Here is a 56409-nt window from a genome sequence, read left to right as displayed (position 1 = left end):
CGACCTGGTCGGCTTCGGCCGCCGCGACCTGCGCGAAAGCGCCGATACCCTGGTCCACGACATCGTCTACCAGCTGGGGGCGCTGCGCGAATTCGCCCGCCTGCATGGGCTGCGCCTGCAGCATGTGAAACCGCATGGCGCGCTGTACATGCTGGCCGCGCGCGACGAGGCGCTGTCGCGCCGGCTGGTCGAGACGCTGCGTGAACTGGAGCCGACGCTGGCCCTGTACTGCATGGAAAACTCGGTGACCTGCCGCATCGCGCGCGAACTGAACCAGCCCGTCGTGCGTGAGTTCTATGCCGACCGCGACTACGACGCCAGCGGCTCCATCGTCTTCACCCGCCGCCCGCAGCCGCTGGACCCGGACAAGGTCGCCGCCAAGGTGCTGCGCGCCTGCGTCGACGGCAAGGTCCGCACCGTTGACGGCCAGGACATTGCCATCGACTTCGATTCCGTGTGCATCCACAGCGACACGCCGGGCGCGCTGGCGCTGGTGCGCGCCACGCGGGCGGCGCTGGACGAGGCCGGCATCCATGTCGCGCCGCCCAGCGTCACCGGGCCTTGAACCCAGGCGTTCCCGTGCATTCACGCGCTGTCCGCGCGCTCGCAGCCCATACGAATATTCCAAGGAGAAAACCATGTCGTCACAGGAAATCCCCAGCCCCTTGCCCGGCACGTTCTATCGCCGGCCCAGCCCCGACGCGCCGCCTTTCGTCGAGCCCGGCGCGACGGTCGCGGCGGGCGATGTGATCGGCATCGTCGAGGTGATGAAGCAGTTCAACCAGGTGGAAACGCCGGTCGCCGGCGTGGTCGAGGCCTTCCTGGCTGAAGATGGCGACCCGGTGGATATCGGCCAGCCGCTGCTGCGCATCAAGGAGTAAGCGTTTCATGCCCGTGATCGACACTTCCTATCGCCCGCGCCGCATCCACAAGTTGCTGGTGGCCAACCGTGGCGAGATCGCCTTGCGCGTGATTCGCGCCGCCCGCGAACTCGGCATGCGCAGCGTGGCGGTCTACAGCGACGCCGACCGCGACGCGCTGGCCACGCGCATGGCGGACGAGGCCGTGCACATCGGCCCGGCCCATGCCACGCGCAGCTACCTGAACGTGGACGCCGTGTTGAAGGCCGCGCGCGAAACCGGCGCTCAGGCCGTGCATCCCGGCTACGGCTTCCTGTCCGAGAACGCCGCCTTCGCGCAGGCCGTCAGCGACGCGGGCCTGATCTTCGTCGGCCCGGATGCGGACACCATACGAAAAATGGGCGACAAGGCCGCCGCGCGCGCCTGCGCTCAAGCCGCAGGCGTGCCCACCGTGCCCGGCAGCGCGGGCGTGGTGTCCTCGCTCGATGAAGCGCTGACGCATGCCGCGGGCATGGGCTATCCGCTGATGATCAAGGCGGCGGCCGGCGGCGGCGGGCGCGGCATCCGCGTGGTGCAGGACGAGGCCGAACTGCGCGCGCAGATGCCGCAGGCCCAGGCCGAGGCGCAGGCGGCGTTCGGCTATGGCGGCGTCTACCTGGAACGCTACCTGCCGCGCGCGCGGCATATTGAAGTGCAGGTGCTGGGAGACGGCAAGAACGCCATCCATCTGTATGAACGCGAATGCTCGTTGCAGCGGCGTCGCCAGAAGGTGTTCGAGGAAGCGCCCTCGCCCGCGCTGGACGCCGCCACGCGCCAGCGCCTGTGCGAATCGGCCGCGCAGCTGGCGCGCTCGGTGGGCTATCGCGGCGCCGGCACGCTGGAATTCCTGTACGACGACAGCCGTGGCGCGCAGGATTTCTATTTCAGGCGGTTGCTTCGGCTGCATCTATTCGGTGCGCGGCGCCGGCGGCTATCAGATGTTCGGCGTGACGCCCGCGCCGATCTTCGAGCCCAGCCAGCGCCTGGCACACCTGCGCGATTCGATGGTGTTCTTCCGGCCCGGCGACATCGTCAAGTTCAAGCCCATCAACCGCGAGGAATACGACCGGGCCGAGGCCCAGGTCCAGGACGGCAGCTTCGCGCTGCGCATCCGTCCGGTGTCCTTCTCGCTCGCGGAATTCCTGCGGGCGCCGCAATCGTGCAACGCCCGCCTGCTGGAGACGCTACATGGCTGACGCTTCCCACATCGAAGTCCTCAAGCCCGGACTGGCCACCTCGGTGCAGGACAAGGGCCGCCAGGGCTACTACCACCTGGGCATTCCGCCGTCGGGCGCGCTGGACCAGTACGCGCTGGCGGCGGCCAACCTGCTGGTGGGTAATGCCGAGGACGCGGCGGTGCTGGAATGCACGCTGCTGGGTCCGGAACTGCTGTTCCACCGCGCCGCGCTGATCGCCGTGACCGGCGCCACCATGGCGCCGAAGATCGATGGCAAGCCCATGCCCTGCAACACGGCGCTGGCCGTGCCGGCTGGCAGCCGCCTGTCGTTCGAGTTCGTCTCGGCGGGCGCGCGCGCCTGCCTGGCCGTGGCCGGCGGTATCGACGTGCCGGTGGTGCTGGGCAGCCGCTCGACCTATACGCTGGGCGCCATCGGCGGGCATGAGGGCCGCCGGCTCAAGGCCGGCGACAAGCTGGCCGTTGGCCAACCCTCGCCGCGCGCGCGGGCCGGGCGCGAATTGCCCCTGGACCTGGCGGCGCACTGTCCCAAGACGCAGACGCTGCGCGTATTGCCTGGCCTGTACGACCATCGGCTGGAATCGGAATCGGCCGCCACGTTCTACCAGGACGCCTGGACCGTCACGTCCGAGGCCGACCGCATCGGCTATCGCTACAAGCAGGGCCGCGCGCTGCGCTTTCGCGAGCGCGAGCAGCCCTTCGGCGCGGGCGCGGATCCGTCCAACATCGTCGACGCCTGCTATCCCATCGGCTCGATCCAGGTGCCGGCCGGCGTGGAGCCCATCATCCTGCACCGCGACGCGGTGTCCGGCGGCGGCTACGCGATGATCGGCACGGTCATCAGCGCCGACATGGACAAGGTCGGACAGATGCAGCCCAACCAGAGCGCGCGCTTCGAAAAGGTGACGCTGGAGCAGGCGCTGGCCGCCAGGCGTGAGCACCACGCCCGCTACGACCGTTTGCGGCAGGCGCTCAGCGGTTAAGACGCCGGCATTCTCGACCGCGCCCTGAGTGGCGCATTCCCCAGCTTTTCTTCACGTTCCACGCCGCAGCCCGCAGCACGGGTTGCGCGCGTCGGCGCGTCCGTTGCAGTTGAACCGCAGCAAAGCTCGCAGCAAGGCACGCAGCATCCGTCGCTTCATTCATCGCAGCACTGTTTCCCGCCGGGAGATCGATCATGGCCAACCTGGTCCGCAACAAACCGTCCGACGAGACGGACAATTCCCTGCATGCCGTCGCCGATGCCGACCGCATGCCCCGCTACTCGCTCACGATGGCATGGTGGGCCGTGTGCAGCGCGATGTTCTATATCGTCGTGGGGGCGACGCTGGCGCTGAAGTACGGCGCGCGCAACGCCATCATCGGCATGGCGCTGTCGGTGGTCTGCTATGGCATCGTCAACGGCATCATCAGCCGCTACGCGATCCGCACCGGCCTGTCGGTGGCGCTGTTCTCGCGCAAGCTGTTCGGAACGTCCGGCGCGGCGCTGGCCACGCTGATCTTCTTCGCCACCGCCATCTACTACGCGGTGTTCGAAGGCGCGGTCATCGCCGTGGCGGCGCACCATCTCTATCCCGCCGTGCCGTACTGGCTGGTGGCGCTGGCGGTGGTGATCTACAGCGTGCTGCTGATCTTCGGCAGCGTGCAGCGCTGGCTCGACAAGTTCAACGGCGTGCTGCTGCCCTTCTATCTGCTGGGTCTGCTGCTGGCCGTGGCGATGGCCACGCGCGAATACGGCTACAGCGACGCCTGGCTGTCCTTCGGTCCCGCGAGCGGCCCCGTGGCTGGCGGCTGGTGGGACGCGTTCGTGTACTACATGGGCGTTTGGATCCTGATGATGTTCACCTTCGACTACGCGCGTTTCGGCAAGCGCGAGGATCAGGCGTATCACAGCCGCTTCAACTTCGGCATGCCGTTCTACCTGGTGACCTTCCTGCTCAACGGCGTGGCCGGCATCTATCTGGTCAGCACGATTCCCAGCGACGCGGCGCTGTCGGAAGTGTCGGTGGTGCTGGCGCTGCTCAAGCTCATGGGACTGGGCGGCCTGCTGTTCGTCTGGATCACGCAGACCCGCATCAATACCGCCAACTACTACCTGGCCACCATCAACATGCAGGCCTTCTTCGCGCGCTTTTCCGGCATGCGCTGGCCCAAGGCCGCCTGGGCCGTGGCGGTGGGCGCGGTGACCTACGCGCTGATGCTGCTGGACGTGTTCTCGTACCTGCTGCAGGCGCTGGCCTACCAGGGCATCTTCGTCGTGTCCTGGGTCGCGGTGGCGCTGGTGCACATCCTGTCGGGCGATGACGGGACCGTGTCGTCCGGCGGCGCGGCGTTCAATCGGGCGGGCCTGACGGGCTGGTTCGCCGGCGCGATCTGCGGACTGGCCCTGATGCACACGGCCGGTTTCGCGGCCACGCTGGCGGCGCCGGCGAGCTTCGTGGTGTCGGCGCTGGTGTATCGGCTGTGCGCTGGGGCGGCGGGCCGGGTGGCGGCGGCCGGCTAGATCACGGAGACGGTGCGTGGCCGGCATGGCCGGCCGCGCATCGCGTCAGTCCGGGCGGCGCCGGGCCTGCCCCGGCGTGCGCCCATAGCGGCGCTTGAACAGCCGCGAGAAATGCGACTGGTCGGCAAAGCCCCATTGATGCGCGACGCTGGCCACCGATATGGAGGCGCCGCGCAGCGCCTGCTCGGCGCGGTCCAGGCGCTGCTCGTGCAGCCACTGGACGAAGGTCTGGCCCGCGTCGCGGTACAGCGCGTGCAGGTAGCGCGTGGAAATGCCGCAGGCCTGCGCGGTGCGTTCCGGCGTCAGGTCGCGATCGCCCAGGTGGCGGCGCGCGTAGTCCTCGATGCGGCACAGGTGCGCGGCGCGCACCGCCGAATCGCTGGAGGACAGCACGCGCGCATCGGCCTGCACCGAACAGACCAGCAGGTCCACCAGCTGCTGCGCGGCGAGCTCGCGCGCCGGGCCGTCGCCGCCATCCAGTTGCTGCCCGAGCTGCTGGCCGACCAGGTCCACATAGGACGCGAACAGCCAGCCCGCGCCGCTGCTGGCGTCGAACGACAGCGCGCAATAGCGGTCGGGCGTGCGCAGCCGGCCGCGCAGCAAGGCGCCGGGCACCTTCAGCACCCACAACGCGTTGTCCTGCGCATAAGAGAACTCGTAGGGGCTGTGGCCGTGTTCCAGCAGGAACGCGCCGGGCTGGCACAGCGTTTCGCGGCCGGCCTGGGCGAAGCGTATGCCGCTCTGGCGCGGCACCGTCACCAGATATTGCTCGTCGTTGCAGTCGCGCAGATGCGTCTTCAGCCGCCGATAGCACAGCGGCGACGAGGCCAGCCGCGACAACGACAGCGAGCCCAGCCTCCAGGAACGCAACGAGCCTTCGAAGCGCGCGGCGTCCTGGAATTGCAGTTGCAGGCTGAAGTAGGTGTTTCCGACCGCCGCCTCCCAGTGGCGGGAGCGGTCGGGAGCGGCCAGGCCGGCGGTGTCGTAGCGGGTGTCCACGGGGCAGCCCTCCGCGTGCATAACAAACGCCAATCTGGATCAGCCGGCCGCGCGGGTCAATAAGTACGTACCCGAGCCGTGCAGCAAGGCATGCCAGCCGGGCCGCACCACGATCGTGGTGGTGGGCTCCTCGATCACCGCGGGGCCGGCGATCGTGTCGCCGGCCAGCAGCTTGCCGCCGTCATACACCGGGGTGGCGGTCCAGGGGCCATCGCCCTCGAACAGCATGTCGCGCATGTCCGCCAGCGCCGCCGCCGGATCGCCGTCGCCGCTTGGCAGTGCGGGCAAGGCGGGCTTGTCCACCGCGCCGGCCGCCATCACTTCCAGGTTCACCAGTTCGACCACGTTGTGCGGTTCGGCATAGGTGTAGAGCTGTTCGTGGCGCGCATGGAACGCGCGCAGCAGCGCGCCCAGCGTGTCGGCGGTGACGGGGCCGGGCGGCACGTCCACCTGGCATTCGTGGATCTGGCCCTGATAGCGCATCTCGACCTTGCGGTCCAGGCTGATGCGTTCCGGCGCGAAACCGTCGGCCGCCAGCAGCTCGCGGCCGCGCGCTTCCATATCGCTGAAAAGCTGGCCCAGCCGCGCCAGGTCGGCGTGCTCGTCCAGGCGCATCACGGCGCTGGCCAGGAAGTGGTATTTGACGTCGGAGATCACCTGGCCGAAGGCGCACAGGCAGGACGCGATCTTGGGCACCAGCACGTTGCGGCTGCCGATTTCCTCGGCCAGCGCGGCGATGTGCATGCCCGCCGCGCCCCCGGCGCAGACCAGCGCGAAGTCGCGCGGATCGTAGCCGTTCTCGATGGAGATGCGACGGATGCCGTTGGCCATGTTCAGGTTCACCAGCGTGCCGATGCCGTGCGCCGCGCGTTCCAGGCTCAGGCCCAGCGGCTCGGCCACGCCGCGCCGGATGGCGGCCACGGCGCGCTCGCGGTCCAGGCGGATGGCGCCGCCCAGCACCGCGTCCGGGCGCAGGTAGCCCAGTGCCATGTTGGCGTCGGTGACGGTCGGTTCCTCGCCGCCCTGGCCGTAGCAGGCCGGCCCGGGCATGGCGCCGGCGCTGCGCGGTCCCACTTCCAGCATGCCGAAGGCGTTCAGGTGGGCGATCGAGCCGCCGCCCGCGCCCAGCGTCTCGACGTGGATCATCGGCACGCCGATGCGGTGGCGCAGGAAATCGATGTTGCGGTTCAGGTTGGTCTGGCCGCCGCGCGCCAGGGTGATGTCGAACGAGGTGCCGCCCATGTCGACGGTGATGATGTTGTCGATGCCGAAGGGCGCGGCCACGTACAGGCCCGCCTGCGGCGCCGAGGCCGGGCCGGAGTTGATGGCGTTGACCGCGCGGCGGCGCATGATCTCGCCCACCGCCAGACCGCCGTTGGACTGGAAGTAGCGCACCGCGCCGCGCGCGCCCAGGCCGCGGAAATAGTCGTCGATGCGCGCCACGTAGCGTGCCATCACCGGACTCAGGTAGGCGTTGACGATGGTGGTGGACGTGCGCGTGTATTCGCGCACCTGTGGATAAACCTCATGGCCGGCGCAGACGAACACATCGGGCATGGCCTCGGCCACCATCCGCAGCGCGCGCTGTTCATGCGCGGGATAGGCCGGCGCCCAGACGAAGGACACCGCCACCGCCTGCACGCCCTCGCGCTTGAAGACCTCGATGGCGGCGCGCACATCGTCCTCGTTCAGCGGCTGGCGCACCGAGCCGTCGGCCAGCACGCGCTCGCGCACCGGCAGGCGCAGCCGGCGCGGCACCAGTTGCGGCGCTGGCGGGTAATCGGCGTCGTAGCGGTAGCCCTCTTCCTTGTGGCCCAGGCGGATCTCGATGCTGTCCTCGTGGCCGGCGGTGCACAGCAGGCCGACCTTGACGCCCTTCAACTCGATCAGCGCGTTCAGCGCCACGGTGGTGCCATTGATGCACAGATCGCAGTCGCGCACGATGTCCTCGACCGGGCGGCCGAGTTCCTGGGCCATCTGCGCCAGGCCGGCGGCGATGGCGCGGGTGCCGTCCTGCGGCGTCGATGCGCTCTTGAACAGGCGGATCTTGCCGTCGCGGCCCGCCAGCACGAAATCGGTGAAGGTGCCGCCGGCGTCCACGCCGAGGCGAAATTGTCCTTGCATGGTGGGCTCCTTAACGGGGATCGCGGGTGCGCAGGGCATGGGTGGCGGTCAGGTCGGGCTGGCCGTCGGCGCCGATGGCGACGCCGTACTCGACCTGCGCGGCCTCGCGCGAGACCAGGCCGTTGCCGACGTCGCGCGCCACGTCCAGCGGCGCGCGGCTGTAGGGATCGCCGTAGCCGCCCCCGCCGGGATTGACGTTGCGCGCGCGTTCGCCCGGCGCCACCTTCAAGATGGTGTTCTTGCGATGCGTGGTGACCTGGCCGTCGGCGTGGCGGTGCTCCAGCCGGCCCAGCTTGCGCTCGGGCAGCGAGTTGTAGGCGCCGGCCGCGCCCCCGGTCGGAATCTGCCGGCCCTCGCCGAAGGCCACCACGGTCATCTCGTGGCCGATCGGCTCCACTTCCCACACGGTGCCGCTGCCGCCGCGATGCTGCCCGGCGCCGCCGCTGTCCTGCTGCAGGCCATAGCGGTGGATGATGATGGGATAGGCGTATTCCAGCAGCTCGATGTCGCCCGAGCTCAGGGCGCCGAAACAGCACAGCGGACCGCAGGCGTGCCAGCCGTCCATCTGGCGCGTGGCGCCCGCGCCAGAGATGATCGAGGCCAGCACCATGGTCACGTACTGCTCGCCGGTATTGGGATCGACGCCGGCGATATTGACGCCGCTGGCATGGCCCCAGGATGCCGTCACGCGCTCCGGCGCGGCGGCCTCGAAGGCCTGGCGCACCGCGTCGGTCAGCGTCTCCATCGGCGTGGTGGTGCAGTTCACGTGCGGCGCCGGCTCGCGCGCGTTGCACAGCGTGCCCGACTCGCCCAGGTCCACCGTCACGCAGCGGTACAGCCCGGCGTTGTACGGCGGCGGCACCTGGGCGAACATCATCAGCCCCAGGTAGATGCCCGACAGCGAATTGCCCGCGTAGGAATTGATGAAGTACGGCACCTGCGGCGGGCTGTCGATGCGGATGTGCACGCTGTCGCCCTTGACCGTCACCGCCGCCGAGATGGTCATGTCGCCATGGCCGTGGCCGGCGTCCTCCAGCCGCGCGCGGCCGTGGTAGGTGCCGTCCGGGATCGACGCGATCAGCGAGCGCATGTGCCGGTCGGCCATGTCCTTCAGCTCGGCGATGGCGGCCTGCACGGTGGTCAGCCCGTACTTGGCCAGCAGCGCCCGCAGGTGGCGCTCGCCGACGCGGCAGGCGCCGTACTGCGCGTTCAGGTCGCCTTCCTGGTCGCGCCGCGCCCGCATATTGCACAGCAGCAGGTTGATCACGTCGTCGCGCCGCACGCCGCGGTCCCAGAGCTTGACCGGCGGGATCCGCAGCCCCTCGGCGTACAGGTCGCGCGCATCCGGGTTGTACCCGGCCGGCACCGGGCCGCCGATATCGGTCAGGTGGCCCTTGCAGACCGCCCAGAACACCAGCTCGCCTTCGTGGAACACCGGCTTGTACATGCAGCAGTCCAGGATGTGGCTGCCCTGGTAGACCGGGTCGTTGTGATAAATGATGTCGCCTTCGTGCAGGTCGTCGCCAAAGAAATCGGCGACCGCCTTCATGGCAGGGATCAGCGAACCCAGGTGGATCGGGATGTCCTGGCCCTGCAGGATCATTTCCGGGTGATGGTCGAACAGCGCGTTGCTGTAATCGTGCGCCAGGTTGAAGACGCTGGAGCGGCCGGTCTTTTCCAGCGTCAGCGTCATTTCGCGTTGCGCCGTCTCCAGCGCGCCGCGCACCACGGCCAGCGTGATCGGGTCCACCGGCGCGCCGGCGGTTTGCTTGCTCATCATGTTCCCCTTGATCGAGCGCCGTCTTCGAGGACGGCCATGGGGCTACGTTAATGAGCGGGGGGCGGCGCTGGCTTGTACCGGAGCGCAGGAAAAATAGGCTGTGGAGGAACGGGGACGGATCCGTCCTGAAGCACGCCGCGCCAGGGAAATCGGGCCGAATGCCTGTGGATAAGCCTGTTGGCTAGTCTGTGATCAAGCTGTTGGCAGGCTGTGCGCAGTGTGTGGACAGGGTGTGGGCAAGTAGCCGTTTTTCCCTATGGGACACGACGGCAAACCTGCTTTTTCCACCATATCGGCAGACCCGTTCTGCGCGGAACGAGGCCCGGGGACGACGGATTGGCCGCCTCCCGGGAATTGTCATGCCCTACCCCCGTGCCACCGCCGGCGCGCCGGTCGGTCCCTGCCGCCTGCGCCAGAACACATACGCCAGCGACACCCCGATCAGCCATGGGATGCCGATGATCCACGAGATGTTCCAGAACTCGGTGTCCAGCCCCATCGTGACCAGGATCCCGACCAGCAGCGCGATGCCGGTGATCTGGGCGATGGGAAACAGCGGCATGCGCACCGGCAGCGCGGCGCCGCGCCAGGCGCGACGGAAGCGCAGGTGCGTGACCAGGATCATGATCCAGACGAAGATGCCGCCGAACAGCGCCACGCCGAACAGGTAGTTGTAGGCGTGCGGGCTGAAGAAGGACACGCTGGTGGTGGCCAGCACGCCCGCGCCGGAGATCAGCGTGGCGCGCAGCGGCGTGCCGTTGGCGGTGAGCTTGCCGACGAAGCCCGGCGCATAGCCACCGCGCGACAGCGAGAACAGCATGCGCGAGGACAGGTAGATGTTGGTGTTCATGCTGGACAGCGCGGCGGTGATCACCACGAAGTTCATGATGCCCGCCGCCTGCGCGATGCCGGCGTGCGCGAACAGCTTCACGAAGGGGCTTTGCTGCACCACCTTCGCGCCCGCCTCGGTCCAGGGCAGATAGGCCACCATGATGCCCAGCGCCAGCACATAGAACAGCGTCAGCCGCAGCACCATGGACTTGAGCGCGTGCGGGATGGCCTGCTTGGGGTTCTCCGCCTCGCCCGAGGTCACGGCCACGATCTCCACGCCGTAGAACGAGAAGATCGCCATCAGCACGCCCATCCATACGCCGCCCAAGCCGTGCGGCATGAAACCGCCCTCCAGTCCCGTCAGGTTGTGCATGCCGACCGGCGGACGGCCGGTGCCGATGCCGAACACGTGCGCCAGTCCGATGACGATGAAGGCCATGATGGCGGCGACCTTGATCAGCGCGAACCAGTATTCGAACGAGCCGAAGTTGGCCACCGATTTGCAGTTCACGTAGATCAGGATCAGCCCGAACGCCGCCGACCACATCCATACCGGCGTGCCGGGGAACCAGTAGGTCATGTACAGCCCCACCGCCACCGCCTCGCCGCCCACGGCCACGACCTGGATGATCCAGTAGGTATAGCGCACCACGAAGCCGGCCCAGCGGTTCAGGTACATCTCGGCGTAGGTGCCGAACGAGCCGGCCGACGGATGCGCCACCGCCATCTCGGCCAGGCTGAACACCATGATGACCGCGATCAGCGCGGCGATGGCGTAGCTGATCAATACCGCCGGCCCGGCGTAGCCGATGGCGATGCCGCTGCCCATGAAGAGCCCGGTGCCGATGGCGCCGCCGATGGCGATCATGGTGATCTGGCGCTTGGTCAGCGCCTTGTGCAGGCCGGCCTCGCGCGTGGTGATGTTGGATGATTCCATGCCGCGTTCCCCTAGTCTGTGTATGCGGTGTGCGATGGATGCGATGGGTGTTTTCAGGCCAGGGCGATCAGGCCGCGGGCAGCAGGCGTTCCAGTTCGTCGATCACGGCGGCCTGCGTCAGCACGCCCGGCGACAGGCGCAGCACCTGGCCGCGCGTGTCGGCCAGCACGCCCTCGGTTGCCAGGCGCGCCTCCAGCGCCTGCGCGTCGATATGCGCGGGCAGCTCGACCATGACGCTGCCGCCGCGTTCGCTGGCGTCGCGCGGCGAGCGCAGCCGGTAGCCCTTGGCGTCGGCCAGCGCGATCAGCTTGCGCGACAGCGCCTGGTTGTGCGCGCGCATGCCGTCCGCCGCTGGCGACAGCAGCCACGACAATCCCGGCGCCGAGGCCACATAGGGCAGGAAGGACGGCGTGCCGTTGTCGAAGCGGCGCGCCTGTGTGGCCAGCGCGTATTTGTCCAGGTCCCAGTTGAAGGGGTCGGGCTGGCTGAACCAGCCCTGCACCAGCGGCTGCAGGCGCTCGTCCAGCAGCGCCGGGTTGATGTAGGCTAGGCCCGCGCCGGGCGCGCCGCAGAGCCACTTGAGCGTGGTGGTGGCGGCGAAGTCGATGGCGGGGGCGCTGACGTCCACGTCGACGATGCCGGCGGCCTGGGTGATGTCCACCGCGATCAGGCTGCCCTGCGCGCGGCCATGGGTGGCCAGCCTTTGCAGGCCGGCGCGCTTGGACGCGGTCGAGGTGACCAGGGTGATGATGGCCAGCGCCACGTCGTCCTGCCAGCGCGCGATATAGCCGTCGTCGGTGACATAGCCGGCGGCCGCGTCCACCGGCACCGTGTCCAGCGTGTAGCCCAGCAGCGGCGCCAGGCCGGTCAGCATGTAGTGCAGGCTGGGGAAGCAGTCGGCGGCGATCAGCACGCGCTTGCCGGCCAGCCGGGTACGGCCCAGCGCGCCGACGAACTGCGCGAAGGCCTGGGTCACGTTCTCGGCCGCGTAGACCGCGTCGGCCGGCGCGCGCAGCAGGCTGGCATACAGGTCCAGCACCTGGCGGCGCGCCGCCAGGCCGTCGTCCCAGCGTTGCAGGCCGGGCCTGCACCAGCTGGTCGTGAAGCCTTCCAGCGCCGCGCGCATGGCGGCTTGCTGGCCGGGGAACATGCCGACCGAGTGGTACAGCAGCCAGCCGGCCTTGTCGGGTTCCTGGGGTGTCGTGCTCATGGGGATCCTTGGATGTCGCGGGCGTGGCCCGCCGTCAGAAGATGTGGCGCAGGCCGATGCCCAGGCCGGTCTGGTTGTTCTTGCCCGGCATCTCGGCGTTGGCGCCGCCGCTGGTCCGGTTGAAGTCCACCGTGCCGTACACCTGGGTGCGCTTGGACAGGCTGTATTCGGCCAGCAGCACGGCGGCGTGGCGCTTGCCCCGGTTGCCCTCGAAGCCGTTGATGTTCTTGGCGTCGCTGTAGTAGTAGGCGCCGGTCAACGCCAGGCGCGGCGTGGCCTGGTAGGTCAGGCCGGTGTACAGCGTCATGTCCTTGCGCGGGTTGGCGCTGGGCGAGCCCTGCGCGACGGTGCGCGTCGGCGCGTTCAGCAGGCTGTCGACGAAGCCGCTGGCGTCGCGTCCGCCCATGTAGCCGACGAAGAGCCTGGCGGCGTCCAGCGCGTAGCGCGCGCCCAGGCCCCACATGCGCTGGGCGCGGTCGTCGGGGTCGCGCATTTCCTGGTAGGTGCCGCCGAAGCTCAGCGGGCCGGCGTCGTAGGATGCGCGCGCGCCCCAGTAGCTGCCGCGCCGCATGCTGCCGAACTGGTTGCCGAAGCCGTAGGTCAGGCCCAGGTTCAGGCCGCCGAACTTGCCCGCGTAGGTCAGCAGGTTGTCCAGGCGTCCGACCGTGATCAGGAAGGGCCAGGAATTGCCCATGTAGTTGCCCACGGTCAGCGGGTCGAACTCGCCGAAGAAGTTGAAGGACTCGGCGCCCTGGCGGCCCGCCGTCAGCGTGCCCCAGCGGTCGTTGGACAGGCCCACGTAGGCATAGCGTCCGAACAGCCGGCCGTTCTGGTTGGCCATGCCGGTCTGCGGATCGAAGCCGTTCTCCAGGCGGAACACGGCGCGGCTGCCGTCGCCCAGGTCTTCCTCGCCCTTCAGGCCGAAGCGGCTGTTGGTGATGGCGCCGTTGGCGAGCTGCAGCTTGGAGCCGCCGCCGTCATCGACGTGATTGGTGTAGCGGATGCTCTGGTCGATGATCCCGTACAGCGTTACGTTGCTGGCGCCCTGGGCCTGCGCACAGGCGCACAAAGCCAAGCCCGCGGCCGTCGCGGCCGCGCGGAGATTGCGTTGCATGGTCTACCTTCCCCTGATTGTCGGTATGTGGAACAGCGAAGACGGCGCAATGCGCCGGCCGCGGCATGAGGCGGCCGGCCGGTCCGCGGCGGTTCAGCGCGCGCGGTGGATGAAAGCGGAGAGGCGGTCCATGGCCTCGGTGAGCTGGGCGTCGCTGCGCGCGTAGCACAGGCGGATCTGGCGCGCGGATGCCGCGCCGAAGGCGATGCCCGGCGCCAGGCCGACGCCGGCCTCGTGCACGGCGCGCTTGCAGAACGCCAGCGAGTCGTCGATGCCGTCCACGTCGAACATCACGTAGAAGGACGCCTTGTTGGGCACGATGCGCACGCGATCCAGCGCCCTCAGCCGGTCCAGCACGATGGCGCGGCCGCCGCGGCAGCGCTCGACGAACGAACGCACGAAGGCTTCGCCCTCGTTCAGCGCGACCACGCCGCCGGCCTGCAGGAAGGCCTGGCCGCCGCTGGTGTTGAACTGGATCAGTTTCTCGAAGGTGTCGATCATGCCGCTCGGATAGATCAGCCAGCCCATGCGCCAGCCCGTCATGGCCCAGGACTTGGAAAAGCTGTTGACCACGAAGACCGGGTCGTCCGGCGCGGCGATTTCCAGGATGGACGGCGCGTGGGGGCGGTCGTAGACGATGCGTTGATAGACCTCGTCGGCGATGATGGCGATGCCGCGCTCGCGCGCCCAGGCCAGCAGCTCGCGCTGCTGCGCGTCTTCGAGCATCCAGCCGGTGGGGTTGCCGGGCGAGGCGTAGTAGATGGCGCGGGTGCGGCCGTCGCAGGCGTCGAACAGGCGCTGCAGGTCCAGATGCCAGCCGCTGTCGTCATGGTCCAGCGCCACTTCGCGCGCCTCGCCGCCGGCGATGGTGATGGCGCGCAGGATATTGGGCCAGGACGGCGTGACGCAGACCACGTTGTCGCCCGGCTCGACGATGGCCTGCGCCACCAGCATCACGGCGTTCATGCCGGCGCAGGTGGCGGCGATGCGTTCGTCGTCGAGCCGCACGCCGCAGAGGCGTTCGTAGTAGCCGGCGATGGCCGCGCGCAGCGCGGGAATGCCGCGGTTCTGCGAGTAGAAGGTATGGCCCGCGGCCAGCGCCTGCGCCGCCGCGTCGCTATAGGCCTTGGGCGTGGGCAGGTCGCTCTCGCCGGCCCACAGGCCGATGACGTCGTCACGGCCCTGGCCCAGGCGCCAGACATCGATGATGGGCGAATCGGGCATCGTCAGGATCGATGCTCTGGTGGGGTTCATGGCCTTGTCTCCCATGATTATGAATTCTGGATTCAGTTTTTATTTTGTGCGTGAAGATTAGGTCTGGCCCGGGCAAAAGTCAAACCTTGCAAGCGTGTTTTCGGACGCGCGGGAGCTTGGGAAAAACCCGAACCGGCGCGCTATGCCTCGACCAGCGCCAGCACCCGGCACGGGCTGCCCGAACCGCGCCGGATCTTCAAGGGCGGCGTGATCAGGATCGCGCCCGTGGGCGGCAGCTGATCCAGGTTCACCAGGCTGGCAAGCCCGTAGCGGTTGTTGCCGTGCATCACCGAGTGGCAGGGAAAGGGCTGCGTGAAGGCATGGGCCTGGCCGGCATCGGTGCCCACGCCTTCGGTGCCCCAGCCCACCACGTCGCGCTCGCGCGCCAGGAAGGCCGGCAGATCGGGATGGCCGCCCGGCGTGTGCGCGCCGTCGTCGCGCAGGTTGAGAAAGGCGGCGGGATCTTCGCGCAGCGACCAGTCCGTGCGCATCAGCACCCAGCTGCCCGGCGCGATGCGGCCGTGCTCGGCTTCCCATTGCTCGACGCGCTCGATGGTGAGCAGGTAGTCCGGGTTGTCGCGCGCCTCGGCCGACACGTCGATGACGCAGGCCGGCGCCACCAGCTTCTGCACGTCTATCGTTTCGGTGGTGTTTTTCGGGTAGTCCTTGCCGGTGATCCAGTGGATCGGCGCGTCGAAGTGCGTGCCCGTGTGTTCGCCGCAGGAGATGTTGTTCCAGTACCAGGCCGGCCCGCGCTCGTCGAAGTTCGAGATCTCGTCCAGGCGAAACGGCGCGCTCTGCCCGTATTGCGGCGGCAGCGGGATGATGGGCGTGCGCGCGTGCAGCGTCTGGCTCAGGTCCACCACGCGCACGGAACCGCTTTGCAAGGCTTGTGCCAGGGTTTTCAGCATGTCGATGCTCCTTCTCTCGTGGAAAGGCGGGCCGCCGTGACGGCGGACTGGAATCCCTGCTTGAGCAGGTCGATGTCGCTGGCCGCCACCGCCATGCGGTAGCCCTGGCCATGGGCCTGGCGCGCCGCCTCGGCGCTGCCGGTATAGATGCCGCAGGGCAGCCCCTGCTCGCGGGCCGCCGCCAGCACGCGGGCGCAGTCGAGCGCGATCATGTCGGGGTCGGACGTGCCGCGCGACAGCGCCAGGTCGCCGGTGCCGATGAGCAGGTAGTCCAGGCCGGGCTGGGCCGCGATGGCCACCGCGTTCTCCACGCCGGTCACGGTCTCGATCATCAGGCCGACCGCGACCTGGGCGCCGGCGTCCAGCATGGCGGCTATGCCGCCCAGCAGCGGCCGCACGCCGCCGGCGGAGCGACTGCCATGGGGCGGGTAGCGGCTGGCGTCCAGCGCGCGCCGCGCGTCGTCCACGGTCTCGATCAGCGGGACCAGTACCGAGGCCGCGCCGGCATCCAGCGCCTGGGCGATGACGGCGGGCGTGTTGTCGGCGCAGCGGGCGATCACCGGCACATTGCCCGCCGAGGCGATGGCGGCCTCGACCGTGCCGCGTTCCCACAAGCCATGCTGCAGGTCCAGCACGATGGCGGCGGGCCGCGCATGCGCGGCGAACGCCACCATGGGCGCGCTGCCCAGCGACAGCCAGATCAGGTCGATGAAGCCGTCGCCGGCCAGCATCGGCTTGAGGGAGGGAAACAGCATGGATGGCGCTCCTGTGCCGCAGGCGGCGAGGACGCCGGTGCCGCAGATTTATCTATTCTGAATTCAGTATTCAGTACGTTTTTTCAGCATAGGAATGCCTTTGCGAAAAGTCAAACCTGTTTTGGCCGGCAAGCGTGAAATCGCGGGTAAACGAGCATCCGAACGTGAAGAGGAGGTTGAGCGCCTCAGGGATTCCGAGCATGGCGGCGGTCATTGCGCTGATCGACAATCCGCCATCGATTCTATAAATTGAATTCAGAATTCTTTTATTGTGCGATCATCATCCCGCACCTCGCGGCAAGTCGCCGCCTGCCCTTTCCGCTACGGAGCGTCCATGAGCCAGCACGCCAGCCAGATCCCCGATCCGATCGCCCGTCCGCATGCGAGCCCCGCCTTGCTGCCCAACCCCATGCGCGGTCCGAACCCATTCAAGCTGGGAGTGTTCTCGGCCAACGCCGACGGCGGCCTGAGCTTCACCACCGTGCCGGAACGCTGGGCCGCGCGCTGGGACGAGGTGCAGCAGGCCGCCGTCATCGCCGATCGCGGCGGCATGGACTTCTTCCTGCCCATCGCGCGCTGGAAGGGCTTTGGCGGCACGACACAGGCGCGCGAGTGGTCGTTCGAGACCTTCACCTTCGCCGCCGCGCTGGCCGCCGTCACGCAGCGCATCGCGCTGTTCATGACCGTGCACGTGCCGCTGGTGCATCCGCTGTATGCGGCCAAGGCGCTGGCCACGGTCGATCACATCAGCCACGGGCGCGCCGGCCTGAACATCGTCTGCGGCTGGAACCCCGACGAGTTCGCCATGTTCGGCCAGACGCTCACCGATACGCCGTATGTGCAGGCGGGCGAATGGGCGCAGATCCTGGAAAGCCTCTACAACGCGACTGGACCGCTGGACTTCGAAGGTCGCTACTACCAGCTCAAGCAAGCCGTTTCCAAGCCGGCCGCCTTGCAGTCGCCGCGCCCGGTGACCATGAACGCCGCTTTCGGCGGACCCGGCCGCGACTTCGCCGCGCAGTATTGCGACTACCTCTTCACCACCTTCACCGACATCGAAGGCGGCCGCCAGCACATCGCCGATGTGCGCGCCCGCGCGCTCAAGACCGGGCGCGACGTGGGCGTGTACACGGTCGCGCACGTGGTCTGCCGCGAGACCGAGCAGGAAGCGCGTGACTACTACGAGCATTACTCGCGCGTGCACGAGGACACGGCGGCGGTGGACTATCACATGAAGCAGAAGCAGGGCTTTTCCAACAGCCACGACGCGCGGGCTTACCAGCAGTACCGGCAGCGCTTCGCCGCCGGCACCGGCAGTTATCCGCTGGTCGGCACGCCCGAGCAGATCGCGGCCGAGCTGGCGCGCATGCACGAAGCGGGCTTCGGCGGCGCTGCGCTCACCTTCGTCAACTACGTGCAGGAGCTGCCCTACTTCTGCGAACGGGTACTGCCCCTGCTGCGCGACGCCGGCCTGCGCGTCGAGTGAGGTTCGTCATGAGCGCTCCCGCCCTGCCCCGCGCGCCGGCCGCCGGCATTTCCCCCGAGGCGTTCCGCGCCGGCATGCGCCACCTGGCCGGCGCCGTCACCGTGCTGGCCGCCAGCGGCGCCGATGGCGCGCCCATCGGGCTGGCGGCGACCGCCGTCTGCTCGCTCAGCGCCGAGCCGGCCGCGCTGCTGGCTTGCGTCAACCGCGACACCTCGCTGGGCCGCGTCATCGCGCCCGGCATGGCCTTTTCCGTCAATGTGCTGGGCGCCGCCCATGAGCGGCTGGCGCGCGCCTTCGGCGGCATGCTGGGCCTGGACCAGGAGGCGCGCTTCGCGCTGGGCGCATGGTCGCGGCCCGATGGCCAGGCGCCCGTGCTCGATGACGCGCTGGTCTCGTTCTCGTGTCGCGTGTTCCAGCTGATCGAACATGCCAGCCACCTGATCGTGATCGGCGCGGTCGAGCGCGTGACGCCCGCCGAAGGCGCGGCGCTGCAACCCAGCCTGGTCTATCACCATGGCAATTTCGGCAGCCTGCGCGCCACCGTATAATTCCCCGGCTCGTTTGAATTCTGAATTCATGTTCCACCGGGAGTTCACGATGGCCCAAGACAGTGCCAAGGTTGTCAAATTGCCTCGCCGCACCGCGCTCAAGCAGACCACGCTGAGCGAATCGGTGTACGCGGAAATCCGTTCGCGCCTGCAGCGCGGCGAGATCGGCCCGAACGACCGCGTGCTGGACTACGAAGTGGCCGAGGAATTCGACTGTACCCGCATGCCCGTGCGCCAGGCCCTGCTGCGGCTGGTGAGCGAGGGCTACCTGATCGGCACCACGCGCGGCTTCGTCACGCCCACGCTGACCAACGACGACATCCACGAGATCTTCGAAGTGCGCCGCCTGCTCGAGCCCAGCGCGGCCGCGGGCGCCGTCGCCATCCTGGACGACCGCCAGGACGCCGCGCTCAAGCGTGCCTTCCAGAAGGCCGGCAAGGCCCACGACAAGCGCGACGCGGCGCTGATGATCGAGGCCAACATGGAGTTCCGCGACGTCTGGCTGGGCGCCGTGCAGAACGCGCGCCTGCAGGACACCATCCGCCGCTTCACCGACCACGCGCAGCAGGTGCGGCTGGGCACGCTGAGCGACCCGGGCACGCAGAAGATCGTGGTCGACGGCATGCGCGTCCTGCTCGAGGGCTTCCTGGAACGCGATCCACGCAAGATCAAGACGGCCATGCTGGCGTTCATCGTCAACGCGGAGCAGCAGTATTTCGCGCTGCTGGGCGGACACGACTGAGCGGGTCCGCGCGCCGTCAGGTCGGCGCTTGAGGCTGACCATGAGGCCGCCGCGAGCCGGCGGGTGTTGAACGGATTGTGACGGTTGATCGTGCGCGTCGGCGGGACCTGTCCACGCGCTGCCGCGCCGATCAGCCCGTCCAGTGCCGCCGCGCCAGGTCCATGAAGATATCCACGGCCAGGATGCTGACGATCACCGTCACGCCCAGGTCCAGCGCCCGCCATGTCCAGGCCCGCTGGAACGCCCCGCCCAGCCGCGCGCTGGCCAGCGCCAGCACGACGAACCACGCCAGCGATGCCGCCATCGTGCCCAGCGCGAACCAGGGCTGGCCCGCGGGTGGCCGAGCCAACGCCAGCGGGCCGATCAGCACGACCGTGTCCAGCCAGGAATAGGGATTCAGGAAGCCGAGCCGCGCCACGCTGCGCAGCGCCTCGCCCTGGTCCGCCGCCACGTGCTGCGCGGCCTGCGCCGACAGCCCCAGCCAGGCCGCGCGCAGGCGGCTGCCGGCGAACCACAGCAGATACGCGCCGCCGGCCAGCAACAGCAACGACAGCGCCGCCGGATGGCGCGAGAACGCGGCCGCCAGCCCGGCCATGCCCAGCACGATCTGGATCGCGTCGGCGGCGACGCAGATGGCCACGGCGCGCCACAGCGGGCCGCCGGCCAGTCCCAGGCGCAGCACCAGCGTGTCCTTCGGACCCGGCGCGACGAACAGGCCCAGGCCGAGCAGCAGTCCGTCGGTGAAGTGAGCGGCAAGGGCCATGCGCAAGCTCCTGTGGATAAGCGACGCGCTGTGGATAAGCGTCATCTGTGGATAAGCCGTGGGTCGAGAAAATGCCCGCCGCGCGGCGGCGCCGCGCAAGGCTTGCCACTATCCCCGGCCGCCCGTCCACGGGGGAATACGGACTGTCTGCTTTGCTTTACGATCAATGCCGACGCGCTCGCCGCGCGGGCCACGCGCGCGTCGCGCGATGGAACAATCGCAACGATCGAATTCCCGGAATCCGCCGACCATGCCCGTCACGCAACAGGAAACCCTGCGCATGCTGCTCGCCCGGCGCGGCCGCGAGCTGGGCAAGTCCATGACCGCCATCGCCCGCGAGGCCAGCCTGTCGCGCGCGCACCTGTATGCCCTGGCCGAAGGCCGCGCCCAGGACCCGTCCGTGCGCACCCTGGCGCGCCTGTCGCGCGCGCTGGACGTGTCGCCGCTGCTGCTGTTCCGCTATTACGCGGACGTGTCGGGCGCGCCGCAAAGCGCGCCGACGCTGGCGCCCACCAACCGGGCCCGGGGACTGGACGACCCGCGCGACGTGGCCGTGTTCAACGCCGACGTGACCATGCCCGACCAGGGCATGGTGCTGCCGGGCGAAGTGTTCGAGAAGGTCTGGGAAATCCAGAACCTGGGCAGCCGTCCCTGGCGCGGCCGCAGGCTCGCGCGCGTGGACGGCGAATACGTGCTCGCGCGCCGCGACGCGGCGGGCCGCCTGCAGGGCGCCGTCATGGACGTGCACCTGGCCAGCCTGCAACGCGAGATCGCCGTGCCGGACACGCTGCCGGGGCAGCCCGTCAGGCTGAAGCTGTCGTTCGCCGCGCCCAGGGAAAGCTGCACGGTGGCGTCGATCTGGCGGCTGGAGCACGGCGACGGCCGGCCCTGCTATGGGCCGGAGTTCGTGCTGCATGTGGTGGTGACGGTGATGGCGAGGTAGGCGGCGGGTCTGCGGACCATCGCGCCCGGCGCTCGCTGCGCGCGGCCCGCCTCAGCCGCCGACGCTGGCGCGCATCAGGCGCTTGAACCCCGGAATCCGCACGCTCAGCCCGAACGCCAGATCGCGCCACCATGCCGGCAGGTCCGCCTGGAAACAGGGCGTGAGCGCGCGCGACAGCAACTGGAAGGCCTGCACCCGCCTGCGCCGTTCCCGCGCATAGGCCTGGAACCCCGCTTCGATGTCGCCCGTGCGGCGCAGCCCGCGCGCCAGGGCCAGCGCGTCGCCCATGGCCAAGGTCGATCCCAGGCCCAGCTGCGGGCTCATGGCGTGGGCGGCATCGCCCACCAGGCAGATGCGGCCCTGCGCCAGCCGCTTGGGCCAGGCGTGACGATAAGTGGCGAAGCTGAACTGCGAGTGATCGCGGATCTGGTCCACCACGGGGCGGCTTTGCGGCCAAAAGCGGACCAGCTCGGCCTTCCACGTTTCCAGGTCCGACGCCTGCCATTGCGCATGGCGGGCGACGGGCAGGCTCCAGAACATCGCGATGTCCAGTTGCGCGCCGGTGTAGCTGCACGGCATCAGGCCGAACAGCTTGCGCGGGCCGTGCATGCGCTGATGCAGGATGGTCGGCCATTGCCAGTCCGCCACGCTGATCATGCCGTTCAGGGCGCCCCAGGCATAAGGCGAGGTCGGCGCGGACAGGCCGCATTGCTGCGCCAGGTCGGACCCCGAGCCGCTGGCGATCACCGCGCCTTCATAGACCTGCTCATGTTCGCCCCTGCGCAGCAGCACGCGATCGCGGGAGGGCTCCAGCGCGGCGATCGGCGCGTCCAGATGCAGGCGCACGCCCAGTTCGCCCGCGCGCTGCTGCAACACCCGCGTCATCGCGGGCCGCGTGACGGCGCGCGCCGGCAGGTCTTGCGCATAGGGGATGTCGACCAGCAGCCAGGAACGATGGCTGCGGCCCTCCAGACGGTGGATGGGCACGCTGGCTTGGGCGAAGGCATCGAGGGCGCCCAGCTCGCGCAGGGCCAGCAATCCGCCCGGCTGGATCAGCATGCCGGCCCCCACGGGGGCCAGCGTGGGGTGGCGTTCGAAGACGTCGACCTCGGCGCCTTCGCGCGCCAGCGCGATGGCACAAGCCAGGCCGGCGGTGCCGGCGCCGATGATGGCGATGCGCGGGGGCATGCTAATCGTGGGCATTGACCCTAGGGTTGTTGCTTGTGCGTGGACTTGGAATACGTCGTCAGCTCATCCTGCTTGATAGCAGGCTCAGAATCGTCAGTTGCCGGTGTATTCATGACTTTGTCAAAGTCACTTTCGAACAGCTGGTCTTGTACGATTCTGTACTTTTCAAACTCGGTTTCCGCGTAGGTTTGAGCCTGCTTCGCAGGAATCTTGCCGCCATCTTGCAGGACCTCCCGTTCGTCGAATTCCAGGAACGCGTCAAGCCGGTTGGCCCAATCTTCCATGCTCATGGGAATCTTGCGGCGAGCACGGTCTTCTGCCAGCTCCAGGTATGAATTGACAATACGACCCAGTGAGTCCAGCTCATCCTTGGTCAGATAGTTCTTGGCCACGGATACGTCGTTCTTGAGGATCTTCCCTGCAGGCATGCCGGCCCAGGCAGTCAGTCCCATATTGGGTTTCTTGCTGTCGGCCCGATTGCGAATCAATTCGGCGGCGGTATGACCATGAATGGCGTAGTGCAGCTTGTTTTGCACCTTGGCGAAGAATGCCTTGGTCGTGGGGGCATGCGGGTTGTAATCCAAACTGGTCGCGTAGATATCGGTGATTTTTTGGTAGAAGCGGCGTTCACTCAGGCGAATCTCCCGGATCTCCGCGAGCAGTCGCTCAAAGTAGTCTTCGCCTATGAAGCTACCGTTTTCCATGCGTTGGCGATCCAGCACATAGCCTTTGATCGCGAACTCGCGCAACACGCTTGTTGCCCATTGTCGGAACTGGGTGGCACGTATCGAATTCACCCGGTAGCCTACGGAAATTATGGCGTCCAGATTATAGAAGTCCACTGCTCGCGATACCTCTCTCTTGCCTTCCTTCTGAACTATCCGGAATTTCCGGATAGTTGCTTCGGGCGTGAGCTCGTGGCTGGCATATACATTCTTTAGGTGTTCGCTGATTGTTCGTACATCCACGCCGAATAGTTCGGCCATCAGCTTCTGTGACAGCCAAACGGTTTCGTCGCCGTAGCGGGCTTCAATGCCTTGTTCTCCGGCCTGGTTCGTGAAGATCAGGAACTCGGCAGTGCTGTTTCGAATCAGTTTCTTGTCATTCATGCCAAATTTCCTGGGAGCTGGGACCCAGTTTCGCACGGTATGCCCGGTGAGCAGGCTTTCCAATCCGTATTGCTATCACAGGACAAATCTGGAAGGAGTCATGCCTCGCCGATCTGACTTTCAGATCCTGGGGTGATGCGTCCTTGCGCTACTTCCCAATACAAAAACTAGAAAAAATCTCCCCCAGCAAATCATCGCTGGTGAACTTCCCCGTGATCCCCGACAAGCTGTCATGCGCCAGCCGCAGTTCCTCGGCGAACAGATCCAGCACCCGATCATCCTGCTCCGCATGTTCGCCCGCCAGCGCCAGATGCTCCGCCGCCGCCTGCAACGCATGCAGATGCCGTTCACGCGCCAGCCACGGCGATTCAGCGCCCGGATTCCACCCCGCGATCTTCAGCAGTTCCGCGCGCAGCGCATCCAGCCCCAACCCGCGCTTGGCCGAGATGCCCAGTTCGCCCGGCCCGGCGGAAAAAGCTGTGGATAACAGATCCACCTTGTTGAACACCTTCAGCATCGGCGTGCGCGGCGGCAGGCGGGCGGTGATCTGGGCGTCGAGTTCGTCGCCCGGCTGGGTGGCGTCCTGCAGGTGCAGGATGAGGTCGGCGCGTTCGATTTCCTGCCAGCTGCGGGCGATGCCAATGCTTTCCACCGTGTCCTCGGTCTCGCGCAGGCCGGCGGTGTCGACGATGTGCAGCGGCACGCCGTCGATATGGATTTCCTGCACCACCTTGTCGCGCGTGGTGCCGGCGATGGGCGTGACGATGGCGATGTCGTCGCCGGCCAGCGCGTTGAGCAGGCTGGACTTGCCGACGTTGGGCTGGCCGGCCAGCACCACGTGCAGGCCTTCGCGCAGGATCACGCCCTGGCGGGCCTGGGCGATCAGGCGGCCGAGGTCGGCGGTCAGCGCGTCCAGCGTCGGGCGGGCCTGGTATTTTTCAAGGAAGTCGATTTCCTCTTCGGGGAAATCCAGCGTGGCCTCGACCAGCATGCGCAGGTGGATGATGCGGTCGGACAGGTCGTTGACGCGGGCCGAGAATTCGCCCGACAGCGAGGCCATGGCGCCGCGCGCGGCGGCCACCGAGGACGCGTCGATCAGGTCGGCCACGGCCTCGGCCTGGGCCAGGTCCATGCGGTCGTTGAGGAAGGCGCGGCGGGTGAACTCGCCGGGCTCGGCCAGGCGCAGGCCCTGGTCGCGGCCGGCGGCCAGGCAGCTGTCGAGCACGCGGCGCAGCACGGCGGGGCCGCCGTGGCCCTGCAGCTCCAGCACGTCCTCGCCGGTATAGGAATGCGGGGCGCGGAAGTACAGCGCGATGCCTTCGTCGAGCAGCTCGCCGTCCGTCGATTTGAACGGCAGGTAGTGCGCGTGGCGCGGCGTGAGGTCGCGCTGGAACAATGCGCGCACCAATCCGGACAGGTCCGCACCGGAAACGCGCACGACGCCGATGCCGCCCCTTCCTGGTGCGGTTGCGATGGCGGCGATGGGGGCGTGGACTGACATGGCTCAATCAATAGTGCGAGGCGATAACAATAAGGGAATATAACTGTTGCGCGAGCGCTTGGTTGCTGGTTAATGTGCCCGGCTAGAGGTTCAAAACCCGAAACAATCCTGGGAGATCACGATGGCATCTCGGTTTTCGCGTGTATTGGCCTGCGGCAGTGCCGCGGTGGTGTTGGCGTTCGGCGCCTGTAGCGCGGCCATGGCGCGCGATCTGGTGATCGCGCTCAAGACCGAGCCGTCTTCGATGGATCCGCAATACCACGCGCTGACGCCGAACACGCAGATCTCCCAGACCATCTTCGATACCCTGGTCGCCACCGACGCGCAGTTGAAGCCGGTGCCGGCGCTGGCCGAGTCCTGGACCGTGGACGGCAAGGTCTGGACCTTCAAGCTGCGCTCCGGCGTGAAGTTCTCGGACGGCACGCCCTTCACCGCCGAGGACGTGGTCTTCACCTATGACCGCGTGCCCAAGGTGCCGAACAGCCCCTCGCCCTTCACGCTGTACCTGGGCTCGGTCGCCAAGACCGAGGCCGTCGATCCGATGACGCTGCGCATCACCACCAAGGACGTGGCGCCGAACCTGCTGGTGAACCTGGCGCAGCTGCCCATCATGTCGAAGAAGGCCGCCTCCGGGCCGGCCGCCGAGGGCAAGACCACCACCGAGCTGAACAGCGGCGACGGCCTGGTGGGCACCGGCCCCTACAAGTTCGTGTCCTGGAAGCGCGGCGCCGAGTTCGTGCTGGCGCGCAATGACAGCTACTGGGGCAAGAAGCCCGAGTGGGACAAGGTGATCTACCGCCCGATCAGCAATCCCGCCGCGCGCGTGGCCGCGCTGCTGGCCGGCGACGTGGACATGATCGAGGATCCCCCCACCGACGACCTGCCCAAGCTCAAGGGCGACAAGAAGCTCTACGTCGAGGAAACCCCCTCGGTGCGCGTGGTGTACGTGGCGCTGGACCAGCATGCCGAGCCCTCGCCCGGCGTGCAGGGCACGGACAAGAACCCGATGAAGGACAAGCGCGTGCGCGAGGCGCTGTCGCTGGCGCTGAACCGCGATGCGCTGGTCGAGCGCGTGATGGGCGGCGTGGCGCTGCCCGCCGGCAACCTGCTGCCCTACCCCATGTTCGGTTCCAGCAAGGAGCATTCCAAGGCGCCCAAGGCCGATGTGGACAAGGCCAAGGCGCTGCTCAAGGAAGCCGGCTATCCCAACGGCTTCTCGATCACGCTGGGCTCGCCCTCGGGCCGCTACGTGAACGACTCCAAGGTGGCGCAAGCGATCGCGTCCATGTGGACGCGCATCGGCGTGAAGACCAGCGTGGATGCGATGGCGCCGCCGGTGTTCTTCAAGAACCGCGATTCCTATGCGTTCTCGGCCTATCTGGCGGGCTGGTCGGTGACCAGCGGCGAGATGTCCAACGCGCTGACCGCGCTGCTGGTGACGCGCAATCCGGAAGCGGGCCTGGGCACCACCAACCGCAGCCGCTACTCCAACCCCAAGATGGATGAGCTGGTGAAGGAAGCCTCGTCCACCATGGACGATGCCAAGCGCGCCGACCTGCTCGCGCGCGCCAGCAACATCGCCATGGACGACTACGCGATGCTGCCGGTGCACTTCGAGCTGTCGGTGTGGGCCATGAAGAGCGACATCCGCTACCAGGGCCGGCCCGACCAGGTCACCCTCGCGCAGTTCGCCACCCTGAAGAAGTAACGCGCATAGCGGGCGGTTTCACGTGCTGGCGACTATCGTAAGAAGGCTGTTGCAGACTGTCGTGGTCATGCTGGTGATGTCGGCGCTGGTGTTCGCCGGCATCTACATGGTGGGCGATCCGGTGTCGATGCTGGCCAGTCCGGAGGCCACCGAGGCCCAGCGCGCGGCGATCCGCGCGTCGCTGGGCCTGGACCTGCCATTGTGGCGGCAGTACCTGATCTTCATGGGCCAGGCGGTGCGCGGCGACTTCGGCAACAGCTTCCTGACCGGCGAGCCGGCCATGCGCCTGATCCTGGAGCGCATGCCGGCCACGGTGGAGCTGGCCTCGGTGGCCATGCTGCTGTCGGTGCTGATCGGCGTGCCGCTGGGCATCCTGGCGGGCCTGAAGCCGCGTTCGCCCGGCTCGCGCGCCATCATGACGGGCTCGGTGCTGGGCTTCTCGCTGCCGAACTTCTGGGTCGGGCTGATGCTCATCATGGTGTTCGCCGTGATGCTGGGCTGGGTGCCGGCCGGCGGACGCGGACAGACCGTCAGCATCGGCTCGCTGCAGCTCAGCGTGCTGACGCTGGACGGCTGGGCCAGCCTGGCGCTACCCGCGGCCACCATCGCCTTCGCCAAGTGCGCCATGATCATCCGCGTGACGCGCGCCGCCACGCGCGAGGCCCTGCCCATGGACTACATCAAGTTCGCGCGCGCCAAGGGCCTGTCCGAGCGCCGCGTGCTGGGCGTGCACCTGCTCAAGAACATCCTGATCCCCGTGGTGACGGTGGCCGGCCTGGAGTTCGGCCAGGTCATGGCCTTCGCGGTGGTCACCGAGACCGTGTTTTCCTGGCCGGGCATGGGCAAGCTGCTGATCGATTCCATCATCAACCTGGACCGTCCGGTGGTGGTGGCGTATCTGCTCCTGATCGTGTTCTTCCTGGTCATGCTCAACCTCGTGGTGGACATCATCTACACGGTGCTGGATCCCCGCGTCAGACTGGACGGCCGCCGATGACCACGCCCGCCATTGCCAGCGCGCCCGCCGCGCGCCCCGAACAGACGCCCTGGCGTCGCTTCGTGTCGGATTTCTGCGCCAGCAAGCTGGCCCTGCTGGGCCTGGTGATGCTGGTCGTGATCGTGGGCGCTGCGCTGCTGGCGCCCTGGATCGCGCCGCAGAATCCCTATGACCTGGCCGCGCTGGACATCATGGATTCCAAGCTCAGGCCCGGCAGCGCAAGCGGCGACGGCGCCATGCGCTACTGGCTGGGCACCGACGGGCTGGCGCGCGACCTCTTGTCGGCCATCCTGTACGGCATGCGCACCAGCCTGCTGGTGGCGGCCGTGTCGGTGCTGGCGGCCTTCGGCATCGGCGCGACCGTGGGGCTGATCGCGGCTTACTTCGGCGGCCGCATCGACGCGCTGCTGATGCGCATCGTCGACATCCAGCTGTCCTTCCCGGCCATCCTGGTGGCGCTGATGCTGCTGGCGATCCTGGGCAAGGGCGTGGACAAGGTGATCATCGCGCTCATCGTGGTGCAGTGGGCCTATTTCGCGCGGGCGGCGCGCGGCGCGGCGCTGGTCGAGCGCGGCAAGGAATACGTCGAGGCCGCGCGCTGCATGTCGCTGGGCTGGGGGCGCGTGCTGTTCCGCCATGTGCTGCCCAACTGCATGCCGCCCCTGATCGTCATCGCCACCATCGACCTGGCGCACGCCATCGCGCTGGAGGCCACGCTGTCCTTCCTGGGCGTGGGCGTGCCGGTGTCCGAGCCCTCGCTGGGCATGCTGATCTACAACGGCTTCGAGTATCTGCTGTCCGGGCAGTACTGGATTTCCTTCTTCCCCGGCATCGCGCTGGCGCTGGCCATCATCGCCATCAACCTGGTGGGCGACCACCTGCGCGATGTGCTCAACCCGCGCAACGCGGACTAGGGGACGGCGATGCAGGCGAACCTTGTGGACAAGTCCCCGGCGGCGTCCGGACCCGTGCTCGACGTGCGCGGCCTGAAGACGCATTTCTTCACGCGCAACGGCGTGGCCCGTGCCGTGGACGGCGTGGATCTGCATCTGGCGGCCGGCGAGATCCTGGGCCTGGTGGGCGAGTCCGGCTCGGGCAAGAGCATCACCGGTTTCTCGCTGATGGGCCTGCTGGACGAGCCGGGCCGCATCGTCGACGGCAGCATCCGCTTGAACGGCGAGGAGTTGCGCGGCGCGACGCCGGCCCGCTGGCGCCAGCTGCGCGGACGCGACATCGCGATGATCTTCCAGGATCCGATGATGACGCTGAACCCGGTGCTGCGCGTGGACACGCAGATGATCGAGGCGGTGCAGGCGCATGGCGGCGCATCGCGCGATCTGGCGCGCAAGCGCGCACTGGAAACGCTGGCCATGGTCGGCATACCCGCGCCCGAGGAACGGCTGCGCGCCTATCCGCACCAGCTGTCCGGCGGCATGCGCCAGCGCGTGGCCATCGCCATCGCGCTGCTGAATTCGCCGCGGCTCATCATCGCCGACGAACCCACCACGGCGCTGGACGTGACCATCCAGGGGCAGATCCTGTTCGAAGTGCAGAAGCTGTGCCAGGACACCGGCACGGCGCTGATCTGGATCACCCACGACCTGGCCGTGGTGGCCGGGCTGGCCGACCGCGTGGCCGTGATGTACGCGGGCCGCGTGGTGGAGACCGGCACGACCGAGGCCGTCATCAGCCATCCCATGCACCCTTACACGCACGGCCTGATCGCGTCGATTCCCACGCCGGAATCGCGCGGGCGGCCATTGGAACCGATACCGGGCATGACCCCTTCGCTGCTCAACCTGCCGCAAGGCTGCGCGTTCCGCGGCCGCTGCCCGCGCGCGAGCGACGCCTGTCTGGCCGAGCCCCAGCCGCAGGAAATCCGTCCCGGCCAATGGGTGCGCTGCTGGCACGCCGGAGCGCGCGATGACGCATGACGCCTCGACGCCCATCCTGTCGCTGCGCGGCGTCGAGCTGCGTTTCGTGCAGCCGGTGGACCTGGCCGGCCGCATCGCCAACCTGCTGGGCGCGGGCCTGAAGACGCAGGTCGTGCACGCGGTGGCCGGCGTGGACCTGGACGTGATGCCGGGCGAGGTCATCGGCATCGTGGGCGAGTCCGGCTGCGGCAAGTCCACGCTGGGCCGCATCGTCTCGGGCATCCTGCCGCCCAGCGCGGGCGAGCTGCGCTATCGCGGCAAGCCGGTGCAGAGTCTGCCGGGCCCGGAACGGCGCGCCTACGAGCTGGGCGTGCAGATGATCTTCCAGGATCCCTATGCCTCGTTGAACCCGCGCATGCGGGTGCGCGAGATCATCGGCGAGGCGCCGGTGGCGCACAAGCTGGTGGCCGCGCGCGACAAGGCCGATTACGTGGCCGGGCTGATGCGCCAGGTCGGGCTGGACCCAGGCTATGCGCAGCGTTATCCGCACCAGTTCTCGGGCGGCCAGCGCCAGCGCATCGGCATCGCGCGCGCGCTGGCGCTCAAGCCCTCCGTCATCGTCTGCGACGAGGCGGTGGCGGCGCTGGACGTGTCGATCCAGGCGCAGGTGCTGAACCTGTTCGAGCGGCTGCGCGGCGAGCTGGACCTGACGTACCTGTTCATCAGCCACAACCTCAGCGTGGTCAGCCACATCTCGGACCGCGTGGCCATCATGTACCTGGGCCGCGTGGTCGAGCTGGCGCCCACCGACGAGATCTTCCAGCGCGCCAATCATCCGTACACACAGGCGCTGCTGAAGGAGCTGCCGACGCTGACGCCGGGCCGGCGCGCGTACCGGCCGATCAAGGGCGAGCTGCCGTCGCCGCTGGATCCGCCGACCGGCTGCGCCTTCCACCCGCGCTGTCCGCAGGCCATGCAGCGCTGCAAGACCGAAAGGCCCTTGCTGCGCGCGATCGCGCCGGGGCATGTCAGCGCCTGTCACTTGAACGATGAGGGGGCCGCGCCGGCAAGCGCCAGCGGTTGATGCGTGGCGGCCGATGAGCGGCCGTCGCATGACGGCCATCGATCGGCGGAGGCAGATTTCAGCCGTGGATCGCGGCGGGGATCACGGGGTTTTCCCGGAAAAGCGCCCTCTCGCTCTTGCCCGCCGTGCTACACCTGAACAATCACCGCCATCGGCTTATCCACAGCCTTGTTCCCTTTTCCCCGCCTGAATCCGCTGGATCCCGCCATGAAGACCATCGCCGAAATCGAACGCGCGCATCCCGAACTCACCGCGCTGCGCCGCGACATCCACGCCCATCCCGAACTTGCCTTCCAGGAAACGCGCACGTCCACGCTGGTGGCCGAGAAGCTGCGCGGCTGGGGCCTGGAAGTCCACACGGGCCTGGGGAAAACCGGCGTGGTCGGCATTCTGCGCGCCGGCAGCGGCAAGAAGACGGTGGGCCTGCGCGCCGACATGGACGCGCTGCCCATGCCCGAGCACAACCGTTTCGCGCACCGCTCCACCATCAGCGGCCGCATGCACGGCTGCGGCCATGACGGGCACACCGCCATGCTGCTGGGCGCGGCGCAGTACCTGTCCACGCACCGCGACTTCGACGGCACCGTGGTGTTCATCTTCCAGCCCGCCGAGGAAGGCGGCAACGCCGGCGCGCGCGCCATGATGCAGGACGGCCTGTTCGACCGCTTTCCCTGTGACGCCGTGTTCGGCATCCACAACATGCCGGGCATGCCGGTGAACCAGTTCGGCTTTCGCGCCGGTCCGACGATGGCGTCGAGCAACCGCTGGGACATCGTGATCAAGGGCGTGGGCGGCCACGCCGCGCAGCCGCATGCCTCGGTGGATCCGATCATCGTCGCGGCCGACATGGTGCATGCCTTGCAGACCGTGATCTCGCGCAGCAAGAATCCGCTGGAACAGGCGGTGCTGTCGATCACGCAGATCCACGCCGGCGACGCCTACAACGTGATTCCGGGCGAGGCGGTGCTGCGCGGAACGGTGCGCACGTACTCGGTGGAAACGCTGGACAAGATCGAGGCCGACATGCGCCGCATCGCCACCACGCTGCCGCAGGTCTATGGCGGCACCGGCGAGCTGGATTTCGTGCGCGCCTATCCGCCGCTGGTGAACTGGGAACAGGAAACCGCCTTCGCCGCGCAGGTGGCCGAGAACGCGTTCGGCGCCGAGAACGTGCTGCGCGACATGCCGCCCTTCATGGGCGCCGAGGACTTCTCGTTCTTCCTGGAAAAAGTGCCGGGCGCCTATCTGTTCCTGGGCAATGGCGACGGCGACCATCGCATGGAAAGCTATCACGGCATGGGGCCGTGCCAGCTGCACAACCCGAACTACGACTTCAACGACGCGCTGCTGCCGGTGGGCGCCACGTACTGGGTCAAGCTGGCGCAGGCCTACCTGCCTGTGGAAAAGTAGCGGGCGGCTGCTTTCATGCCGATTTTTCACTAGCTTATGAGTTATCCACATGAAGGCGCGGCGTTCCCATAGCGGACGCCGCGCCTTATGACGCCAGGCTTTGTTCAAACGCCAATATCTTCGTTTGCGTTGCAAGGCCGGCTTTTCATAATCGATCGTTCCTGGTCCCGGCGCATCGCCGGGCCGCCCCAATCCGGTCCGGCAATGCGCCGGACGCCCAGGAGCGATCGATGCCCCAAAGCAATGCCCTGCTGCGCGATGTGGATGCGCACGCGGAACCGCAAGCCGCCCAGCCGCAAGCCTTCGAGCTGCGCCCGCTGCCGGGTCCGCTGGGCGCCGAGCTCATCGGCCTGGACCTGTCGCGCGAATTGACGCGCGAGGATTTCGCCCGCATCCATCAGGCGCATCTGGACCATCATCTGCTGGTGTTCCGCGACCAGCGCATCACGCCGCGCCAGCACATCGATTTCAGCCGCCGCTTCGGCCCGCTGATGATCCACGTGCTGCATCAGTTCCACCTGCCCGGCCATCCCGAGATCCTGACCGTTTCCAACATCGTCGAGAACGGCAAGCCGGTGGGTTTGGGTGACGCCGGGAAGTACTGGCATTCGGATATCTCGTACAAGGCGCTGCCCAGCCTGGGTTCGCTGCTGCACGCGCAGGAGCTGCCGTCCGAAGGCGGCGATACGCTGTTCGCCAACATGCACCTGGCCTACGACACGCTGCCCGAGGCGCTGCGCAACGCGGTCGAAGGCCGCCGCGCCGTGCACTCCTATCTGGCCAAGTACGGCCAGCTGCAAAAGGAAGGCAACTGGCGTCCGAACCTGAGCGCGCAACAGGTGGCGCAAGTGCAGGAAGTCTCGCATCCGGTGGTGCGCACGCATCCGGAGAACGGCCGCCGCGCGCTGTTCGTGAGCGAAGGCTTCACCACCCGCATCGAAGGCCTGCCGCAAGACGAAAGCGACGCCTTGCTGGCCGAGCTGTACGCGCACAGCGTGCGTCCCGAGCATGTCTATCGCCATCACTGGCGCGAGCATGACCTGGTGTTCTGGGACAACCGCTCGCTGATCCATCTGGCCGGCGGCACGCCCGACCATCTGCGTCGCAAGCTGTACCGCACCACCATCGAGGGCGACGCGCCGTTCTGAGCGCGCCCGCGCATCGCCAGATTCCACGCCCCGCACAGCACTACGACTTATCCACAAGGAACACCATGCGTTTGTCCGCCGCCGCAAAAGACCGATTCGCGCAAGTCCTCACCAGCGCCGGCCTGGCCCTGGTCCTCGCCGTGCTGGCGCTGGCTTCGCCTTCGCCGGCCCAGGCCGAGGGCCGCATCCGCCTCGCCGAGCAGTACGGCATCGTCTACCTGCTGCTGAACGTGGCGCGCGACCAGCAGCTGATCGAAAAGCATGGCAAGGCCGAGGGTGTGGATATCTCGGTGGAATGGGCCAAGCTGTCCGGCGGCTCGGCGGTGAACGACGCGCTGCTGTCCGGCGCGGTGGACATCGCCGGCGCGGGCGTGGGGCCGCTCCTGACCATCTGGGACCGCACGCGCGGCAAGCAGAACGTCAAGGGCGTGGCCTCGCTGGGCAATTTTCCCTATTACCTGGTGACCAACAATCCCAACGTGAAGAGCATCGCCGACTTCACCGAACGCGACCGCATCGCCCTGCCCGCCGTCGGCGTGTCGGTGCAGTCGCGCGTGCTGCAGCTGGCCTCGGCCAAGCTGTGGGGCGACGCGCACTACGACAAGCTGGACAAGATCTCGGTGGCGCTGCCGCATCCGGACGCCGCCGCCGCCATCATCGCCGGCGGCACCGAGATCACCGGCCACTTCGGCAATCCGCCGTTCCAGGAACAGGAGCTGGCCGAGAACCCCAAGGCGCGCATCGTGCTCAATTCGTATGACGTGCTGGGCGGCCCCAGCTCGTCCACCGTGCTCTTCGCCACCGAGAAATTCCGCAAGGACAATCCCAAGACCTACAAGGCCTTCCAGCTGGCGCTCCAGGAAGCCGCCGAGTTCGCCACCGCCAATCCGGAAAAGGCCGCCGATACGTACTTGCGCGTGACCGGCGCCAAGCTCGACCGCGACTTCCTCATCAAGATCATCAAGAACCCCGATGTGCAGTTCAAGCTGGCGCCGCAGAATACCTACACGCTGGCGCAGTTCATGCACAAGGTGGGCGCGATCAAGACGGCGCCGGCCAGCTGGCGCGAGTATTTCTTCGACGACGCCGTCACCGCCCAGGGCAGCTAAGGGCAAGGCCCCGCCCCGATGAGGTCTGGACGTGGGGGGCTTTAGAACCAAGGAGAACCGACATGTCCATCCATTCCGCCAGCCCTGTGGATAACGCTGAAAGCCGAGGTCCGCTGCTGCGTGTGGATAAGGTGTCGCTCGAATACAAGACGCCGGAACGGCGCGTGCGCGCCACGCATCAGGTCAGCTTCGATGTGCACGCGTCCGAGCGCTTCATCCTGCTGGGCCCGTCGGGCTGCGGCAAGTCCACGCTGCTCAAGGCCGTCGCCGGCTTCATCAAGCCGACCGAAGGCCGCATCGCGCTGGACGACCGGCCGGTGCAAGGCCCGGGCCCGGACCGCATCGTGGTGTTCCAGGAATTCGACCAGCTGCCGCCGTGGAAGACGCTGCGGCAGAACGTGGCGTTTCCGCTGATCGCCTCGCGCAAGCTGGGCCGGCGCGAGGCCGATGAGCGCGCCATGCATTACCTGGACAAGGTCGGACTGGCGGGCTTCGCCGACGCCTATCCCCACACCTTGTCCGGCGGCATGAAGCAGCGCGTGGCGATCGCGCGCGCGCTGGCCATGCAGCCGCGCGTGCTGCTGATGGACGAGCCCTTCGCCGCGCTGGACGCGCTGACGCGGCGGCGCATGCAGGAAGAGCTGATGGCCCTGTGGGAAGAGGTGCGCTTCACGCTGCTGTTCGTCACCCATTCCATCGAGGAGGCGCTGGTGCTGGGCAGCCGCGTGCTGCTGCTGTCGCCGCATCCGGGCCGCGTGCGCGCCGAGCTGAACGCGCAGGCGCACAGCCTGCACAGCCAGGGCTCGGCCGCTTTCCAGGCGGCCACGCGGCGCATTCACGACTTGCTGTTCGATCAGGCGTCCGCGCGGGCGGACGAGGCCGAGCGCCGCGCGGCGGCCTGAGGCTGCCGCCATTCATTCGCCGCGCGGTTGATTGCCGCGCCCGTTCAATACGCGGGCTTTGCCGCGCGCGATATCCACAGTTTGCGATCACCGAGACCCGCCATGTCCGTCATCACCTCCGTCCACGCCGATGCGCTGGCCGCGCGTCCCGATATCGAATACGCGCTGCCGCCGTTGCCCGCGCAGGCCGCCGAGGCACCGTTGTCCTGGCGCGAGCGCCTGTGGGCCCGCGCCGGCGTGCGCAAGCTGTTCATCCTGGCGCTGCTGGCCCTGCTGTGGGAGCTGGCCGCGCGGCTGACCGATAACGACCTGCTGTTGCCGGGCGCCTGGCAGACCGCGCAGGCCTTCGCCGCCGGCCTGGCCAGCGGCGAGCTGGCGGCGCGCGCCGGGCAGTCGCTGCGGGTGCTGGTGCAGGGTTATGTGGCGGGCGTGGCGCTGGCCTTCGCGCTGACCACGCTGGCCGTGTCCACGCGCCTGGGCCGCGACCTGCTGTCCACGCTGACCTCGATGTTCAACCCGCTGCCCGCCATCGCCCTGCTGCCGCTGGCGCTGCTGTGGTTCGGCCTGGGCGAAGGCAGCCTGGTGTTCGTGCTGATCCATTCCGTGCTGTGGGCGCTGGCGCTGAACACCTACGCGGGCTTCCTGGGCGTGTCCGAGACCCTGCGCATGGCGGGACGCAACTACGGGCTGACGGGGCTGCGCTACGTGCTGTGGATCCTGGTGCCGGCCGCGCTGCCCGCGATCCTGGCCGGCCTGAAGATCGGCTGGGCCTTCGCCTGGCGCACGCTGATCGCCGCCGAACTGGTGTTCGGCGCGTCCAGCGGCAAGGGCGGGCTGGGCTGGTACATCTTCCAGAACCGCAACGAGCTGTACACCGACAAGGTGTTCGCCGGGCTGGCGGCCGTGGTCATCATCGGCCTGCTGGTGGAAAGCCTGGGCTTCGACACGCTGGAGCGGTTGACGGTCAGGCGCTGGGGCATGCAGCGTTGAGCAGATGGGCGCTCGTGACGGGCGCCTTATCGCTTGCGGCTACGGTTGCCAGCCTTGTTTTCATTTGTACTCGTCGATGATTTGGGCAAGTGCTTGGCAGCGACCGATTTACCTACGAATTGGATGCCGTTTTGATCAAGCAGTCTTCGACTTTTTTCAGTGTCCGCAAAATGTACGTTGCCGGATGCTACCCAGAGCCATCGGTCGACCCGGGTGCCATCGCGTAGATGGTCTTTCAATTGCACTAGTGCCGCGGAGCGCTTTTTGATGACCGTCTGGATTTGATCCTGTTTAGCGGAGTGAGGTTCGACGCCGACGACTTTTCCACTTGAATGGTGGCCTAGCAGGTAATCCCAGCGGTTTTCTTGTTCGCGACCCGCTTTCATTGCCTTGTCCAAATCCAGGCTGTCGGAGAAGTCCGGGCGGACATCAGCCGCGAAGTACTTGTGGTGGGAGGCTTCCACTGCGTCTAGTCCATCGACGATTTTGGGCTGCAGTGTTGATTTGTCTTGTAGTGCTGTCCTGACGGGAGTTTTTTTGGCCATCACTCGGCCTCATTGACTGCTTCGCGCACTGCATCGCCAAAGCGTGATGAGAACTTGGTCAATCCTCCCCAGCCTGCTATACGTTCATCTTCCGAACCGGGGTCCAGGGAAGTAATGTCCATGGAGCCTACCTTTCCAGAATCATCAAATTCGAGCAGGTGCGCACGATAGTCTTTTTCGAGAGCAGCTTTTGCCACAAGCCGCATGGTCTGGGAATGGGGTACGTCGAAAGCTTCGCAGACAAGCTGCGAGCGGGCTCGATGGACTTTCAGTTGGCGCATCATCCACAGCATGGTCAAGACGTGTGGCGAGTGCGTTGATAGTACGACTCGATAGCCGCGCCACAGTAGATCAAGCACTAACAGCATCGTGGCAGTGACAGCTTGGGGATGCAAACCCATTTCGGGTTCTTCGATGATGACCCAATCCGTTTCTATGCGCTTTCGCTGTTGGGTCGAGGGCAGCAGGTGATAGAGGCCGAGCAAGAGCGGTGTGAATTCGCGTTGACCTGCAGTCCATGTCATGAACGGCAGGTGCATATCCCCGTGCGTCAGACGTAGGCGTTGTGCGTGTTGATGATCTTCTTCAATACCAATCCGGCCAGCGTGAAAGACGGCATCGTCGATTTTCTTGCGGATTTCCTGCTTCAGTCGTCTTTCAACTGGAAACAACGTTCCCGCATCTTTGCCGTTGAACCGGTCAAAGAGATTCTGGCTGAATAGTCGAGCGACAGCCGGCGTATCCGATGAGAGTTTTTGAAATGGCGAAGCCCAGCCATCGCTCAACAGCATTGAACGGTGCGCCGGAACGAAGAAAAGTCTTTCGCTGCCGTCGCCGATTCGACTGATATTTTGCGGCGTGATGCTCTTGCGATTCAGCAGAATTTCGGTCGCGCCCGTCTTCCAGGCAGGGGCCATGCCATTGCCAAAGATCAAATCTATGAGGACTTCGGAACGGTCGACCGAATAGCCCGAGTTTTTCAAGCTTTCCACGAGTTGCTTGCCATCCATAGCCACTTTCAGCCATTGCAGGGCCAAGCTTTTTCCTGCGCCTTGCGGGCCGACCAGCACGGTCAGGTCTCCGAAGCTGAGATCTACGTTCTTCAGATGGGCAAAGTTCCGGATGGCCAGTTTCAATGCCGGGGTCGACCTGGTTGCCATGATGTATGGAAGCGATGAATTGAAGGGGACGGTAGTGGGTTTATATCAGGTTTGTCGGCGCGAATCTAAGATGCCTGGATGGCTCGTCTCGATGTGCCTGTCTGTGATCAAGCAGAATGCACGTGTAAGGTGTCGTTGATCGTTTGGAGCTACCTTTCTTGTGACGCGGCGTTGTAAGTGGTGACCACTACTCGCAGCACGCCCAGCAGATATACATGGTTGATGAAAGTGATCAAAGCATAGTGATGAGCTATTGATCGTATTGCAGCAATCAAATATTTCTGCACGGTGCTCTCGCGTATAGTCGTTTGGACCGGCCCGCCCGGCCGTCCATCACTGAAGGAGAGCGCCCATGTCGAGCGAAGCGAAATGCCCTTTCAACCATGCTGCCGGCGGCGGTACGACGAATCGTGACTGGTGGCCCAACCAGCTGCGGCTGGATCTGCTGAGCCAGCATTCCAGCAAGTCCGATCCGATGGACAAGGACTTCAACTACGCGCAAGCCTTCAAGAGCCTGGACCTGGCTGCGGTGAAGAAGGACCTGGCCAAGCTGATGACCGATTCTCAGGACTGGTGGCCCGCCGACTTCGGCCACTACGGTCCGCTCTTCATCCGCATGGCCTGGCACAGCGCCGGCACCTACCGCATCGGCGACGGTCGCGGCGGCGCGGGACGCGGCCAGCAGCGCTTCGCGCCGCTCAACAGCTGGCCCGACAACGTCAGCCTGGACAAGGCCCGCCGCCTGCTGTGGCCCATCAAGCAGAAGTACGGTCGCAAGATCTCCTGGGCCGACCTGCTCATCCTGACCGGCAACGTCGCGCTGGAGACCATGGGTTTCAAGACCTTCGGTTTCGCGGGCGGCCGGGAAGACAGCTGGGAACCCGACCAGGACGTCTACTGGGGCAATGAGAAAACCTGGCTGGGCGGCGACGTGCGCTACGGCAAGGGCGAAGGCAAGAACCCGTCGGGCCGCAACCTGGAAAACCCGCTGGGCGCGGTGCAGATGGGCCTGATCTACGTGAACCCGGAAGGCCCGGACGGCAATCCGGATCCGGTCGCGGCCGCGCATGACATCCGCGAGACCTTCGCGCGCATGGCCATGAACGACGAGGAAACCGTGGCGCTGATCGCCGGCGGCCACACCTTCGGCAAGACGCACGGCGCCGGCCCGGCGTCCAATGTGGGCGCCGATCCCGAGGACGCGGGACTGGAGCTGCAGGGCCTGGGCTGGCAGAGCAGCCATGGCACCGGCAAGGGCGCGGACGCTATCACCAGCGGCCTGGAAGTCACCTGGACCACCACGCCGACGAAATGGGGCAACGGCTTTTTCCAGAACCTGTTCGGCTATGAATGGGAATTGAGCAAGAGCCCGGCCGGCGCGCACCAATGGGTCGCCAAGAACGCCCAGGCAACGATTCCGCACGCCTTCGACGCGTCGAAGAAGCTGCTGCCGACCATGCTGACCACGGACCTGTCGCTGCGCTTCGACCCGGCCTACGAGAAGATCTCGCGCCGCTTCATGGACCATCCCGAGGAACTGGCCGAGGCCTTCGCCCGCGCCTGGTTCAAGCTGACCCACCGCGACATGGGGCCGCGCGCCCGCTATCTGGGCCCGGAAGTGCCGGCCGAGGAACTGATCTGGCAGGATCCCATCCCCAAGGTCAACCACCCGCTGGTCGACGACCAGGACGTGGCGGCGCTCAAGCAGAAGGTGCAGGCCAGCGGCCTGTCGGTGTCCGAGCTGGTGTCCACCGCCTGGGCGTCGGCGTCCACCTTCCGCGGCTCCGACAAGCGCGGCGGCGCCAATGGCGCGCGCATCCGCCTGGCGCCGCAGAAGGACTGGGCGGTCAACCAGCCGGCGCAGCTGGCCAAGGTGCTGAAGGCGCTGGAAGGCATACAGGCCGACTTCAACCGCGCGCAGTCCGGCGGCAAGAAGATCTCGCTGGCCGACCTGATCGTGCTGGCGGGCTGTGCGGGCGTGGAGCAGGCGGCCAAGAAGGCCGGCGTCGACGTTACCGTGCCCTTCGCGCCGGGCCGCATGGATGCTTCCCAGGAACAGACCGACGTGGATTCCTTCACGCCGCTGGAGCCGGTGGCCGACGGTTTCCGCAACTACCTGAAGACGCGCTTCGCGGTGCCGGCAGAGGCGTTGTTGATCGACCGCGCGCAGTTGCTGACCCTGACCGCGCCCGAGATGACCGTGCTGGTCGGCGGGCTGCGCGTGCTGGAGGTGCAGACGGGCCAGGACCGCCGCGGCGTCTTCACCGACCGGCCGGGCGCGCTGAGCAATGACTTCTTCCGCAACCTGCTCGACATGGGCACGGAGTGGAAGCCGCTGTCGCCCGAGCGCGAGGCCTTCGAGGGACGTGACCGCAAGACCGGTCAGCCCAAGTGGACGGGCAGCCGTATCGACCTGCTGTTCGGCTCGCATTCGCAGCTGCGCGCGCTGGCCGAGGTCTATGCCAGCGAGGACGCGCAGCAGAAGTTCGTGCGCGACTTCGTCGCCGCCTGGGTCAAGGTGATGAACCTGGACCGCTACGACCTGGCCTGAGGCCTGGCGCGGAACCTGGTCCGGGCGGCGGCCGGATCCCGAGGCTGACGTCCGGGATCCGGCGCTTCAGGCCAGCAGGCGCGCGATGGTGCTGCGCAGCCGGTCCGGATCGACCGGCTTGTTCTGCATGGGCCAGCCATGTTCGGCCACTTCGGCCAGGCGCTGCGGGTCGGTGTCGCCGCTGACCAGCAGCGCTGGAATGGCCTCGTCGTTGTATTCCTCGTGCAGGCGCTTGATGGCGTCGATGCCCGTCTGGTGTTCGCGCAGGCGGTAGTCGCTGATGATCAGCGAGACGCGGTCCATGTCCTGCGCGGTCTGCAGCAGCAGCTCGTCGACGCTGCCGGCCGCCAGCACGCGGTAGCCCCACCCTTCCAGCAGCAATTGCAGGCCGAGACGGCTTTGGACGTCGTCTTCGATGACCAGCACCAGTGGCTCGCCGGCGTGCGTCGGCAAGGCGGCGGGCTGCGGTTCGTCCGCCAGGGCCGGGGCCTGCGCCTGGGGATCGGCCAGCGGCAGCGTCAGGCTGAACATGGTGCCGCGACCGGGCCAGGAGCGCAGGCCGAGCGCATGGCCGAGCAGCCGGGCCGTGCGTTGCACGATGGCCAGTCCCAGCCCCAGGCCCTTGCTGCGGTCGCGTTCGGGGTTGCCCAACTGATGGAATTCCCAGAAGACGCGTTCCTGCTCGTGCAGGGGAATGCCCGGGCCGCTGTCCCAGACCTCCACGCGCAGCGCGTCGCCGTCGCGGCGGCAGCCGACCAGCACGCCGCCGCGCTCGGTGTGATGGACGGCGTTGTGGATCAGGTTGCGCAGGATGCGCTCCAGCAGCGCCGGGTCGGACAAGACCGTGGCCGCGAGCGGCCGCACGCGCAGGCGCAGCGACTTTGCCAGCGCCTGCGGCGCGAACTCGTGATGCAGGCGATCGAGCACGTCGGCGATCGCCACCGGCTGCACCTGCGGACGCACCACGCCCGCGTCCAGCCGCGAGAGGTTGAGCAGGCCATCGAACAGGCCGCCCAGCGCCTGCACCGCGCGCGAGATGCTGTCCACCAGCTGGCGGCTCTGCGCGGGCAGCGCATGGTCCTTCAGCACGCCGACGAACAGGCTCAGCGCATGCACGGGCTGGCGCAGGTCGTGGCTGGCGGCCGCCAGGAAGCGCGACTTGGCCAGGTCGCTGCGTTCGGCCGCCATCTTCTCGTTCTGCAGCCGCTGCAGCAGGTCCAGGTTCTCGAAGCGCAGGCTCAGCGAGTCCAGCTGCGTGCGATGCATGCGATGGGCGAAGGTCAGCGACACGGCCAGGTACAGCAGGCCCGCGACGCCCATCACCGTGAGCAGGGTCTGGTCCAGCATGGTCAGCATCAGCAGCATGGGCAGGAAGTACGGCAGCAGGAAGCTGTAGAGGACCGGCAGATCGATGCAGTACGCATAGATGGCGCCGGTGCCCATGGTCAGCAGCGCGATGATCAGGAACATCTGGTGCGGCAGGGGCACGTGCTGCAGCCAGTACGCCGTCGGCAGGCCCCAGGCCAGGCCGCTGGCCAGCACGCCGGCCAGCGTGATGCGGCGCCAGCGCCGCACCCGGGGATTGTCGTTGATGCCGGGCTCGCCCTCGGCCGGCCGGAAGCGGCGCATGGCATGCCAGCGCAGCGCCGACAGCGCCAGGTTGCCAATCGCCCACCAGGCCAGCTGTACATGCGGCACCACGTCCTGCAATGCCGCGATCATCAGGGCCATGGTCAGCAGCATGCCCACCAGGGTGAACGGCAGGTTGCGGCGCAGGACCACTACGCAGGCGGCGAAGACGGGGTCGCGGACGGGGGCGGGTTCGGGGCGGGCGGCGGGCATCGCGTTCGAGGCGGATGGGGAACGCGGACATTGTCGTCTGGTTCGCCGCGCCCGGCCAGGGGCGTTGTTCAGCCCCGCGCGTCCTCGCTCGCGCGGTCGCGGTACACGCGGTCGATCAGGCCCCACTCGATGGCTTCGTCGGCGGTCAGGTAGCGGTCGCGGTCCAGGCTGCGCTCGACGTCCTCATAGCTGCGGCCGCAATGCTCGGCGTACAGCCGGATGACGCGGTCCTTGGTGCGCTGCATTTCCTCGGCGTGGATCATGATGTCCGAGGCCTGGCCCTGGAAGCCGCCCAGCGGCTGGTGCACGTGCATGCTGGCGTTGGGCAGCGCGGCCCGTTCGCCCGGCTCGCCGGCCATCAGCAGCAGCGAGCCCATGGAGCGCGCCGTGCCCATGCACAGCGTGTGCACGGGCGACTTGATGAACTGCATGGTGTCGTACATGGCCAGGCCGCTGGTGATCACGCCGCCGGGAGAATTGATGTACAGGTGGATGGGCTTGCCGGGATTCTCGGCCTCCAGGAACAACAGCTGCGCGCACACCAGCGCCGAGACCGTGTCGTTGACCTCGCCGTTCAGGAACACGATGCGTTCGCGCAGCAGGCGCGAATAGATGTCGAACGACCGTTCTCCGCGGCCGGACTGTTCCACCACCATAGGGACGAGCTGCATCGCTCCGCTCATGAGCGAACTCCTTGTGTTGCTTGGGAAAGGGAGGCCGGGCGAGGCCCGGCGGCCGGCTTGGCGACCGTTCGGGCGGCCGCTAGGCGGCCAGCATCAGCCAGGGGCCGCCATCGTTGGCGGCCGGCCGCAGGCGGCGCTCCAGGCGCGCGTCAGCCAGCTCGTGGATGATCCTGAGCAGCGTGCCGCCCTCGCCGTCCGGCTCGATCTGGAAGGTGACCAGGCTTTCCAGGAACGGCGGCGCGTCGTCACGCATGCGGTAGCGGATTTCTTCCTCGTGGGTGACCGAGACGGGTTCGGGGTCGGACATCGCCACGTCGGGCAGCCACTGCTCGCGCAGCGCGGGGATGCTGACGGCGCGCCAGACCTGCGACGGGGGCGCGTCCAGCGCGTATTCGAGCACCAGCGCATCGGCCTGCTCGTCCTGCGTGTCCTGGGCGGGAGTGTCGTTCATTGGTCCATGTCCTTGAGCAAGGCCTTCAGGGCGTCCACGCGCGCCGGCCAGTAGGCGCGGTACTTCGACAGCCAGCCGGCGATCAGCGCCAGGCCGTCGGGATCGACTTCGTAGTTCACGAAACGGCCTTGCCGTTCTTCGCGCACCAGGCCGGCCTTGCGCAACACCGCCAGGTGCTGGGACATGGCGGACTGGCTGATGTCCATGCCCACCCGCAGGGCGCTGGCGTTCATGCCGCCGGGCGCCAGCTTCTCGAAGATGGCGCGGCGGGTTGGATCGGCCAGGGCCTTGAAGATGTCGTTCTCGATCATGACAACACATTAGCATTGACTAATGTGATTGGCAAGCGGGCTATCATGCCCAGCCTTACTTCTCCCCCTTTCGCGCATGTATCCGTACCTCTCCAAGTACGAATGGCTGGCCATGGCCGATGAGCTGTTGCGGCATCAGGCGCCCGACGTGGTGGACCTGTGCGTGCGCTTTTTCCTGGCCGAGTCGCGCGGTGTGTCCGACGGCCGGATCCGGGCGCTGCTGGCGCGTCGCTTCAAGCACTGCCAGCTGGGACGCACCCATCGCGATCAGCTGGTGGCCTGCATCGCCCGGCGCCTGACCGAGGGCGATTTCTCGGAGCAGTTCAAGGACCAGCTGCGCCTGGCCCTGCACCTGGACCGCCAGGCCATCCTGGCCGCCGCCGCCGGCTGCGCGCATCGGCGCTCGTATGTCCGGCAGTACGCGCTGTGGGTGCTGGCGCACGCGCCGTAGACAGCTGACGGTATTGCCCGCGGCATCATCCATGGTCCGTCGCGCGTCGAGGCGGCAGCGGTGGTTCCGGGGTGATGCAGCCATAAAAAAAACCGGCCCCTGGGGGCCGGTTCTTCATTGCCGTGGTCCGCGATCAGCGGCTTGCGGCGGCTTCGCTCTTGCGCTGGATGGCCCGGGTGATGGACCACTGCTGCAGGATCGACAGCGTGTTGTTCACGCACCAGTACAGCACCAGGCCGGCCGGGAAGAAGAACATCATCCCGCCGAACACCAGCGGCATGATCATCATGACCTTGGCCTGGACGGGGTCCGGGGGCGTGGGGTTCAGCTTGATCTGCAGGAACATGGTGGCCATCATGATGGCGGGCAGAATGAAGAACGGGTCGCGGATCGACAGGTCGTGGACCCACAGGATCCACGGCGCGCCGCGCATTTCCACGCTGGCCAGCAGCACCCAGTACAGCGAGATGAACACCGGGATCTGCACCACCATCGGCAGGCAGCCGCCCAGCGGGTTGATCTTCTCGGTGCGGTACATCTCCATCATGGCGGCGTTGAGCTTCTGCTTGTCGTCGCCGTACTTTTCCTTCAGCGCCTGCAGGCGCGGAGCGACCTGCTTCATGCGGGCCATCGAGCGGTAGCTCGCCGAGGCCAGCGGGTAGAACAGCGCCTTGATCAGCACGGTCAGCGCGACGATGGTCCAGCCCCAGTTGCCCAGCAGCGAGTGCAGCCAGGTCATCAGCGTGAACAGCGGCTTGGCGATGATGGTCAGCCAGCCGTAGTCGACCACCAGCTCCAGGCCGGGGGCCAGCGCGGCCATGGCCTTCTGGTCCTGCGGGCCGACCCACAGGTGCGAGTCGACGCGCGACGCGGCGCCCGGGGCGATCTCGCCCACGGCCTCGATGCTGCGGGCCGCGTACAGGTTCTTCTGCACCTCGACCACTTCGTTGTTGCGCTGCTTGCCTTGCGGCGGCACCCAGGCGGTGGCGAAGTAGTGCTGGACGATGGCGATCCAGCCGTTGTCGGCCTGCTTGACGTAGCTGGCCTTCTTCTTTTCGATGTCGGCGAAAGTGACCTTCTGGAACTTGTCCTGTTCCGAGTAGACCGCGATGCCGGTGAACGTGTGATAGAAGCTGGACGTGTCGGCCGGATCGTTGCCGTCGCGCTCGAGCTGCAGGTACAGCGCGGGCTTCACGGCGGCGGCGCCGACGTTGGCCAGGTCGTGGCGCACGTCGATGTCGTAGCGGCCACGGTGCAGCGTGTAGGTCTTGGTGACCTTCAGGCCGCCGGACTCGCCTTCGAAGGCGACGACCAGGCTGTCGCCGCTGAGCTGGCGCTCGGTCGAGACCACGCGGAACGGCGTCTGGTGCGTGGGGAAGCTCTGGCCGTCGGGCGCGCCGACCACGCCGGTCTGCGCCACGTAGTTCAGGCCGGCGCTGCGGTCCAGCAGCACCGTCGGCTTGTCGGCCTGGCCGGTCGCCGGGTACTTCAGCAGCTCGGCGCGCACCAGCTGGGCGCCCATCGTGTCGAAGGTCAGGCGCAGCACGTCGGTGGTGACCACGACTTCCTCGGAACGGGCCGGGGCGGTAGCGGCCGAACCGGGCACCGCCGAGGTCGGGGCGGACGGCGTGGCATTGGCGGGCGCGTTCGGCACCGAGGGGGTGGCGTTGTTGCCGGCGGCGGCCTGTTGCTGGCCGTCGGCGGTGGCAGCCGCGGGCGCGGGCCCGCCGAACAGCGACGGCTTGCCGTTATGGATCTGCCAGTTGTTCCAAAGAAGCAACAGCGAGAAGGAAAAAATCATCCAGAGGACGGTTCGTCGGATATCCATTGGTGCCTACTGAAGTGAATACGGGCCAGCAAAGCCCGCCAGTTTAGCGTCAATCATGCCTGCTGCGGTGGCTGTGGGAGCAGCCCTCGCCGCACTTGGTTCCCTCGCCCGGCGCTTGTCGGGAGGGGGGAACCGGGTCCAGACCGCCCGGCGACCACGGATGGCAGCGCCCGATGCGCCGGGCCGCCAGCCAGAAGCCGCGCCAAGCGCCATGGCGTTCGATCGCTTCGATCGCGTACGCCGAGCAGGTGGGGGTGAAACGGCATTGCCGGCCGATCCAGGGACTCAAGAAAAAACGATAGAACCGGATCGGGGCGATGAGCAGCGTCGCCGCCAGGCCACGGCCGCCCCGGGGGCGGGCCGCCGGACATGGCGACGGGTCGGATTCTGGGGTGTCCGGCCCTGCCCCGCTCATCGCGCGATCCGCTCAAAGTGAGCGTCTACTTCGGCGCGAACCGTCTGTTTGAGCACGGTGAGCGTGGCGGGAGGCATCTTGCATTGCAGGCGCACGACGTAGTCTTTGGCCGGCAGCGCCAGGCGCCGATGGCGAAACGCTTCGCGGATGACCCGCTTGATGGCGTTGCGCGTGGAGGCGCGGGCGGCGAACCGCTTGGCGATGATCAGGCCCAGGCGGGCGCAGGCCTCCTGGCCGGGGGGGAGATCGTTGGGAGCGGCGCTCACAACGAAGAACGCCCCTCGGGCCAGACGCCGGCCTTTCAGCGCGGCGGCGAACTCGGAGGGGCGATGCAGCCGCGCCTCCGGGGGAAGCGTGGCGCGCGGCATGGACTGCAGGTCGGACGCTTGCGTCGGACCAGGCTGGGATTGCGAGTATTCCTGCAATGTGGCCGGTCCGGGCAAGAAGCCGGGGTTTCCGGAAAACCGGAACCCGGACTTAGACGGCCAGGCGCTTGCGGCCCTTGGCGCGGCGGGCGCTCAGGATGGCGCGGCCGGCGCGGGTCTTCATGCGCACGCGGAAACCATGGGTGCGCTTGCGACGGGTGACGGAAGGTTGGTAGGTGCGTTTCATGGACGATCCACAAAAAGAACAAAAGTCAGAAGGGACCTGCCCGGAGGGTTCCTGATCGCTGATCCACAAAGCGGGTATCTGCAAGAAGCGCGGCCGGCGGGCCGATAAGCATGCCGGCGGGGGCGCGATCTTGAGACGGGGCTTCGGGCCGGGATTTCCCCCGGGCGATATTCAGCAAGGCTCGTGTTCGAGGCCTTCTGCGAAACCTTCTGACAGACAGAATTCGGAAAAGCCCACCATTTCAGCAAGTTTTCCCTGTCTTGTCAAACAGTTAAGCGCCCGGTCAAGTGTCAGTCCCGTCCCGCCCTGTGGATAACCCGTGCCCAGGCAAGGTAGAATCGAGGTTTGAATAAGAGCGACATGAAAGAATTCTGGCAGACCTGCGTCAGTCGTCTTGAGCAGGAACTCCCCCCCCAACAAATCAGCGCGTGGATACGACCGCTGGTCCCGCTTGCGTACGACGAAACGCAGGCGGTGCTGCGCGTTGCCGCGCCCAACCGCTTCAAGCTGGATTGGGTGCGGAAGAATTTCTCCCACCAGATCGAAGCGTTGGCCGCGGAGTGGTTCGAGCGGCCGGTGCAGGTGCAGTTCGAGCTGCCCAGCCATGGCGCCACGCCCCGCATGCCGGTGGCTCCGCTGCGCCCTGCCGCGACGCAGGGCGCTGCGCCCACGGGGGGCGCGCCGCCGCCCGCTGCGGCGCCGCCGCCTGCGATGGTTGCGCAGACCGTCGCCGCTTCCAACGCGGCCGCCGCTGTCAACGCCGACGCCGCCAACATCGTGTACGAGCGCTCGCGCCTGAACACCGATCTGACCTTCGAAAACTTCGTGACCGGCAAGGCCAACCAGCTGGCCCGCGCCGCCGCGCTGCAGGTGGCCGAGAATCCCGGCACGTCCTACAACCCGCTGTTCCTGTACGGCGGCGTGGGCCTGGGCAAGACCCACCTGATCCACGCCATCGGCAATGCCATGGTCGCGGCCGGCACCGGGGTGCGCGTGCGCTACGTGCATGCCGACCAATACGTGTCCGACGTGGTCAAGGCCTACCAGCGCAAGGCGTTCGACGATTTCAAGCGCTACTACCATTCGCTGGACCTGCTGCTGATCGACGACATCCAGTTCTTCTCCGGCAAGAACCGCACGCAGGAAGAGTTCTTCTACGCCTTCGAGGCGATGGTGGCGCAGCGCAAGCAGATCATCATCACCAGCGACACCTATCCGAAGGAACTGTCGGGCATCGACAGCCGCCTGATCTCGCGCTTCGATTCCGGCCTGACGGTGGCGATCGAGCCGCCCGAGCTGGAAATGCGGGTGGCGATCCTGCTGCGCAAGGCCGAGTCCGAGGGCGTGCCCATGCCCGAGGAAGTGGCGTTCTTCATCGCCAAGCATCTGCGCAGCAACGTCCGCGAACTGGAAGGCGCGCTGCGCAAGGTGCTGGCGTATGCCCGCTTCCACGGCCGCGATGTGCTCACGGTGGACGTCTGCAAGGAAGCGCTGAAGGACCTGCTGTCGGTGTCCAACGGCCAGATCACGGTCGAGAACATCCAGAAGACCGTGGCGGACTTCTACAAGATCAAGGTGGCCGACATGTATTCGAAACGCCGGCCCGCCAATATCGCCTTGCCGCGCCAGGTCGCCATGTACCTGGCCAAGGAGCTGACCCAGAAAAGCCTGCCGGAAATCGGTGATCTGTTCGGTGGCCGCGACCACACCACGGTACTGCACGCCGTGCGCAAGATCTCCGATGCCCGCGCCAAGCAAGCGGAACTCAACCATACCCTGCACGTGTTGGAACAAACTCTAAAAGGATGAACATGCAACTCGTACAAACCACACGCGATGCATTGCTGAAACCGCTGTCGACTGTGGCGGGCATCGTCGAAAGACGCCATACCCTGCCCATCCTGGCGAACATCCTGATGCGCAAGGAAGGCAACAAGGTTGCCTTCATCGCCACCGACCTGGAAGTGCAGATCACCACGCATGCCGACTTCGGCGTGGGCCAGGACAACGAGTCCACCACGGTGGCGGCGCGCAAGTTGCTGGACATCCTCAAGGCCCTGCCCGACACGGGCGAGGTCAAGCTGGCGCTGGCCAGCAACAAGCTTTCCGTGCAGTCGGCCAAGAGTCGCTTCGCGTTGCAGACGCTGGCCGCCAGCGAGTTCCCCACCGTGGCCCAGCCCGAGCAGTGGGACGTATCGCTGTCGCTGCCGCAGCGCACGCTGCGCCACCTGTTCAACATGGTGCACTTCGCCATGGCGCAACAGGACATCCGCTACTACCTGAACGGCATGCTGCTGGTGTTCGAACCGGGCCGCGTGCGCGCCGTGGCCACCGACGGTCACCGCCTGGCGCACTGCTCCACCGAGGCCGACGGCATCAAGGAACGCCACGAAGTCATCGTGCCGCGCAAGACCGTGCTGGAAATGCAGCGCCTGCTGGAAGACTCCGACGAGCCCGTCTCCATCGACGTGGCGCCGGGCCAGATCCGTTTCCGCTTCGGCGACGTCGAGCTGGTGTCCAAGCTGGTCGAAGGCAAGTTCCCCGATTTCACGCGCGTGATTCCCACGAACTACTCGCGTCATTTCCTGGTCGGCCGCGAAGCGCTGCAAGGCAGCCTGCAACGCGCCGCCATCCTGACCACGGACAAGTTCAAGGGCGTGCGCCTGCAGCTGGCGCAGAACCAGATGAAGATCTCGTCCTCCAACGCCGAGCAGGAAGAGGCGCAGGAAGAAATCGACATCGATTACGGCCATGAGCCGCTGGACGTGGGCTTCAACGTCGGCTACCTGCTCGACGTGCTGTCGAACGTCAAGGTCGACAACATCCAGTGGTCGGTCATGCCCGACGCCAACGCGTCCGCGCTCATCACCCTGCCCGAAGACGACCAGTTCAAGTACGTCGTCATGCCCATGCGGATCTAATCCGCCATTACGTGGGTTTGTGCCGCCCGCGGGCCAGCGCGCCCGCCGGCGGTCCGGCCGCCAGGCCGTTCTTTAAAGCTTTATCGAAACAGACATGTCAGATCAGCAGAACACCACTCCCGAGAACAGCGGCTACGGCGCTGACTCGATCAAGATGCTCAAAGGGCTGGAGGCCGTGCGCAAGCGCCCCGGCATGTACATCGGCGACACGTCCGACGGCACCGGCTTGCACCACATGGTGTTCGAGGTCGTGGACAACGCCATCGACGAAGCCCTGGCGGGCTATTGCGACGACATCGTCGTCACGATCCACACCGACAACTCGATCTCGGTGACGGACAACGGCCGCGGCATCCCCACCGACATCCACAAGGACGACGAATTCCACCGCAGCGCGGCCGAAATCGTCATGACCGAGCTGCACGCCGGCGGCAAGTTCGACCAGAACTCGTACAAGGTCTCCGGCGGCCTGCACGGCGTGGGCGTGTCCTGCGTCAACGCGCTGTCCGAATGGCTGCGCCTGACCATCCGCCGCAACGGCGAAGTGCACCAGATGGAATTCCGCCAGGGCGAGCGCGTCGCGCCCCTGGCCGTGACCGGCACGACCGACAAGCGCGGCACCGAAGTGCGCTTCCTGGCCGACCCGATCATCTTCAACAACATCGAGTACCACTACGAGATCCTCTCCAAGCGCCTGCGCGAGCTCTCGTTCCTGAACAACGGCGTCAAGATCCGCCTGATCGACCAGCGCCAGGGCAAGGAAGAGAACTTCGCCTTCTCCGGCGGCGTGAAGGGCTTCGTCGAATACATCAACCGCAGCAAGACCGTGCTGCACCCGAACGTGTTCTCGGTCACCACCGAGTCCTCGGCCGGCGGCGTGACGGTGGGCGTGGAAGTGGCGATGCAGTGGAACGACAGCTACAGCGAAAGCGTGCTGTGCTTCACCAACAACATCCCGCAGCGCGACGGCGGCTCGCACCTGACCGGCCTGCGCGCGGCCATGACCCGCATCATCAACAAGTACATCACCGACAACGAGCTGGCCAAGAAGGCCAAGGTCGAGACGTCCGGCGACGACATGCGCGAAGGCCTGGCCTGCGTGCTGTCGGTGAAGGTGCCCGAACCCAAGTTCAGCAGCCAGACCAAGGACAAGCTGGTCTCCAGCGAAGTGCGCCCGGCCGTCGAAGAAGCCGTGGCCCGCACGCTGGAAACCTGGCTGCTGGAACACCCGAACGACGCCAAGGCGCTATGCGCCAAGATCGTCGAGGCCGCCCGCGCCCGCGAAGCCGCGCGCAAGGCGCGCGAGATGACGCGCCGCAAGAGCGTGCTGGAAGGCGCAGGCCTGCCCGGCAAGCTGGCCGACTGCCAGGAAAAAGACCCGGCGCTGTGCGAGCTGTACATCGTCGAGGGCGACTCCGCAGGTGGTTCGGCCAAGCAGGGCCGCGACCGCAAATTCCAGGCCATCCTGCCGCTGCGCGGCAAGGTGCTGAACGTCGAGAAGGCGCGCTTCGACCGCCTGATCGCCAGCGAGCAGATCGCCACGCTGATCACCGCGCTGGGCACCAGCATCGGCCCCGACTTCAACGTCGACAAGCTGCGCTACCACCGTCTCATCATCATGACCGACGCGGACGTCGACGGCGCGCACATCCGCACCCTGCTGCTGACGCTGCTGTACCGCCAGATGCCCGAGCTGGTGCAGCGCGGCTACGTCTACATCGCCCAGCCGCCGCTGTACAAGGTCAAGGTCGGCCGCGAAGAGCGCTACCTGAAGGATGACCAGGAAGAAGCGCAGTTCATGCTGCAGCTGGCCCTGAAGGACGCCGAGATCATCTCCGGCGGCAACATCATCCGCGGCGACGAGCTCAACGACCTGGCCCGCCAGTACGTGGCTGCCGACGGCGTGATCGCGCGCCTGTCGCGCGTGTTCGACCCGGCCGCGCTGTCGGCCATGGCCGAAGGCGTCGAGATCAACCTGGACACGGCCGAAGCCGCCGCCGACTCGGCCAAGCGCCTGGCCGGCGCGCTGCGCGACCCGGTCAGCGGCAATGGCGTGGAGATCGTGGCCGAGTTCGACCCGGCCACCGAGCGCCATCGCCTGTCGATCCAGCGCATGCACCACGGCAACGTGCGCGTCAGCATCATCGACGCGGACTTCATCAACGGCTCCGACTACGGCGTGCTGTCACGCGCCGCCAAGAGCTTCTCCGGCAAGGTCCTGCCGCGCTCGCTGGCCGCGCGCGGCGAAGGCGACAAGCGCAAGGAGCAGACCGTGTCCGACTTCCGCGAAGCCATGCTGTGGCTGCGCAGCGAAGCCGACCGCAGCATCTCCAAGCAGCGCTACAAGGGCCTGGGCGAAATGAACCCCGAGCAGCTGTGGGAAACCACCATGGACCCCAAGGTGCGCCGCCTGCTGCGCGTGCAGATCGAGGACGCCATCGCGGCCGACGAGGTCTTCACCACGCTGATGGGCGATGATGTGGAACCGCGTCGGAACTTCATCGAGGCGCATGCCTTGTCGGCGGGGAATATCGACGTGTAAGCGTGCGGGAGCGCTTGAGGGCTGGATATTTCTCAAGCAATCCGGATGGCAAGAAATGGGCTGCGTCGCAGCCCATTTTCTTTGGCGAGGCTGGATGGCGCCGGGAGCCTGGAAGGCTTCATCACCAGGCGCGGCGGGCAAGGCTTGCGGGCGGGATGATTCGCTGCGGGCTGGCACCGCACCCTTCGGCAAGGATTCCTGGATTCGTTGCCAGTCACAATGGTGTGCATCTAAAATCGAATATTAAGTAGTTTAGGATCGATTTAACGATCCTATTGTTCGTTTTTGATGCTTGGCTTAATATGTTCGTAAAATCAATCCATAAGTACTTATAGAGTGATTTAACAAGCATGAAGGTCTCTCAATCATCTGCGATTTCGCCAGAACTGGCCCGGCAGTCAGAGCAGATTGGCCAATTGCTGGCGCGTCTGCGCCAGGCCCGGCGCATCAAGCAGGCAGATGCCGCACTGCGTGCGGGGCTTTCCCGCAACACCGCCTATCGCCTTGAAAAAGGCGATCCAGGCCTGGCGTTCGGGCAGATCCTCCGATATCTGGACGCGATCTCTCCCGGCACGACGCTTGCCGGCCTGCTGGCCGAATCCGACCCTGCGCTCAAGGCGCTCGAATCTCGCGAGGCGACGCGGCGTGTGCGCGACCTGTCCACTTCAGAGCTGGCCAAGCTCGATTTTTGAGGGAGGCGCCCATGGCCAAGGACCGGGAAGTCGTGATCTTTGCCCACCTGGATGAAAGCTGGGTGCCGTGTGGCTTGCTGACCATGACGGAGGAAGGCGCCACACTCCTTGCGTCCAGCTACGCCTACGGGACGCGGTATCTCGACCGGCCGGGCGCCGTGGAGATCGATCCCGTGAGCCTGGGCACGCATGGAGCGCCGGTCAAAGGCAAAGTCCTGTTGCCCGTGAACGATTTGACAGGCTTTGGGGGCATTCGCGATGCCGCGCCAGATTCCTGGGGGCGGCGGGTTATCGAGGCCAAGCTCAAGGCGCCGGCTAATAGCCTGCGCGAATCCGACTATCTCCTGCATGCCGGGAGCAATCGGGTGGGCGCCCTGGATGTGCGGCCGAGCAGGGATTCGGAACCCCTGGAGGGGGCGGCCGGTCGCGTGCATGACCTGGAGCGCCTCCTGGCTGCCGCCGAGCGCATCGACGAGGGGTTGCCCGTACCGGCCCATCTCGAGCAGATTTTCATCCAGGGGTCGGCGCTTGGAGGTGCGCGCCCCAAAGCCACGGTCCGCGATGGCGCTGGATATCTGACGCTGGCCAAATTCCCCACTCGGAAAGACGTATTCGACATTCCCGTCATCGAGGCGGCGACATTGCGACTGGCCAGTGCGGCGGGTTTGAATGTGCCCGCGGTCGAGACGGTCATGCTGGACACGCGACGCGTCATGATGATCCGTCGATTCGACCGATACTGGCTCGACAAAGGTGTCGTGGCGGGCATGGGGACCGATCTCACGCTTGCGCCAGCGAACGGTCGCACCGAGCGTCGGATGGCCTTCGTCAGTGGCCTGACGATGGCCGGGTGCGATGAGTTGGAGTCGAATGCCAAGGCATACGCGGATCTGGCGGAAGCGGTGCGCAAGTACTGCCATCCGTCGGTGATCCGCCAGGACAGCGAAGAGCTGTACAAGCGCATGGTGTTCAACGTTCTGGTGAACAACGATGACGATCACCTGCGCAACCACGGGTTCATCTGGGATCCTGCCCTGCCGGGATGGCGCCTGAGTCCCCTGTACGACGTGCTGCCTAGGCCGGCCATGGCGGCCGATCGCTACTTGCACCTGGGCGTCGGGCCTGAAGGGCGAAGCGCGACGATGGACAATGCCTTGGCTGGCGCGGCCCGATTCTCCATTACTCCGACACGCGCGGGGCAATTGATTGCGCAGGTCTGGGCGATTGTCCGCGAATGGCGGGTGGTCTTCGCAGGGTACGGCGTGCAGGCGCAGGACATCGAGAAAATCGCCTCTGCATTCCGGCACATCGATGTGCTGAGCACTGTTGGTACGCGCAAGCTGATCGCTTGAGTCCGGCATTGATCGGTGTGCAGGACGCGCCAGGCCGCGAGCGTGGCGCGCGGCGCCCCGCAACGGGTCGCGCCCCACCCTACCCCTGCACGTCACTCGCCCAAGGCTGCGCCGTCAACCTCTCCGCCAGATACTCGATCAGCGCTTGCACCCGCGCCGGACGCCGCCTCCCCGGCGGCGTGACGATATGCAGCGCGATCGGATCGACCTGCCAGTCATCCATGGCCGTCTCCAGCGCGCCCGATTGCAGGTCTTCCCAGGCCAGGAACTCCGGCTGCAGCGCCAGCCCGCTGCCGGCGCGCAGGGCCGGCGCCAGGGCCTCGGCGTTGTTCACGTTCAGATGCACGGGCAGGGCCTGCGAGAACTCGCCGTGCGTCTCGTGGCGGAAGCGCCAGTTCGCGCCGTTGCGCGCGTACATGTATTGCAGGGCCGTGTGCTGCGCCAGGTCGCGCGGATGCCTGGGTCGGCCCGCGCGTTTGAAGTAGGCGGGCGAGCCCACCAGCAGGATGCGCACCGAGCACAGGCGCCGGGCCAGCAGCGTGGAGTCGACCAGATTCGAGATGCGCAGCGCCAGGTCGAAGCGTTCGGACACCAGGTCGGCCTGCTTGTCGCTGAACTCGATCTCCAGGCCCACGTCGGGATGCGCCTGCATGAAGGGCGGCAGCATCGGCGCCAGGTGCGTGACGCCGAAGGACATGGGCGCGGACAGGCGGATCTTGCCGCGCAGGCTGGTGGATTTCTCGGTCACCTCGGCCTCGACGGCCTCGCCCTCTTCCAGGATGCGCGCGGCGCGTTCCAGCGCCCCGTAGCCGGACTCGGTCAGCGACATGCTGCGCGAGGTGCGGTGGAACAGCATGGTCTTCATCTTGGTTTCCAGGCGCGTGATGGCCTTGGACACCGTGGCCTGGGACAGGGCCAGCTCGGTCGCCGCCTTGGCGAACGAGCCGGTGTCGGCGACCTTGGCGAAGATCGCCCACCCTTCCAGATCCGGCAGCTTGTTCATGTCTGATTCTCGCAATAACAGTCGCGTCGATGATAGCGGCTGCCTATGTGACGAACAAGAAAACATCGGCCTGTGGCGGGCCAGGAAAAAGTCCCTGTCACAGGGAGCATGCAAGAAATGGAAAGGATGGAATTCCACGGCGCGGATTCTCAGGCGCCGGGCCGATCCCTAATATGCCTCTACCGACAGACGACGTGCACGAAAGCTCCAAGCGGCGCTTCCGACACGATCTGACGGCGTGGGCCCAGGCGGTCCGCGCATCGCCCCGAATTCATGCCGCTGCATTCCCTGAACGATTTCCTGAAAGAGAGACCCGCCATGTCCGCCAACAAATACCTCGAAGTCCTGACCCCGCAGAACAGCCAGATCATCTTCATCGACCAGCAGCCGCAGATGGCTTTTGGCGTGCAGTCGATCGACCGCCAGACGCTGAAGAACAACGTGGTGGGCCTGGCCAAGGCCGCGCGCACCTTCAACATCCCGACCACCATCACCACCGTGGAAACCGACGGTTTCTCGGGCAACACCTTCCCCGAACTGCTGGCCGTGTTCCCCGACAACAAGATCCTGGAACGCACCTCGATGAACTCGTGGGACGACCAGAACGTGCGCGACGCGCTGGCCGCCAACGGCCGCAAGAAGATCGTGGTGGCCGGCCTGTGGACCGAGGTCTGCAACACCACCTTCGCGCTGTGCGCCATGCTGGAAGGCGACTACGAGATCTACATGGTGGCCGACGCCTCGGGCGGCACCTCGGCCGATGCCCACAAGTACGCCATGGACCGCATGATCCAGGCCGGCGTGGTGCCGGTGACCTGGCAGCAGGTGATGCTGGAATGGCAGCGCGACTGGGCCCGCCAGGAAACCTATGACGCCGTGACCGGCATCGCCAAGGAACACTCCGGCGCCTACGGCATGGGCATCGACTACGCCGTCACCCATGTGCACAAGCTGGCCGAGCGCGTGAAGCACGGCGAACGCATCGGCCCCAACCCGGCCAAGTAAGCCGCCCGCCGGGCCGGCGGTGGCGCTGCCA

At 66.9% G+C, this 56409-nt stretch carries 50 protein-coding genes and 2 pseudogenes (1 of these 52 only partly in view); 28 read left to right on the top strand and 24 right to left on the bottom strand.

What is annotated here, in order from left to right:
- The 6 genes and pseudogenes from AC6LJ9_RS02825 to AC6LJ9_RS02800 all read left to right on the top strand — a co-directional run.
- A protein-coding gene (locus AC6LJ9_RS02825; RefSeq protein ID WP_212313168.1) for a 5-oxoprolinase subunit PxpA crosses the window boundary here: on the top strand, positions 1-565 show its 3' portion. 212 nt of this gene lie to the left of the window's left edge; 565 of the gene's 777 nt are visible here — the last part of the coding sequence; the start codon falls outside the window, past its left edge; it ends in the stop codon at positions 563-565.
- A gap of 73 nt (positions 566-638) precedes the next feature.
- Positions 639-881, top strand: coding sequence for an acetyl-CoA carboxylase (locus tag AC6LJ9_RS02820; protein ID WP_103271774.1), 243 nt, complete (start codon positions 639-641; stop codon positions 879-881).
- Between the two features lie 7 nt (positions 882-888).
- Positions 889-1785: pseudogene (locus tag AC6LJ9_RS02815) on the top strand (ATP-binding protein); the annotation flags it as partial.
- Position 1786: 1 nt separating this feature from the next.
- Positions 1787-2095, top strand: a pseudogene (locus AC6LJ9_RS02810) (allophanate hydrolase); the annotation flags it as partial.
- Complete coding sequence (locus tag AC6LJ9_RS02805; protein WP_498146366.1) at positions 2088-3077, top strand: 5-oxoprolinase subunit C family protein; 990 nt, start codon at positions 2088-2090, stop codon at positions 3075-3077. The pseudogene AC6LJ9_RS02810 and the gene AC6LJ9_RS02805, both read left to right, overlap by 8 nt.
- Before the next feature lie 194 nt (positions 3078-3271).
- Complete coding sequence (locus AC6LJ9_RS02800) at positions 3272-4597, top strand: purine-cytosine permease family protein (protein ID WP_498146365.1); 1326 nt, start codon at positions 3272-3274, stop codon at positions 4595-4597.
- Between the two features lie 45 nt (positions 4598-4642).
- Here the strand turns inward: AC6LJ9_RS02800 and AC6LJ9_RS02795 are convergent, their stop codons facing one another.
- The 9 genes from AC6LJ9_RS02795 to AC6LJ9_RS02755 all read right to left on the bottom strand — a co-directional run bounded on the left by AC6LJ9_RS02795 (position 4643) and on the right by AC6LJ9_RS02755 (position 16512).
- Positions 4643-5596: an AraC-like ligand-binding domain-containing protein gene (locus tag AC6LJ9_RS02795; protein ID WP_498146364.1), complete on the bottom strand. Its 954-nt coding sequence runs from the start codon at positions 5594-5596 to the stop codon at positions 4643-4645.
- 39 nt (positions 5597-5635) lie between these two features.
- On the bottom strand, positions 5636-7720 hold the full coding sequence (capA, locus tag AC6LJ9_RS02790) for a caprolactamase subunit alpha (protein WP_498146363.1): 2085 nt from the start codon (positions 7718-7720) through the stop codon (positions 5636-5638).
- A 10-nt stretch (positions 7721-7730) separates the two neighbouring features.
- Positions 7731-9497 carry a caprolactamase subunit beta gene (capB, locus tag AC6LJ9_RS02785; RefSeq protein ID WP_498146362.1) on the bottom strand — a complete coding sequence of 589 codons (1767 nt, stop codon included), beginning with the start codon at positions 9495-9497 and terminating at the stop codon, positions 7731-7733.
- A gap of 367 nt (positions 9498-9864) precedes the next feature.
- Positions 9865-11268, bottom strand: coding sequence for an amino acid permease (locus AC6LJ9_RS02780; RefSeq protein WP_498146361.1), 1404 nt, complete (start codon positions 11266-11268; stop codon positions 9865-9867).
- Positions 11269-11335: 67 nt separating this feature from the next.
- On the bottom strand, positions 11336-12478 hold the full coding sequence (locus AC6LJ9_RS02775; protein WP_498146360.1) for an aminotransferase class V-fold PLP-dependent enzyme: 1143 nt from the start codon (positions 12476-12478) through the stop codon (positions 11336-11338).
- A gap of 34 nt (positions 12479-12512) precedes the next feature.
- A complete protein-coding gene (locus tag AC6LJ9_RS02770) occupies positions 12513-13592 on the bottom strand; it encodes a porin (RefSeq protein ID WP_498146359.1) in 1080 nt (359 codons plus the stop codon).
- A 93-nt stretch (positions 13593-13685) separates the two neighbouring features.
- Complete coding sequence (locus tag AC6LJ9_RS02765) at positions 13686-14846, bottom strand: pyridoxal phosphate-dependent aminotransferase (RefSeq protein ID WP_498146358.1); 1161 nt, start codon at positions 14844-14846, stop codon at positions 13686-13688.
- A gap of 140 nt (positions 14847-14986) precedes the next feature.
- Positions 14987-15757, bottom strand: a complete 771-nt coding sequence (locus AC6LJ9_RS02760; protein ID WP_498146357.1) for a cyclase family protein — start codon at positions 15755-15757, stop codon at positions 14987-14989.
- The gene (locus tag AC6LJ9_RS02755; protein WP_498146356.1) at positions 15751-16512 is read right to left on the bottom strand and encodes an HpcH/HpaI aldolase family protein; all 762 of its coding nucleotides are present in this window, start codon (positions 16510-16512) and stop codon (positions 15751-15753) included. The genes AC6LJ9_RS02760 and AC6LJ9_RS02755 overlap by 7 nt, the downstream gene beginning before the upstream one ends.
- Before the next feature lie 334 nt (positions 16513-16846).
- Here AC6LJ9_RS02755 and AC6LJ9_RS02750 point away from each other — a divergent pair, with 334 nt between their 5' ends.
- Genes AC6LJ9_RS02750 through AC6LJ9_RS02740 form a run of 3 tightly spaced genes read left to right on the top strand, consistent with a single transcriptional unit; the run spans position 16847 to position 19288 of the window.
- Positions 16847-17998: an LLM class flavin-dependent oxidoreductase gene (locus AC6LJ9_RS02750; RefSeq protein ID WP_498146355.1), complete on the top strand. Its 1152-nt coding sequence runs from the start codon at positions 16847-16849 to the stop codon at positions 17996-17998.
- Between the two features lie 8 nt (positions 17999-18006).
- Entirely contained in the window at positions 18007-18546 is a 540-nt protein-coding gene (locus AC6LJ9_RS02745; RefSeq protein ID WP_498146354.1) for a flavin reductase family protein, read from the top strand.
- 49 nt (positions 18547-18595) lie between these two features.
- On the top strand, positions 18596-19288 hold the full coding sequence (locus AC6LJ9_RS02740; RefSeq protein ID WP_498146353.1) for a GntR family transcriptional regulator: 693 nt from the start codon (positions 18596-18598) through the stop codon (positions 19286-19288).
- A gap of 130 nt (positions 19289-19418) precedes the next feature.
- Here AC6LJ9_RS02740 and AC6LJ9_RS02735 read toward each other — a convergent pair whose 3' ends face one another.
- Positions 19419-20051, bottom strand: coding sequence for a LysE/ArgO family amino acid transporter (locus tag AC6LJ9_RS02735; RefSeq protein WP_498146352.1), 633 nt, complete (start codon positions 20049-20051; stop codon positions 19419-19421).
- A gap of 250 nt (positions 20052-20301) precedes the next feature.
- Here AC6LJ9_RS02735 and AC6LJ9_RS02730 point away from each other — a divergent pair, with 250 nt between their 5' ends.
- A complete protein-coding gene (locus tag AC6LJ9_RS02730; protein WP_498146351.1) occupies positions 20302-20994 on the top strand; it encodes an NBR1-Ig-like domain-containing protein in 693 nt (230 codons plus the stop codon).
- A gap of 51 nt (positions 20995-21045) precedes the next feature.
- On the opposite strand, the gene AC6LJ9_RS02725 is transcribed toward AC6LJ9_RS02730, so the two are convergent.
- The 3 genes from AC6LJ9_RS02725 to mnmE form a co-directional block, all read right to left on the bottom strand.
- Positions 21046-22182 (bottom strand): FAD-dependent oxidoreductase, encoded by a 1137-nt coding sequence (locus AC6LJ9_RS02725; RefSeq protein WP_498146350.1) that lies wholly within the window; start codon positions 22180-22182, stop codon positions 21046-21048.
- A 20-nt stretch (positions 22183-22202) separates the two neighbouring features.
- Positions 22203-23291 carry a virulence RhuM family protein gene (locus AC6LJ9_RS02720; RefSeq protein WP_498146349.1) on the bottom strand — a complete coding sequence of 363 codons (1089 nt, stop codon included), beginning with the start codon at positions 23289-23291 and terminating at the stop codon, positions 22203-22205.
- A 148-nt stretch (positions 23292-23439) separates the two neighbouring features.
- Positions 23440-24792, bottom strand: a complete 1353-nt coding sequence (gene mnmE / locus AC6LJ9_RS02715; RefSeq protein ID WP_498146348.1) for a tRNA uridine-5-carboxymethylaminomethyl(34) synthesis GTPase MnmE — start codon at positions 24790-24792, stop codon at positions 23440-23442.
- A 121-nt stretch (positions 24793-24913) separates the two neighbouring features.
- On the opposite strand from mnmE, the gene AC6LJ9_RS02710 reads away from it, so the two are divergent.
- From AC6LJ9_RS02710 to AC6LJ9_RS02665, 10 genes are all read left to right on the top strand, one after another.
- Positions 24914-26500, top strand: a complete 1587-nt coding sequence (locus AC6LJ9_RS02710; RefSeq protein ID WP_498146347.1) for an ABC transporter substrate-binding protein — start codon at positions 24914-24916, stop codon at positions 26498-26500.
- Between the two features lie 22 nt (positions 26501-26522).
- Positions 26523-27497, top strand: coding sequence for an ABC transporter permease (locus tag AC6LJ9_RS02705; RefSeq protein WP_212313133.1), 975 nt, complete (start codon positions 26523-26525; stop codon positions 27495-27497).
- A complete protein-coding gene (locus AC6LJ9_RS02700) occupies positions 27494-28411 on the top strand; it encodes an ABC transporter permease (protein ID WP_103271800.1) in 918 nt (305 codons plus the stop codon). The genes AC6LJ9_RS02705 and AC6LJ9_RS02700 overlap by 4 nt, the downstream gene beginning before the upstream one ends.
- A gap of 9 nt (positions 28412-28420) precedes the next feature.
- Complete coding sequence (locus tag AC6LJ9_RS02695; RefSeq protein ID WP_498146346.1) at positions 28421-29431, top strand: ABC transporter ATP-binding protein; 1011 nt, start codon at positions 28421-28423, stop codon at positions 29429-29431.
- Positions 29421-30455, top strand: coding sequence for an ABC transporter ATP-binding protein (locus AC6LJ9_RS02690; RefSeq protein ID WP_498146345.1), 1035 nt, complete (start codon positions 29421-29423; stop codon positions 30453-30455). Before AC6LJ9_RS02695 ends, AC6LJ9_RS02690 begins: the two co-directional genes overlap by 11 nt.
- A 207-nt stretch (positions 30456-30662) precedes the next feature.
- Complete coding sequence (locus tag AC6LJ9_RS02685; protein ID WP_498146344.1) at positions 30663-31865, top strand: M20 aminoacylase family protein; 1203 nt, start codon at positions 30663-30665, stop codon at positions 31863-31865.
- A 230-nt stretch (positions 31866-32095) separates the two neighbouring features.
- Complete coding sequence (locus tag AC6LJ9_RS02680; RefSeq protein WP_212313125.1) at positions 32096-33013, top strand: TauD/TfdA dioxygenase family protein; 918 nt, start codon at positions 32096-32098, stop codon at positions 33011-33013.
- 65 nt (positions 33014-33078) lie between these two features.
- Positions 33079-34122 (top strand): ABC transporter substrate-binding protein, encoded by a 1044-nt coding sequence (locus AC6LJ9_RS02675; RefSeq protein WP_498146343.1) that lies wholly within the window; start codon positions 33079-33081, stop codon positions 34120-34122.
- A gap of 62 nt (positions 34123-34184) precedes the next feature.
- Positions 34185-35024: an ABC transporter ATP-binding protein gene (locus AC6LJ9_RS02670; RefSeq protein ID WP_498146342.1), complete on the top strand. Its 840-nt coding sequence runs from the start codon at positions 34185-34187 to the stop codon at positions 35022-35024.
- 102 nt (positions 35025-35126) lie between these two features.
- Positions 35127-36014 (top strand): ABC transporter permease, encoded by an 888-nt coding sequence (locus AC6LJ9_RS02665; protein ID WP_212313119.1) that lies wholly within the window; start codon positions 35127-35129, stop codon positions 36012-36014.
- Between the two features lie 26 nt (positions 36015-36040).
- On the opposite strand, the gene AC6LJ9_RS02660 is transcribed toward AC6LJ9_RS02665, so the two are convergent.
- Positions 36041-36559, bottom strand: coding sequence for a hypothetical protein (locus AC6LJ9_RS02660; RefSeq protein ID WP_498146341.1), 519 nt, complete (start codon positions 36557-36559; stop codon positions 36041-36043).
- On the bottom strand, positions 36559-37695 hold the full coding sequence (locus AC6LJ9_RS02655) for an AAA family ATPase (protein ID WP_498146340.1): 1137 nt from the start codon (positions 37693-37695) through the stop codon (positions 36559-36561). The genes AC6LJ9_RS02660 and AC6LJ9_RS02655 overlap by 1 nt, the downstream gene beginning before the upstream one ends.
- Positions 37696-38071: 376 nt before the next feature.
- Between AC6LJ9_RS02655 and katG the strand changes: the two genes are divergently transcribed.
- On the top strand, positions 38072-40270 hold the full coding sequence (katG, locus tag AC6LJ9_RS02650) for a catalase/peroxidase HPI (RefSeq protein WP_498146339.1): 2199 nt from the start codon (positions 38072-38074) through the stop codon (positions 40268-40270).
- A 66-nt stretch (positions 40271-40336) separates the two neighbouring features.
- On the opposite strand, the gene AC6LJ9_RS02645 is transcribed toward katG, so the two are convergent.
- The 4 genes from AC6LJ9_RS02645 to AC6LJ9_RS02630 form a co-directional block, all read right to left on the bottom strand.
- Positions 40337-42112: an ATP-binding response regulator gene (locus AC6LJ9_RS02645; protein ID WP_498146338.1), complete on the bottom strand. Its 1776-nt coding sequence runs from the start codon at positions 42110-42112 to the stop codon at positions 40337-40339.
- A gap of 68 nt (positions 42113-42180) precedes the next feature.
- Positions 42181-42795: an ATP-dependent Clp protease proteolytic subunit gene (locus AC6LJ9_RS02640; protein WP_498146337.1), complete on the bottom strand. Its 615-nt coding sequence runs from the start codon at positions 42793-42795 to the stop codon at positions 42181-42183.
- A 79-nt stretch (positions 42796-42874) separates the two neighbouring features.
- Complete coding sequence (locus AC6LJ9_RS02635; protein ID WP_498146336.1) at positions 42875-43246, bottom strand: SRPBCC family protein; 372 nt, start codon at positions 43244-43246, stop codon at positions 42875-42877.
- Complete coding sequence (locus AC6LJ9_RS02630; protein ID WP_103271812.1) at positions 43243-43557, bottom strand: ArsR/SmtB family transcription factor; 315 nt, start codon at positions 43555-43557, stop codon at positions 43243-43245. The genes AC6LJ9_RS02635 and AC6LJ9_RS02630 overlap by 4 nt, the downstream gene beginning before the upstream one ends.
- Before the next feature lie 76 nt (positions 43558-43633).
- Between AC6LJ9_RS02630 and AC6LJ9_RS02625 the strand changes: the two genes are divergently transcribed.
- The gene (locus tag AC6LJ9_RS02625; RefSeq protein WP_498146335.1) at positions 43634-44008 is read left to right on the top strand and encodes a hypothetical protein; all 375 of its coding nucleotides are present in this window, start codon (positions 43634-43636) and stop codon (positions 44006-44008) included.
- Between the two features lie 133 nt (positions 44009-44141).
- On the opposite strand, the gene yidC is transcribed toward AC6LJ9_RS02625, so the two are convergent.
- From yidC to rpmH, 4 genes are all read right to left on the bottom strand, one after another.
- A complete protein-coding gene (yidC, locus tag AC6LJ9_RS02620) occupies positions 44142-45836 on the bottom strand; it encodes a membrane protein insertase YidC (RefSeq protein WP_498146334.1) in 1695 nt (564 codons plus the stop codon).
- A gap of 49 nt (positions 45837-45885) precedes the next feature.
- On the bottom strand, positions 45886-46173 hold the full coding sequence (gene yidD, locus AC6LJ9_RS02615) for a membrane protein insertion efficiency factor YidD (RefSeq protein WP_498146397.1): 288 nt from the start codon (positions 46171-46173) through the stop codon (positions 45886-45888).
- Positions 46174-46247: 74 nt separating this feature from the next.
- Positions 46248-46619 (bottom strand): ribonuclease P protein component, encoded by a 372-nt coding sequence (locus AC6LJ9_RS02610; RefSeq protein WP_103276256.1) that lies wholly within the window; start codon positions 46617-46619, stop codon positions 46248-46250.
- A gap of 109 nt (positions 46620-46728) precedes the next feature.
- Positions 46729-46863: a 50S ribosomal protein L34 gene (gene rpmH, locus AC6LJ9_RS02605; protein WP_006228069.1), complete on the bottom strand. Its 135-nt coding sequence runs from the start codon at positions 46861-46863 to the stop codon at positions 46729-46731.
- A 360-nt stretch (positions 46864-47223) separates the two neighbouring features.
- Here rpmH and dnaA point away from each other — a divergent pair, with 360 nt between their 5' ends.
- The 5 genes from dnaA to AC6LJ9_RS02580 all read left to right on the top strand — a co-directional run bounded on the left by dnaA (position 47224) and on the right by AC6LJ9_RS02580 (position 54370).
- Entirely contained in the window at positions 47224-48672 is a 1449-nt protein-coding gene (dnaA, locus tag AC6LJ9_RS02600) for a chromosomal replication initiator protein DnaA (RefSeq protein ID WP_498146333.1), read from the top strand.
- A 2-nt stretch (positions 48673-48674) separates the two neighbouring features.
- Positions 48675-49784 (top strand): DNA polymerase III subunit beta, encoded by a 1110-nt coding sequence (gene dnaN / locus AC6LJ9_RS02595; protein ID WP_498146332.1) that lies wholly within the window; start codon positions 48675-48677, stop codon positions 49782-49784.
- A gap of 94 nt (positions 49785-49878) precedes the next feature.
- Positions 49879-52326: a DNA topoisomerase (ATP-hydrolyzing) subunit B gene (gyrB, locus tag AC6LJ9_RS02590; RefSeq protein ID WP_103271817.1), complete on the top strand. Its 2448-nt coding sequence runs from the start codon at positions 49879-49881 to the stop codon at positions 52324-52326.
- Positions 52327-52676: 350 nt separating this feature from the next.
- Positions 52677-53018, top strand: coding sequence for a helix-turn-helix domain-containing protein (locus AC6LJ9_RS02585; RefSeq protein ID WP_498146331.1), 342 nt, complete (start codon positions 52677-52679; stop codon positions 53016-53018).
- 11 nt (positions 53019-53029) lie between these two features.
- Entirely contained in the window at positions 53030-54370 is a 1341-nt protein-coding gene (locus AC6LJ9_RS02580; protein WP_498146330.1) for a type II toxin-antitoxin system HipA family toxin, read from the top strand.
- Between the two features lie 79 nt (positions 54371-54449).
- On the opposite strand, the gene AC6LJ9_RS02575 is transcribed toward AC6LJ9_RS02580, so the two are convergent.
- A complete protein-coding gene (locus tag AC6LJ9_RS02575; protein WP_498146329.1) occupies positions 54450-55373 on the bottom strand; it encodes a LysR family transcriptional regulator in 924 nt (307 codons plus the stop codon).
- Positions 55374-55691: 318 nt separating this feature from the next.
- Here AC6LJ9_RS02575 and AC6LJ9_RS02570 point away from each other — a divergent pair, with 318 nt between their 5' ends.
- On the top strand, positions 55692-56378 hold the full coding sequence (locus tag AC6LJ9_RS02570; protein WP_212314581.1) for a hydrolase: 687 nt from the start codon (positions 55692-55694) through the stop codon (positions 56376-56378).
- The last annotated feature ends 31 nt before the right edge of the window (positions 56379-56409 follow it).

It is taken from the genome of Achromobacter sp. 1011811831 (assembly GCF_059760905.1).
The sequence above is the reverse complement of the archived record's forward strand: the minus strand, read 5'-3'. Positions and strand labels throughout refer to the sequence as shown.

Coding starts and splice junctions, on each gene's coding strand:
- AC6LJ9_RS02750 (WP_498146355.1), top strand. CDS start 16,847: ATGAGCCAGCACGCCAGCCAGATCCCCGATCCGATCGCCCGTCCGCAT.
- yidC (WP_498146334.1), bottom strand. CDS start 45,836: ATGGATATCCGACGAACCGTCCTCTGGATGATTTTTTCCTTCTCGCTG.
- AC6LJ9_RS02685 (WP_498146344.1), top strand. CDS start 30,663: ATGAAGACCATCGCCGAAATCGAACGCGCGCATCCCGAACTCACCGCG.
- AC6LJ9_RS02780 (WP_498146361.1), bottom strand. CDS start 11,268: ATGGAATCATCCAACATCACCACGCGCGAGGCCGGCCTGCACAAGGCG.
- AC6LJ9_RS02730 (WP_498146351.1), top strand. CDS start 20,302: ATGCCCGTCACGCAACAGGAAACCCTGCGCATGCTGCTCGCCCGGCGC.
- AC6LJ9_RS02770 (WP_498146359.1), bottom strand. CDS start 13,592: ATGCAACGCAATCTCCGCGCGGCCGCGACGGCCGCGGGCTTGGCTTTG.
- AC6LJ9_RS02760 (WP_498146357.1), bottom strand. CDS start 15,757: ATGCTGAAAACCCTGGCACAAGCCTTGCAAAGCGGTTCCGTGCGCGTG.
- AC6LJ9_RS02690 (WP_498146345.1), top strand. CDS start 29,421: ATGACGCATGACGCCTCGACGCCCATCCTGTCGCTGCGCGGCGTCGAG.
- AC6LJ9_RS02800 (WP_498146365.1), top strand. CDS start 3,272: ATGGCCAACCTGGTCCGCAACAAACCGTCCGACGAGACGGACAATTCC.
- capB (WP_498146362.1), bottom strand. CDS start 9,497: ATGAGCAAGCAAACCGCCGGCGCGCCGGTGGACCCGATCACGCTGGCC.
- AC6LJ9_RS02740 (WP_498146353.1), top strand. CDS start 18,596: ATGGCCCAAGACAGTGCCAAGGTTGTCAAATTGCCTCGCCGCACCGCG.
- AC6LJ9_RS02755 (WP_498146356.1), bottom strand. CDS start 16,512: ATGCTGTTTCCCTCCCTCAAGCCGATGCTGGCCGGCGACGGCTTCATC.
- AC6LJ9_RS02725 (WP_498146350.1), bottom strand. CDS start 22,182: ATGCCCCCGCGCATCGCCATCATCGGCGCCGGCACCGCCGGCCTGGCT.
- AC6LJ9_RS02695 (WP_498146346.1), top strand. CDS start 28,421: ATGCAGGCGAACCTTGTGGACAAGTCCCCGGCGGCGTCCGGACCCGTG.
- AC6LJ9_RS02645 (WP_498146338.1), bottom strand. CDS start 42,112: ATGCCCGCCGCCCGCCCCGAACCCGCCCCCGTCCGCGACCCCGTCTTC.
- AC6LJ9_RS02640 (WP_498146337.1), bottom strand. CDS start 42,795: ATGAGCGGAGCGATGCAGCTCGTCCCTATGGTGGTGGAACAGTCCGGC.
- AC6LJ9_RS02580 (WP_498146330.1), top strand. CDS start 53,030: ATGGCCAAGGACCGGGAAGTCGTGATCTTTGCCCACCTGGATGAAAGC.
- AC6LJ9_RS02675 (WP_498146343.1), top strand. CDS start 33,079: ATGCGTTTGTCCGCCGCCGCAAAAGACCGATTCGCGCAAGTCCTCACC.
- katG (WP_498146339.1), top strand. CDS start 38,072: ATGTCGAGCGAAGCGAAATGCCCTTTCAACCATGCTGCCGGCGGCGGT.
- AC6LJ9_RS02680 (WP_212313125.1), top strand. CDS start 32,096: ATGCCCCAAAGCAATGCCCTGCTGCGCGATGTGGATGCGCACGCGGAA.
- AC6LJ9_RS02710 (WP_498146347.1), top strand. CDS start 24,914: ATGGCATCTCGGTTTTCGCGTGTATTGGCCTGCGGCAGTGCCGCGGTG.
- dnaN (WP_498146332.1), top strand. CDS start 48,675: ATGCAACTCGTACAAACCACACGCGATGCATTGCTGAAACCGCTGTCG.
- AC6LJ9_RS02575 (WP_498146329.1), bottom strand. CDS start 55,373: ATGAACAAGCTGCCGGATCTGGAAGGGTGGGCGATCTTCGCCAAGGTC.
- AC6LJ9_RS02570 (WP_212314581.1), top strand. CDS start 55,692: ATGTCCGCCAACAAATACCTCGAAGTCCTGACCCCGCAGAACAGCCAG.
- mnmE (WP_498146348.1), bottom strand. CDS start 24,792: ATGTCAGTCCACGCCCCCATCGCCGCCATCGCAACCGCACCAGGAAGG.
- AC6LJ9_RS02765 (WP_498146358.1), bottom strand. CDS start 14,846: ATGAACCCCACCAGAGCATCGATCCTGACGATGCCCGATTCGCCCATC.
- AC6LJ9_RS02610 (WP_103276256.1), bottom strand. CDS start 46,619: ATGCCGCGCGCCACGCTTCCCCCGGAGGCGCGGCTGCATCGCCCCTCC.
- rpmH (WP_006228069.1), bottom strand. CDS start 46,863: ATGAAACGCACCTACCAACCTTCCGTCACCCGTCGCAAGCGCACCCAT.
- AC6LJ9_RS02635 (WP_498146336.1), bottom strand. CDS start 43,246: ATGAACGACACTCCCGCCCAGGACACGCAGGACGAGCAGGCCGATGCG.
- AC6LJ9_RS02735 (WP_498146352.1), bottom strand. CDS start 20,051: ATGGCCCTTGCCGCTCACTTCACCGACGGACTGCTGCTCGGCCTGGGC.
- dnaA (WP_498146333.1), top strand. CDS start 47,224: ATGAAAGAATTCTGGCAGACCTGCGTCAGTCGTCTTGAGCAGGAACTC.
- AC6LJ9_RS02625 (WP_498146335.1), top strand. CDS start 43,634: ATGTATCCGTACCTCTCCAAGTACGAATGGCTGGCCATGGCCGATGAG.
- AC6LJ9_RS02660 (WP_498146341.1), bottom strand. CDS start 36,559: ATGGCCAAAAAAACTCCCGTCAGGACAGCACTACAAGACAAATCAACA.
- AC6LJ9_RS02805 (WP_498146366.1), top strand. CDS start 2,088: ATGGCTGACGCTTCCCACATCGAAGTCCTCAAGCCCGGACTGGCCACC.
- capA (WP_498146363.1), bottom strand. CDS start 7,720: ATGCAAGGACAATTTCGCCTCGGCGTGGACGCCGGCGGCACCTTCACC.
- AC6LJ9_RS02745 (WP_498146354.1), top strand. CDS start 18,007: ATGAGCGCTCCCGCCCTGCCCCGCGCGCCGGCCGCCGGCATTTCCCCC.
- AC6LJ9_RS02630 (WP_103271812.1), bottom strand. CDS start 43,557: ATGATCGAGAACGACATCTTCAAGGCCCTGGCCGATCCAACCCGCCGC.
- AC6LJ9_RS02670 (WP_498146342.1), top strand. CDS start 34,185: ATGTCCATCCATTCCGCCAGCCCTGTGGATAACGCTGAAAGCCGAGGT.
- AC6LJ9_RS02665 (WP_212313119.1), top strand. CDS start 35,127: ATGTCCGTCATCACCTCCGTCCACGCCGATGCGCTGGCCGCGCGTCCC.
- AC6LJ9_RS02585 (WP_498146331.1), top strand. CDS start 52,677: ATGAAGGTCTCTCAATCATCTGCGATTTCGCCAGAACTGGCCCGGCAG.
- AC6LJ9_RS02720 (WP_498146349.1), bottom strand. CDS start 23,291: ATGAATGACAAGAAACTGATTCGAAACAGCACTGCCGAGTTCCTGATC.
- gyrB (WP_103271817.1), top strand. CDS start 49,879: ATGTCAGATCAGCAGAACACCACTCCCGAGAACAGCGGCTACGGCGCT.
- AC6LJ9_RS02700 (WP_103271800.1), top strand. CDS start 27,494: ATGACCACGCCCGCCATTGCCAGCGCGCCCGCCGCGCGCCCCGAACAG.
- AC6LJ9_RS02775 (WP_498146360.1), bottom strand. CDS start 12,478: ATGAGCACGACACCCCAGGAACCCGACAAGGCCGGCTGGCTGCTGTAC.
- AC6LJ9_RS02820 (WP_103271774.1), top strand. CDS start 639: ATGTCGTCACAGGAAATCCCCAGCCCCTTGCCCGGCACGTTCTATCGC.